The sequence below is a fragment of the Variovorax sp. Varisp53 genome (genome assembly GCF_059491555.1).
This window is the reverse complement of sequence record NZ_CP168512.1, coordinates 1196424-1252172: the sequence shown is the minus strand read 5'-3', so window position 1 is coordinate 1252172 and position 55749 is coordinate 1196424. Positions and strand designations below refer to the sequence as shown.

Annotated in this window: 54 protein-coding genes (2 of these 54 running past the window's edge); 28 read left to right on the top strand and 26 right to left on the bottom strand. The window is 67.8% G+C overall.

The genetic code is table 11. The annotated features are described in order from the left end of the window. The 3 genes in view from ACEOAB_RS05615 to ACEOAB_RS05605 are tightly spaced (at most 21 nt apart) and all read right to left on the bottom strand, a layout consistent with a single transcriptional unit that may run on beyond the window. On the bottom strand, nt 1–350 hold the start of the coding sequence (locus ACEOAB_RS05615; RefSeq protein WP_056586324.1) for a DMT family transporter. The gene continues 613 nt to the left of window position 1, outside the view; only the first 350 of its 963 coding nucleotides appear in the window; the start codon lies at nt 348–350; its stop codon lies beyond the left edge, outside the window. Between the two features lie 21 nt (nt 351–371). Beyond that, nucleotides 372–1985, bottom strand: a complete 1614-nt coding sequence (locus ACEOAB_RS05610; RefSeq protein ID WP_056586322.1) for a gamma-glutamyltransferase family protein — start codon at nt 1983–1985, stop codon at nt 372–374. Nucleotides 1986–2001: 16 nt separating this feature from the next. Further along, nucleotides 2002–2973 (bottom strand): Bug family tripartite tricarboxylate transporter substrate binding protein, encoded by a 972-nt coding sequence (locus ACEOAB_RS05605; protein ID WP_413748432.1) that lies wholly within the window; start codon nt 2971–2973, stop codon nt 2002–2004. A gap of 95 nt (nt 2974–3068) precedes the next feature. Between ACEOAB_RS05605 and ACEOAB_RS05600 the strand changes: the two genes are divergently transcribed. Then, entirely contained in the window at nt 3069–3995 is a 927-nt protein-coding gene (locus ACEOAB_RS05600) for a LysR family transcriptional regulator (protein ID WP_413748433.1), read from the top strand. Nucleotides 3996–4220: 225 nt separating this feature from the next. On the opposite strand, the gene ACEOAB_RS05595 is transcribed toward ACEOAB_RS05600, so the two are convergent. The 7 genes from ACEOAB_RS05595 to ACEOAB_RS05565 all read right to left on the bottom strand — a co-directional run bounded on the left by ACEOAB_RS05595 (nt 4221) and on the right by ACEOAB_RS05565 (nt 10984). Next, nucleotides 4221–5732: a tripartite tricarboxylate transporter permease gene (locus ACEOAB_RS05595; protein ID WP_413748434.1), complete on the bottom strand. Its 1512-nt coding sequence runs from the start codon at nt 5730–5732 to the stop codon at nt 4221–4223. Between the two features lie 19 nt (nt 5733–5751). Continuing rightward, entirely contained in the window at nt 5752–6240 is a 489-nt protein-coding gene (locus ACEOAB_RS05590; RefSeq protein WP_007837406.1) for a tripartite tricarboxylate transporter TctB family protein, read from the bottom strand. 126 nt (nt 6241–6366) lie between these two features. Next, nucleotides 6367–8163, bottom strand: coding sequence for a type IV pilus assembly ATPase TfpB (gene tfpB, locus ACEOAB_RS05585; RefSeq protein WP_056586309.1), 1797 nt, complete (start codon nt 8161–8163; stop codon nt 6367–6369). Next, a complete protein-coding gene (locus ACEOAB_RS05580) occupies nt 8160–8945 on the bottom strand; it encodes a class I SAM-dependent methyltransferase (protein WP_056586306.1) in 786 nt (261 codons plus the stop codon). Before ACEOAB_RS05580 ends, tfpB begins: the two co-directional genes overlap by 4 nt. Further along, nucleotides 8945–9475 (bottom strand): DNA-deoxyinosine glycosylase, encoded by a 531-nt coding sequence (locus tag ACEOAB_RS05575; RefSeq protein WP_413748435.1) that lies wholly within the window; start codon nt 9473–9475, stop codon nt 8945–8947. Before ACEOAB_RS05575 ends, ACEOAB_RS05580 begins: the two co-directional genes overlap by 1 nt. A 101-nt stretch (nt 9476–9576) precedes the next feature. Further along, nucleotides 9577–9993 carry a hypothetical protein gene (locus ACEOAB_RS05570; RefSeq protein ID WP_413748436.1) on the bottom strand — a complete coding sequence of 139 codons (417 nt, stop codon included), beginning with the start codon at nt 9991–9993 and terminating at the stop codon, nt 9577–9579. A gap of 130 nt (nt 9994–10123) precedes the next feature. Continuing rightward, nucleotides 10124–10984, bottom strand: coding sequence for a TatD family hydrolase (locus tag ACEOAB_RS05565; protein WP_413748437.1), 861 nt, complete (start codon nt 10982–10984; stop codon nt 10124–10126). Between the two features lie 88 nt (nt 10985–11072). On the opposite strand from ACEOAB_RS05565, the gene ACEOAB_RS05560 reads away from it, so the two are divergent. From ACEOAB_RS05560 to ACEOAB_RS05545, 4 genes are read left to right on the top strand one after another with little or no spacing between them, the layout of a single operon-like run. Further along, entirely contained in the window at nt 11073–12083 is a 1011-nt protein-coding gene (locus ACEOAB_RS05560) for a S1C family serine protease (RefSeq protein ID WP_495653529.1), read from the top strand. A 25-nt stretch (nt 12084–12108) separates the two neighbouring features. Further along, nucleotides 12109–13122, top strand: a complete 1014-nt coding sequence (locus ACEOAB_RS05555; RefSeq protein ID WP_056586296.1) for an AAA family ATPase — start codon at nt 12109–12111, stop codon at nt 13120–13122. Continuing rightward, complete coding sequence (locus ACEOAB_RS05550) at nt 13103–14092, top strand: DUF58 domain-containing protein (RefSeq protein ID WP_413748439.1); 990 nt, start codon at nt 13103–13105, stop codon at nt 14090–14092. The genes ACEOAB_RS05555 and ACEOAB_RS05550 overlap by 20 nt, the downstream gene beginning before the upstream one ends. Next, entirely contained in the window at nt 14089–15126 is a 1038-nt protein-coding gene (locus ACEOAB_RS05545) for a VWA domain-containing protein (protein WP_413748440.1), read from the top strand. Before ACEOAB_RS05550 ends, ACEOAB_RS05545 begins: the two co-directional genes overlap by 4 nt. On the opposite strand, the gene ACEOAB_RS05540 is transcribed toward ACEOAB_RS05545, so the two are convergent. Together ACEOAB_RS05540 and ACEOAB_RS05535 are read right to left on the bottom strand one after the other, a co-directional pair. Then, nucleotides 15110–15751 carry a TetR/AcrR family transcriptional regulator gene (locus ACEOAB_RS05540; RefSeq protein ID WP_413748441.1) on the bottom strand — a complete coding sequence of 214 codons (642 nt, stop codon included), beginning with the start codon at nt 15749–15751 and terminating at the stop codon, nt 15110–15112. The two genes, ACEOAB_RS05545 and ACEOAB_RS05540, sit on opposite strands and share 17 nt — an antisense overlap. Before the next feature lie 65 nt (nt 15752–15816). After that, on the bottom strand, nt 15817–16419 hold the full coding sequence (locus ACEOAB_RS05535) for a phenylacetic acid degradation protein PaaY (RefSeq protein ID WP_413748442.1): 603 nt from the start codon (nt 16417–16419) through the stop codon (nt 15817–15819). A gap of 151 nt (nt 16420–16570) precedes the next feature. Between ACEOAB_RS05535 and ACEOAB_RS05530 the strand changes: the two genes are divergently transcribed. The 21 genes from ACEOAB_RS05530 (at nt 16571) to ACEOAB_RS05430 (ending at nt 38339) form a co-directional block, all read left to right on the top strand. Further along, nucleotides 16571–17374 carry an enoyl-CoA hydratase-related protein gene (locus ACEOAB_RS05530; RefSeq protein ID WP_413748443.1) on the top strand — a complete coding sequence of 268 codons (804 nt, stop codon included), beginning with the start codon at nt 16571–16573 and terminating at the stop codon, nt 17372–17374. A 339-nt stretch (nt 17375–17713) separates the two neighbouring features. Continuing rightward, nucleotides 17714–18157 (top strand): hydroxyphenylacetyl-CoA thioesterase PaaI, encoded by a 444-nt coding sequence (paaI, locus tag ACEOAB_RS05525; protein ID WP_413748444.1) that lies wholly within the window; start codon nt 17714–17716, stop codon nt 18155–18157. Between the two features lie 13 nt (nt 18158–18170). Continuing rightward, complete coding sequence (gene paaK, locus ACEOAB_RS05520) at nt 18171–19481, top strand: phenylacetate--CoA ligase PaaK (protein WP_413748445.1); 1311 nt, start codon at nt 18171–18173, stop codon at nt 19479–19481. A 36-nt stretch (nt 19482–19517) separates the two neighbouring features. Then, nucleotides 19518–20528: a 1,2-phenylacetyl-CoA epoxidase subunit PaaA gene (paaA, locus tag ACEOAB_RS05515; protein WP_413748446.1), complete on the top strand. Its 1011-nt coding sequence runs from the start codon at nt 19518–19520 to the stop codon at nt 20526–20528. Next, complete coding sequence (gene paaB, locus ACEOAB_RS05510) at nt 20525–20821, top strand: 1,2-phenylacetyl-CoA epoxidase subunit PaaB (RefSeq protein WP_126023084.1); 297 nt, start codon at nt 20525–20527, stop codon at nt 20819–20821. The genes paaA and paaB overlap by 4 nt, the downstream gene beginning before the upstream one ends. A gap of 10 nt (nt 20822–20831) precedes the next feature. Next, nucleotides 20832–21605, top strand: coding sequence for a 1,2-phenylacetyl-CoA epoxidase subunit PaaC (gene paaC, locus ACEOAB_RS05505; protein ID WP_413748447.1), 774 nt, complete (start codon nt 20832–20834; stop codon nt 21603–21605). Beyond that, nucleotides 21602–22129 (top strand): 1,2-phenylacetyl-CoA epoxidase subunit PaaD, encoded by a 528-nt coding sequence (gene paaD / locus ACEOAB_RS05500; RefSeq protein WP_413748448.1) that lies wholly within the window; start codon nt 21602–21604, stop codon nt 22127–22129. The genes paaC and paaD overlap by 4 nt, the downstream gene beginning before the upstream one ends. Before the next feature lie 130 nt (nt 22130–22259). After that, on the top strand, nt 22260–23345 hold the full coding sequence (gene paaE, locus ACEOAB_RS05495; RefSeq protein ID WP_056586263.1) for a 1,2-phenylacetyl-CoA epoxidase subunit PaaE: 1086 nt from the start codon (nt 22260–22262) through the stop codon (nt 23343–23345). Nucleotides 23346–23379: 34 nt separating this feature from the next. Continuing rightward, on the top strand, nt 23380–24528 hold the full coding sequence (locus ACEOAB_RS05490) for an ABC transporter substrate-binding protein (protein WP_056586260.1): 1149 nt from the start codon (nt 23380–23382) through the stop codon (nt 24526–24528). A 167-nt stretch (nt 24529–24695) separates the two neighbouring features. Then, nucleotides 24696–25724 (top strand): branched-chain amino acid ABC transporter permease, encoded by a 1029-nt coding sequence (locus tag ACEOAB_RS05485; protein WP_495653528.1) that lies wholly within the window; start codon nt 24696–24698, stop codon nt 25722–25724. After that, a complete protein-coding gene (locus ACEOAB_RS05480; RefSeq protein WP_413748450.1) occupies nt 25721–27625 on the top strand; it encodes a branched-chain amino acid ABC transporter ATP-binding protein/permease in 1905 nt (634 codons plus the stop codon). The genes ACEOAB_RS05485 and ACEOAB_RS05480 overlap by 4 nt, the downstream gene beginning before the upstream one ends. Further along, nucleotides 27622–28353 carry an ABC transporter ATP-binding protein gene (locus ACEOAB_RS05475; RefSeq protein ID WP_413748451.1) on the top strand — a complete coding sequence of 244 codons (732 nt, stop codon included), beginning with the start codon at nt 27622–27624 and terminating at the stop codon, nt 28351–28353. Before ACEOAB_RS05480 ends, ACEOAB_RS05475 begins: the two co-directional genes overlap by 4 nt. Before the next feature lie 151 nt (nt 28354–28504). Then, on the top strand, nt 28505–30565 hold the full coding sequence (gene paaZ, locus ACEOAB_RS05470) for a phenylacetic acid degradation bifunctional protein PaaZ (RefSeq protein WP_495653527.1): 2061 nt from the start codon (nt 28505–28507) through the stop codon (nt 30563–30565). A gap of 40 nt (nt 30566–30605) precedes the next feature. Then, nucleotides 30606–31166: a methyltransferase family protein gene (locus ACEOAB_RS05465; RefSeq protein ID WP_056586245.1), complete on the top strand. Its 561-nt coding sequence runs from the start codon at nt 30606–30608 to the stop codon at nt 31164–31166. A 356-nt stretch (nt 31167–31522) separates the two neighbouring features. Next, nucleotides 31523–31972, top strand: coding sequence for a hypothetical protein (locus ACEOAB_RS05460; protein ID WP_056586243.1), 450 nt, complete (start codon nt 31523–31525; stop codon nt 31970–31972). A gap of 158 nt (nt 31973–32130) precedes the next feature. Next, entirely contained in the window at nt 32131–32727 is a 597-nt protein-coding gene (locus ACEOAB_RS05455) for a phosphatase PAP2 family protein (RefSeq protein WP_413750950.1), read from the top strand. Then, entirely contained in the window at nt 32724–33776 is a 1053-nt protein-coding gene (locus ACEOAB_RS05450) for a glycosyltransferase family 2 protein (protein WP_413750951.1), read from the top strand. The genes ACEOAB_RS05455 and ACEOAB_RS05450 overlap by 4 nt, the downstream gene beginning before the upstream one ends. Next, a complete protein-coding gene (locus ACEOAB_RS05445; RefSeq protein WP_495653526.1) occupies nt 33773–35353 on the top strand; it encodes an ArnT family glycosyltransferase in 1581 nt (526 codons plus the stop codon). Before ACEOAB_RS05450 ends, ACEOAB_RS05445 begins: the two co-directional genes overlap by 4 nt. Beyond that, a complete protein-coding gene (locus ACEOAB_RS05440; RefSeq protein WP_495653525.1) occupies nt 35346–36176 on the top strand; it encodes a ChbG/HpnK family deacetylase in 831 nt (276 codons plus the stop codon). The genes ACEOAB_RS05445 and ACEOAB_RS05440 overlap by 8 nt, the downstream gene beginning before the upstream one ends. 224 nt (nt 36177–36400) lie before the next feature. Further along, nucleotides 36401–36787: a tripartite tricarboxylate transporter TctB family protein gene (locus tag ACEOAB_RS05435; protein ID WP_056586229.1), complete on the top strand. Its 387-nt coding sequence runs from the start codon at nt 36401–36403 to the stop codon at nt 36785–36787. Between the two features lie 31 nt (nt 36788–36818). After that, nucleotides 36819–38339, top strand: coding sequence for a tripartite tricarboxylate transporter permease (locus ACEOAB_RS05430; protein ID WP_413751149.1), 1521 nt, complete (start codon nt 36819–36821; stop codon nt 38337–38339). A gap of 58 nt (nt 38340–38397) precedes the next feature. Here the strand turns inward: ACEOAB_RS05430 and ACEOAB_RS05425 are convergent, their stop codons facing one another. Further along, on the bottom strand, nt 38398–39018 hold the full coding sequence (locus ACEOAB_RS05425; RefSeq protein ID WP_495653524.1) for a DUF4337 domain-containing protein: 621 nt from the start codon (nt 39016–39018) through the stop codon (nt 38398–38400). A gap of 163 nt (nt 39019–39181) precedes the next feature. Between ACEOAB_RS05425 and ACEOAB_RS05420 the strand changes: the two genes are divergently transcribed. Then, on the top strand, nt 39182–40834 hold the full coding sequence (locus tag ACEOAB_RS05420) for a SulP family inorganic anion transporter (protein ID WP_495653523.1): 1653 nt from the start codon (nt 39182–39184) through the stop codon (nt 40832–40834). 69 nt (nt 40835–40903) lie between these two features. Here the strand turns inward: ACEOAB_RS05420 and ACEOAB_RS05415 are convergent, their stop codons facing one another. The 6 genes from ACEOAB_RS05415 to ACEOAB_RS05390 all read right to left on the bottom strand — a co-directional run bounded on the left by ACEOAB_RS05415 (nt 40904) and on the right by ACEOAB_RS05390 (nt 47784). Further along, complete coding sequence (locus tag ACEOAB_RS05415; protein ID WP_495653522.1) at nt 40904–41533, bottom strand: hypothetical protein; 630 nt, start codon at nt 41531–41533, stop codon at nt 40904–40906. Then, a complete protein-coding gene (locus ACEOAB_RS05410; protein WP_413749870.1) occupies nt 41533–43116 on the bottom strand; it encodes a vWA domain-containing protein in 1584 nt (527 codons plus the stop codon). Before ACEOAB_RS05410 ends, ACEOAB_RS05415 begins: the two co-directional genes overlap by 1 nt. Next, entirely contained in the window at nt 43113–44363 is a 1251-nt protein-coding gene (locus tag ACEOAB_RS05405) for a toxic anion resistance protein (RefSeq protein ID WP_413749871.1), read from the bottom strand. The genes ACEOAB_RS05410 and ACEOAB_RS05405 overlap by 4 nt, the downstream gene beginning before the upstream one ends. A gap of 17 nt (nt 44364–44380) precedes the next feature. After that, nucleotides 44381–45505: a hypothetical protein gene (locus ACEOAB_RS05400; protein ID WP_413749872.1), complete on the bottom strand. Its 1125-nt coding sequence runs from the start codon at nt 45503–45505 to the stop codon at nt 44381–44383. A 74-nt stretch (nt 45506–45579) separates the two neighbouring features. Continuing rightward, nucleotides 45580–46884: an aminotransferase class V-fold PLP-dependent enzyme gene (locus ACEOAB_RS05395; RefSeq protein WP_413749873.1), complete on the bottom strand. Its 1305-nt coding sequence runs from the start codon at nt 46882–46884 to the stop codon at nt 45580–45582. 3 nt (nt 46885–46887) lie between these two features. After that, nucleotides 46888–47784, bottom strand: a complete 897-nt coding sequence (locus tag ACEOAB_RS05390) for a transporter substrate-binding domain-containing protein (RefSeq protein WP_413749874.1) — start codon at nt 47782–47784, stop codon at nt 46888–46890. Nucleotides 47785–47925: 141 nt separating this feature from the next. On the opposite strand from ACEOAB_RS05390, the gene ACEOAB_RS05385 reads away from it, so the two are divergent. Further along, nucleotides 47926–48849 carry a LysR family transcriptional regulator gene (locus ACEOAB_RS05385; protein WP_413749875.1) on the top strand — a complete coding sequence of 308 codons (924 nt, stop codon included), beginning with the start codon at nt 47926–47928 and terminating at the stop codon, nt 48847–48849. A gap of 23 nt (nt 48850–48872) precedes the next feature. Here the strand turns inward: ACEOAB_RS05385 and ACEOAB_RS05380 are convergent, their stop codons facing one another. The 7 genes from ACEOAB_RS05380 to ACEOAB_RS05350 form a co-directional block, all read right to left on the bottom strand. Beyond that, nucleotides 48873–49058 (bottom strand): hypothetical protein, encoded by a 186-nt coding sequence (locus ACEOAB_RS05380; protein WP_056586202.1) that lies wholly within the window; start codon nt 49056–49058, stop codon nt 48873–48875. A gap of 126 nt (nt 49059–49184) precedes the next feature. Further along, entirely contained in the window at nt 49185–50657 is a 1473-nt protein-coding gene (locus tag ACEOAB_RS05375) for an N-acyl-D-amino-acid deacylase family protein (RefSeq protein ID WP_413749876.1), read from the bottom strand. After that, on the bottom strand, nt 50654–51565 hold the full coding sequence (locus ACEOAB_RS05370; RefSeq protein WP_007837465.1) for a MurR/RpiR family transcriptional regulator: 912 nt from the start codon (nt 51563–51565) through the stop codon (nt 50654–50656). Before ACEOAB_RS05370 ends, ACEOAB_RS05375 begins: the two co-directional genes overlap by 4 nt. 10 nt (nt 51566–51575) lie before the next feature. Beyond that, nucleotides 51576–52877, bottom strand: a complete 1302-nt coding sequence (locus ACEOAB_RS05365) for an amino acid deaminase (protein WP_495653521.1) — start codon at nt 52875–52877, stop codon at nt 51576–51578. Beyond that, nucleotides 52874–53857, bottom strand: coding sequence for an ABC transporter ATP-binding protein (locus ACEOAB_RS05360; protein WP_413751428.1), 984 nt, complete (start codon nt 53855–53857; stop codon nt 52874–52876). The genes ACEOAB_RS05365 and ACEOAB_RS05360 overlap by 4 nt, the downstream gene beginning before the upstream one ends. Before the next feature lie 154 nt (nt 53858–54011). Further along, nucleotides 54012–55049 carry an ABC transporter ATP-binding protein gene (locus tag ACEOAB_RS05355; protein WP_495653520.1) on the bottom strand — a complete coding sequence of 346 codons (1038 nt, stop codon included), beginning with the start codon at nt 55047–55049 and terminating at the stop codon, nt 54012–54014. Then, nucleotides 55049–55749 carry the 3' portion of an ABC transporter permease gene (locus tag ACEOAB_RS05350; protein WP_007837472.1) on the bottom strand. 139 nt of this gene lie beyond the right edge of the window, so the window shows 701 of its 840 coding nt (coding positions 140–840); its start codon lies beyond the right edge, outside the window; it ends in the stop codon at nt 55049–55051. Before ACEOAB_RS05350 ends, ACEOAB_RS05355 begins: the two co-directional genes overlap by 1 nt.

Here is a 55749-nt window from a genome sequence, read left to right as displayed (position 1 = left end):
AGCCGCTCGAAGCCGGCCGAGATGTAGGCCAGCCCGGCAAAGTCGAGAAAGCTCGCGAGGTAGTAGCCCGAGAAGCCGAGCCCGATCACGCCGATCCAGTCGCGGCCGGTGAGCGCCGGCTTGCCGCGCCCCGCCCACCACGCCATGAGCGCGAACAGCGGCAGTGCGAACAGCATGCGCAGCATGATGAGCGTCACGGCGTCCACGCCGTAGCGGTACGCGAGTTTGACGATGATGGCCTTGCCGCTGAATGCGATAGCGCCCAGCGTGGCGAGGATCAGGCCGGACGCAACGCCTTTCTTTGCGCCCTGGTGAGGGGGAATGCCGATCGATGCGGCTGTCTTGTTCATTCCCCGATCATCCCTTGATCCTCAGTAGCCTGCAGCGAGACCGTCGCGGCGCGGGTCGCTCGCGGCCACGTAGCCTTCGACCGACGGCTCGCCCGCGCGCCAGATGAACTGGCCGGCGCCGAAGTCCTGGTACGAATCGTCGATCACGTCGAGGTGGTGGCCCAGGTCGCGCAAGCCCTGCACCGTGGCCGGGTTCATCGCGGCCTCGACGTTGATCTCGAGCCCCGCGTTGAAGCGCCAGCGCGGCGCATCGCACGCGGCCTGCGGGTTCTGCCCGTAGTCGAGCATGCGCACCAGCGTCTGCATGTGGCCCTGAGGCTGCATGTTGCCGCCCATCACGCCGAAGCTCATCACCGGCTGGCCGTCCTTCGTGAGGAAGGCCGGGATGATGGTGTGGAACGGCCGCTTGCCCGGCGCCACCACGTTCGGGCTCTCGGCCTTGAGGCTGAAGCCGTGGCCACGGTTCTGCAGGCTGATGCCGAACTCGGGCTCCACGCAGCCCGAGCCGAAGCCCATGTAGTTGCTCTGGATGAAGCTCACCATCATGCCGCGCTCGTCCGCCGCGGTGAGGTAGATGGTGCCGCCCTTCACGGGGTTGCCGGCCTTGAAGTCCTGAGCCTTTTTCACGTCGATGAGTCTCGCACGCGATGCGAGGTAGGCGTCATCGAGCATTTGCGCGGGGGTCACCGTCATCGACGATGGCTCCGACACGTAGCGGTACACGTCGGCAAAGGCCAGCTTCATGGCCTCGATCTGCAGATGCTGCGAGGCGACCGAGTCGACCGGCAGCGAGGCGATGTCGAACTTCTCGAGGATGCCCAGCGCGATCAGCGCCGCAATGCCCTGGCCGTTGGGCGGAATCTCGTGCAGCGTGTGGCCGCGGTAGTCGCGCGAGATCGGCTTGACCCACTCGGGCTGGTAGGCCGCGAGATCGGCCACGGTAAGCGCGCCGCCCTGCTCCTTCGAGAACTTCGCGAGCGCCTCGGCGATCTCGCCGTTGTAGTAGGCCTCGCCCTTGGTGCGGGCGATGGCCTTCAGCGCCCGCGCAGCGGCCGTGAAGCGGAACAGCTCGCCGATCTCGGGCGCACGGCCCCAGGGCAGGAAGGTCTGCGCAAAGCCCGGCTGCGACTGCAGCACCGGCGTGGCCGCGGCCCACTTGCCCTGCACCACCGGCGGCACGAGGTAGCCGCGCTCGGCGATGTCGATGGCCGGCGCGAGCAGGTCGGCGAACGGCAGCTTGCCGAAGCGATCGCTCATCGCGACCCAGCCGCGCACCGCGCCCGGCACCGTGACCGAGTCGATGCCGCGCATCGGCGGCGTCGTGGCGTCAGCGCCGTACTTGGCCTTGAAGTATTCGGGCGTCCAGGCCTTGGGCGCGGGGCCCGAGGCGTTCAGGCCGTGCAGTTCCTTGCCGTCCCACAGGATGCAGAAGGCGTCGCTGCCCAGGCCGTTGCTCACGGGCTCGACCAGCGTCATCACGGCGGCGGTGGCGATGGCGGCATCGACCGCGTTGCCGCCCTGCTGCAGGATGCGCAGTCCTGCCTGCGAGGCCAGTGGATGCGAGGTCGACACCACGTTGCGCGCGAAGATCGGGATGCGGGTGGAGAGGTACGGATTGTTGAAGTCGAAGTTCATGTCGGTGTGCCTTGCCTTATTCGTTGGTGATCTTGCGGTCGACCACGATCTTCTTCCACTTGGCGGCGTCTGCTGCCACCATCTTCGCGAACTGCTCGGGCGTGCCCGGCGCCGCGGACTCGATGCCCAGGCGTGCGAGCTTTTCCTTCACCTCGGGGTCGGCCAGCGCCTCGTTGGCCGCCTTGTTGATTTTCGCGACGATGTCCGCCGGCAGGTTCTTCGGGCCATAGAAGCCGAACCATGTGTTCGACTCGTAGCCCGGCAGCGTATCGGCGATGGGCGGCAGCTCGGGCGCCAGCGGGCTGCGCTTGAGCGAGGTGACGCCCAGCGCGCGCAGACGGCCGTCGCGCACGTGCGGCATGCCGGTGGGCAGCGAATCGAACAGCACGTCGACCTTGCCGCTGATCAGGTCAGGAATGGCCAGCGCCGTGCCCTTGTAGGGAATGTGCGTGACGAACACGCCGGCCTGCGCCTTGAACAGCTCGGCCGTGAGCTGCACGATGGTGCCGTTGCCGCTCGACGCGTAGTTGAGCTTGCCGGGGTTCTTCTTCGCGTAGTCGATCCACTCGCGCACCGTCTTCGCGGGCGAATTCACGGGCACCAGCATGATGCTGGCCGCATCGCCCACGTGCGCGATCGGCGTGAAGTCGCGCACCGTGTCGTAGGGCAGCTTGCTGACGGCCGGGCCGATCGAGTGCGTGCTGGTGGTGGCCAGCAGGATCGTGTAGCCGTCGGGCGCGGCCTTGGCGGCCTGGTCGGAGCCGATGGCGCCGCCCGCGCCGGGCTTGTTGTCGACCACCAGCGTGGTGCCGAGCTTGTCGCCCATCTTCTGCCCCAGCGTACGGGCGAAGAGGTCGGTGGCGCCGGCCGCCGGGAACGGCACGATCAGGCGGATCGGCTTGTTCGGATAGCCCTGCGCGAGGCTGGTGGACGAGGCGGCCACGCCGAGTGCGACGGCAAGCACCTGGAGGAACTGGAGGCGTTTCATGTGCGGGATCTGTGCCTGTGAACGAGAAGTTGATGCTATGCAGCAGCGGCGCATCAAGCCAGATAATTCCGCTTATTCAACTATAAACACTGCTTATGACAAGAAGCACCGCGGAAGAGATCTCGCTGCAGCAGCTGCGGGCGCTGGCGGCGGTGGCCGAGACGGGCAGCTTCACGCTCGCGGCCGAGGCATTGCAGCTCACGCAGCCCGCCATCAGCCACCTGATCAAGCGGCTGGAAGAAGAGCTGGCGCAGCCGCTGGTGGTGCGCGGGCGCCGCATCCGCATGACCAACGCGGGCCAGATGATGGTCGACACGGCGGTGCGGGCGCTGCGGCTGATCGATGAATCCGTGGGCGCCTGCCGCTCGCAATCGCAGCTGCGCGAAGGCCGCATCGTGCTCGCGGTGGGCCACCTCACGGCCGGCGCCCTGCTGCCGCCGCTGCTCGGGCGCTTTTCGCAGAAGCATCCGACGCTCGCGACCACGCTGCTCGACAGCACGGCGGAGCAGATGATCTCGCGCATCCTCTCGCAGGAGGCCGACCTGGGCTTCGGCTCGGACATCGGCCAGAAGCATTCGGAGCTGGCGACGGAGCCGCTGTTCTCGGAGCGCATGGCGCTCTTCGTGCGGGACGACCATCCATTGGCACAACACGCCACGGTCGAGGCCCGGCACCTGGAAGCGCTGCCTTTCATCCACGTCAACCCCGACGCCAACGTGTGGCGCGCCGTGAGCCGCCAGCTCGCAAGCATGGCCAACGTGTACCCGCGCGTGGTGCATCACGTGTCGATGCTGTCGACGGCGTTCGGCCTCATCCAGTCAGGCGCGGGGGTGGCGCTGCTGCCGCGCTACGTGGAGGTGCTGATGCCAGCCAACCTGCGCGCCGTGGGCGTGACGCGGCCCACGCTGGAGTACCCGGTGGTCGCCGTGCGGTTGGCCAAGCATCCGCTGAGCCCGGCGGGGATGGCCTTCCTGGCGATGGCGCGACAGCACATGAAGCCGCCACGGGCGAGCAGGCCGTAGGACATGACCCGGGTTTTGATCGGCGAGCATCAGCAGCGTGCCCTCGTGCGCAGGGCATCGGGTGACTCACGCAGCGAAATAAAGGAGGAGGCCGCAGGCCGGGGGACATTCGCGGAGGGAGTTACCCGGTGGCCTGCACACGCGCCCCGAAGCGATGCACACAGAAATGAAAAACGGCGCTCGAAGCGCCGTTTTTTCCGAAGTCCCGCGAGGGAACTCTGTCCGTCACTCCTCGACGAAGGCTTCTTCTCGCTTCGACTTCACAGCCGGAAGCAGCACGATGATCAGCAGCAGCGCAGCCGCAGCCAGCAGGCTCGCCGAGATCGGGCGCGTCACGAACACGCTCCAGTCGCCACGCGACAGCAGCAGCGAGCGGCGCAGGTTCTCTTCCATCATCGGGCCCAGGATGAAACCCAGCAGCAGCGGAGCAGGCTCGCAACCCAGCTTGAAGAAGCTGTAGCCCACCAGACCGAAGATGCCCACCATCCAGATGTCGAAGGTGTTGTTGTTGGTCGAGTACACGCCGATCGCGCAGAACAGCACGATCGCCGGGAACAGGTACTTGTACGGCACCGACAGCAGCTTGATCCACATGCCGATCAACGGCAGGTTCAGGATGATCAGCATCGCGTTGCCGATCCACATCGAGGCGATCAGCCCCCAGAACAGCTCGGGGTTGCTGGTCATGACCTGCGGGCCGGGCTGGATGTTGTGGATCGTCATGGCGCCCACCATCAGCGCCATCACCGCGTTGGGCGGAATGCCCAGCGTCAGCAGCGGGATGAAGGAGGTTTGCGCACCGGCGTTGTTGGCCGACTCGGGGGCCGCCACGCCGCGGATGTTGCCCTTGCCGAAGGGCACTTCGCCCGGCTTCAGCTTGGTCTTCTTCTCGATCGTGTAGGCCGCGAAGGCTGCCAGCAGCGCGCCGCCGCCGGGCAGGATGCCCAGTGCCGCGCCCAGTGCCGTGCCGCGAAGCACCGCGGGCAGCATGCGCTTGAAGTCTTCCTTGGTCGGGAACAGGCCCGAGACCTTGGCGGTGAACACTTCACGCTCGTCGTCGGGGCGCGAAAGGTTGGCAATGATTTCGCCATAGCCGAACACGCCCATGGCGATGGCCACGAAACCAATGCCGTCGGTCAACTCCGGAATGTCGAAGCTGTAGCGCGCCACGCCCGAATTCACGTCGGTGCCGACCAGACCCAGCAGCAGGCCCAGCACGATCATCGCGATGGCCTTGAGCAGCGAGCCCGAAGCCAGCACCACGGCGCCGATCAGGCCCAGGATCATCAGCGAGAAGTATTCGGCCGGACCGAACTTGAAGGCCAGTTCGGTCAGCGGCGGTGCGAAGGCCGCCAGGATCAGCGTGCCGACGCAACCCGCGAAGAACGAACCCAGGCCGGCAGCGGCGAGTGCGGGCCCCGCACGGCCCTTGCGCGCCATCTGGTAGCCGTCGATCACGGTCACCACCGACGAAGACTCGCCGGGCAGGTTGACCAGAATCGCGGTGGTGGAGCCGCCGTATTGCGCGCCGTAGTAGATGCCGGCCAGCATGATCAGCGCCGACACGGGCGGCAGCGCGTACGTGGCGGGCAGCAGCATCGCGATGGTCGCGACCGGGCCGATGCCCGGGAGCACGCCGATCAGCGTGCCCAGGATGCAGCCGATCAGGCAGTACAGCAGGTTGGTGAAGGTAAAGGCAACGCCAAAACCCATCGAGAGGTGTTCAACCAATTCCATGATGTGAGCAGCTTTCTTCTCAGCCGGTGATGAAGGTCGGCCAGACCTGGATCTGGAGCTTCAGCGCCCAGATGAATGCGACATAGCTGCCAATGGCCAGCACGGTGGCCAGGATCAGCACGCTGGGCAGCTTGAACTCATGGCCCGCAAGGCTGGAGATGATCACCAGCGCGTAGATGGCGATGATCATGCCCATGGCGGGAACGCCGATGCTCGGCAGGCCGCCGAGCAGGATGCCGAATGCAAGGTTGGCGCCCAGGATGAACACCACCTGCTTCCAGGCCCACTTGCCGATCTTCTCGCCGTCGGTGGTTTCAACGGTGAGCCCGCTGAACATGATCCCGAGGCCGATGAGGGCCATCAGGATGCCGAGCATCAACGGGAAATAACCCGGACCCATGCGGGCTCCGCTGCCCACGGTGTAGGTGGTGGCGCCCCATGCGAACGCCACACCCACCACCGTGAACATCAGGCCCGAGAAAAAGTCTTTCTGACTCTTGATCTTCACGAACAGTCTCCTCGAACAAATTTCGATGCGGGATTGTCGAGTCAGCCTCCGGTCAGCCTGATGTGGATTCCACTAACGAAAGGCCTAGGGATAACCCGAAAGGACTCAGGGTCCTGGGGCGGAAGACTATTCCAGTGGCGGTGTGGCGCTCAGCACTTCCTCGATGGTGGTCACGCCCTCGGCCACGCGCAGCGCGCCGGCCAGCCGCAGCGGACGCATGCCGTCGATCACGGCCTGGCGGCGCAGACCCGCGAGGTTGGGCTCCTTGGTCACGTTGCCCTTGAACGCCTCGCTGATGCTCAGCAGTTCGTAGAGGCCCATGCGCCCCATGTACCCGGTCATGCGGCAATCGACGCAGCCCACGGGCTTGTACGCGCGCACCGAGCCCGTGATCTGCCACGGCTTGACGATGGTCTCGAGCTTCTCGCGCGTGACGGTGTCGTCGGGCTGCTTGCAGTTGGGGCACAGCGTGCGCACCAGCCGCTGCGCGAGCACGCCCAGCATCACCGCGTTGATGAGGTACGAGGGCACGCCCAGCTCCATCAGCCGCGTGATGGCGCTCGGCGCATCGTTGGTGTGCAGCGTGCTGAACACGAGGTGGCCGGTGAGCGCGGCCTGCACCGCCATCTCGGCGGTGGCGAGGTCGCGGATTTCGCCGACCATGATGATGTCCGGGTCCTGCCGCATCAGCGCGCGCAGGCCTTCGGTGAAGCCGAAGTCGAGCTGCGGCTGCACCTGCGTCTGGTTGAACGACGGCTCGATCATTTCGATCGGGTCTTCCACCGTGCTCACGTTGACCTCTTCGGTCGCCACGCGCTTGAGCGTGGAGTACAGCGTGGTGGTCTTGCCCGAGCCCGTGGGGCCGGTCACCAGGATGATGCCGTTGGGCCGCGTCACCAGCTGCTCCCAGCGCTGCGCGTCGTGCTGCGAGAAGCCCAGCGCGTCGAGGTCCTTCACTGCGGTGTCGGGGTCGAAGATGCGCATCACCATCTTCTCGCCGAACGCGGTCGGCAGGGTCGACAGGCGCATTTCGACTTCGTCGCCGCGCATGTTGCGGGTCTTGATGCGGCCATCGAGCGGACGGCGCTTTTCCACCACGTCCATGCGGCCCAGCAGCTTGATGCGCGCGACCATCGCGTTCATCACGCCCATCGGCATCTGGTAGGCCGGATGCAGGATGCCGTCGATGCGAAAGCGGATCACGCCCTGCTCGCGGCGCGGCTCCAGGTGGATGTCGCTCGCACGCTGGTCGAAGGCGTACTGCCAGAGCCAGTCGACCACCTGCACCACGCTCTGGTCGTTGGCGTCGAGCTGCTTGTTGCTCTTGCCGAGCTCCACCAGCTGCTCGAAGCTCGCGCCGCCGGTGTTGCCGCCGGCCTTCTGCGCGGCGCGCACCGACTTCGCGAGCGCGAAGAACTCGGCCGTGTAGCGCTGGATGTCGGCCGGGTTGGCGACCACGCGGCGCACCGCGCGGCGCGACTGGCGCTCGACCTCGGCGATCCAGTCGGTGAGAAAGGGCTCGGCCGTGGCCACCACCACCTCGTTGGGCAGCACCTGCACCGGCAGCACTTTGTGACGCTCGGCATACGCAGCGCTCATGGTGTCGGCCACCTTGCCCACGTCGACCTTGAGCGGATCGATGCGCAGGTACGTGAGCCCGGCGCGACCCGCGAGCCATTGCGTGAGCATTTCGAGATCGAGCGGCTTGCCGTCGCCCTCGCGCGTCATGGCCACGTTGGCCAGCCGCACCAGCGGCGCCTGCCGGCTTTCGGCCTGGGCGCAGCGCGCGATGGTGCGCTTGGCCTCCATGGGCGAGATCACGCCGTCGGTAGCCAGCCATTCGATCAGGCGGCGCAGGTCGAGCGGGCCTTCGTGGCGAGCAGCCAGGGGGGCGGGAGCAGAAACAGCGGGAACAACGCTCATGAGCCGGCAGGTCGGGTAAGTGAAATATTCAGGGGCTTGAAGACCCGCAGCCATTTCGGCGCGGGCAGGCTCCAGCGAGTCTGGATCGTTTGGGCGCGCTCGGCAAGCGCCTCGCGCTTCGGGCGGCTCGGCGTGCGCTGCGCGAGCACCACCGTGTTGCCTTCGCGCGTCGGCCTGAAGGCCCAGACGGCATCGGCACCGAAGGCGCCGGCGATCTTTTCGAGGCTGCGCTCATAGCTCGACGAGCGGCCGAAGAGGTTGACCGTCATGCAGCCGTCCTCGGTGAGCAGCGCGCGGCAGTCGGCATAGAAGTCTTCGCTGTCGAGCACGGGTGCGGCGGCCTCGTGGTCGTACAGGTCGACCTGCAGCGCATCGACCGTGCCGTGCCATTCGGGTTTGCGGATCTCGGCGGCCGCATCGGCGATCACCACGCGCAGCTTCGGGTCGTCCGGCGGCAGCTTGAACCAGCCGCGGCAGGCCGACACCACCTGCGGATTGAGCTCGATCGCGGTGGTGCGCATGCGCAGGATCTTGCGGCTGAACTTGGTGAGCGTGGCCGCGCCCAGACCGAGCTGCATCGCATGGCGGCTGGCCACGGTCTTGCTGTCGGCGAACAGCAACCAGGCCATCATGCGCTGCACGTATTCGAGTTCGATCTCGAAGGGGGCGTCGAGCTTCATCGAGCCCTGGACCCATTCGGTGCCCAGGTGCAGGTAGCGGATGTCGCCCCAGTCGGAGAAATTGACTTCAGGAAGAACGGCGGGAATTTTGCTGGATGCCATCAGACGAGTTGGTGGGCGGCGAAGACCTCGCGCCAGGCCGCGAGCTTGCGCTCGAAGCTCCACGACGCATTGGCGGGACTGGTGGAAGGCAGCGGGTAGACCGGCACGCCGAGGGTGCGCGTGTGCCGTGCGTGCCTGAAGCTCTCGCCGCCGTTGTGCGCGATGGCCGCGAGCTTTGGCAGGTGCAGCCCGGCGATGTCGTTCGCCACGGGCGCGCGGATGGCCGAATCGAGGCTGCCCTCGCGCTCGCAGGCGCCGTACACGTCCCACACGCCCAGGCCGCGGTCGAGCAGCCACCGGCAGCGCTGCGCGTAGCTGTCTATGCCCGACGGCAAGGGGACTTCGGGCCAGACGGCTTGCAAGATCTTCCAGAACTGGTTTTGGGGGTGTGCATAGTACTGCTGCCGTTCGAGCGACTTGACCCCGGGGAAGCTGCCGAGGATCAGCACGACGGTGGCGGGCGACACGATGGGTGCGAGCCCCGTGAGCAGCGTGCTCGCGGCGGCAGCGGATGCGGCGGGTGGATTCATGGGCGGCAATCGTGCCACCGTCGCGCGCGCACTTGCACCGCCCATGAAAAAACCCGCCGAAGCGGGTTTTTTCGCGAAGGCCGGGACAAGCCCGGGATCACTTACTTCTTGGCGGCTTCGTTCTCGGCCGTGCCGGGGATCTTCTCGCCGATGGCCTTGCCGGTGCTGCGCATGCCGTCGGCCGTCTTGTGGCCGGCGTTCTCGACGGCTTCGCCGGTCTTGGTGGCTGCCTTCTTGGTGGCGTTGGTGGCCTTCTTGGTGGTGCGCTTGGTGGCATTCCAGGCCTTCTTGGTGCCGCTCTCGGTGGCGGCGACAGCCTTCTTGGTCGTGCGCTTGGTGGCGTCGACGGCTTCCTTGCCAGTCTCTTTCATCTTCTCGGTGGTTGTGGGCTCGGCCGGGACCACGACGGGGGCCGGCGCGGCTGCAGGCGCGGTGGTCTGGGCCACGGCCGACACGCCGATGGAGGCGAGTGCCAGTGCGAGGACGACGGGCATGGTGCGAACGAAAGACGTGCTCATGTAAAAGCTCCTTGTTGGATGAAGTTTTGAGTGACTTGCTTGCCACTGAACCAGCAACGAACTGGTGGCGCCCGAGGATGACAGCAAATCCGCGGCATCTGCCCGCATGCGGGCAGGACGGGGCATTGGCCTACGCGGGGTGCGGCGGACGCGCCGACATGGCCATGAGATTTTCCAGACGCGGCAGCGCTTCGAGCGCATTCCGGGTGGTGGCTGCGGCCAGCCCGTCGAGGCCGATGCCGCGCAGGCCGGCCACCACTTCGGCAATGCGCGGCAGCTCGGCCGGCTCGTTGCGGCCCTGCGGCTCGCCGGCATCGCGCTGGGCCTGCGTGCGGTACAGCCAGTGCGGCTGGATGTCGGGCGCATCGGTTTCCATCACGATCGATCCGAGCGGCAAGGTGGCGGCCAGCCGCCGCAGCTGCAGCGCGCGTTCGAAGGTCACCGCGCCGCCGAAGCCGAGCTTCAACCCGAGCTCGATGCACGCATGCGCCTGCTGCTCGCTGCCGTTGAAGGCATGCGCAATGCCCTGCCATGGCTTGCCGGCTGCCGTCTGCCGCAGGTGCTTGAGCACCTTGTCGACCGAGCGCCGCACATGGATCAGCACGGGTAACCCGTGCCTGCGTGCCAGTTGCAACTGAGTGTGAAAAAACCGCTCCTGCTTCTCGCCGTCGAGCCCCTCGACGAAGTAGTCGAGCCCGACCTCGCCGACCGCCACCAGCCGCGGGTCGCCGCGCCGCGCGGCCAGCTCGGCATCGAGGGTTTCGAGGTCTTCGTCTTTCGCCTCGCCGGTGCACAGCGGGTGGATGCCCAGCGCGTAGGCATCGCCCTGCGCATGGGCCAGTTCACGCACGGCGGCGAAGTTGAAGGCGGCCACCGCCGGGATCACGCACATCGCCACGCCCCGCGCGGCGGCGCGGGCGCGCAGGACGGGCATCTCGGCACCGAATTCAGGCGCATCCAGGTGGCAGTGGGTATCGACGAAGGTAGCCATCGCGCGATGATGCCCGATGGGATGCGCAGGCGTGGAAAGCGTGCTACTGTGAACTCCTTCACGCGATTTTTTTGCCGGAGGTGCTCCGATGCGCAGGCCAGGTGTCTACAGCCATTCGCCCCGCACGCTGCCACCGGCCGCCTCGTCTGCGGCCGAACGGGCAGGGGCGCCAGCCTCGCCCGAAGCGATCGGCGCGGGCCCTGCGCTGCAAGCCGCCCCCGCAAAGAAGACCGGCTGGCAACCCGGCCGCCGCAGCTTCGCGATGCTGGTCGTGCTGTCGGCCGCGCTGGTCACCGGCGCTGCGCTGTGGGTCCCGCGTCCGGGCCCCAAGGCCCTCACGCAGAAAGACATCGACGCGGCCGTGCTGCGCACGCTGCAGACCAACACCCTGCCCTCACCGGCCGCCAAGGCCGCGGACATCATCCGGCCCTCGGTGGTGCGGGTGGTGAGCTACGGCGAAGAAAAGAACACGCCCGAAGCCAAGATCCAGAAGCGCGGCCGAAACATGGCCAAGGGCAAGCCGCCCGAGGCTCCCAACGACGGCGTGGCCCCAGGGGAGGTCGAGCGCGGCGTGGGCACGGGGGTGGTGATCGTCGACAAGGGCGTGATCCTGACCAACCTGCACGTGGTCGCGGGCGCCGACAAGATCAAGGTCACCTTCTTCGACGGCCTGGAGGCCGTGGCCACCATCACCGGCGTGCAACCCGAAAACGACCTTGCCGTGCTGCAGGCGCAGAAGATTCCCGACGACCTGATCCCCGCCACCATGCGCTCGACCGCCGACCTGCGGCCCGGCGACCAGGTGGCGGCCGTGGGCTTTCCGTTCGGCATCGGGCCTTCCGTGTCGGCCGGCGTGGTGTCGGGCCTGAAGCGCTCGTTCCGCTCGCCCGAGGGCAAGCAGGAGCTGGGCAACCTGATCCAGTTCGACGCGGCCGCCAACCCCGGCAATTCGGGCGGGCCGCTGATCAACATGGACGGCGAGGTGCTCGGCATCGTGACCGCCATCCTCAACCCGACACAGCAGCGCACCTTCATCGGCATCGGCTTCGCGGTGCCCATCGAGAACGCCGCGTCCGCCGCGGGTTCGCCGCCGTTCTGACGATTCTTTTTCGAAAGTCCTTCGCATGAGCTCAGAAACCGTCAATCCCACGCCCGCCGGCACCGCCGAACTGATGGAGCAGATCCTCTACGAGGTGAAGCGCGTGGTCGTGGGCCAGGACCGCTTTCTCGAGCGCGTGATGGTCGCCATGCTCGCAGGCGGGCACCTGCTGGTCGAGGGCGTGCCCGGCCTGGCAAAGACGCTCACCGTCAAGACGCTGGCCGACATCGTGCGCGGCCAGTTCAAGCGCATCCAGTTCACGCCCGACCTCGTGCCCGCCGACCTCGTGGGCACGCGCATCTACAACCAGAAGACGGGCGAGTTCAGCACCTCGCTGGGACCGGTGTTCGCCAACCTGCTGCTGGCCGACGAAATCAACCGCGCGCCGGCCAAGGTGCAGAGCGCGCTGCTCGAAGTGATGCAGGAGCGCCAGGTGACCATCGCCGGCGAGACGCACAAGGTGCCGCGCCCCTTCCTCGTGATGGCCACGCAGAACCCCATCGAGACCGAGGGCACCTACCCGCTGCCCGAGGCGCAGGTCGACCGCTTCATGATGAAGGTGCTGGTCGACTACCCGAGCGACGAGGAAGAATTCGTCATCGTCCAGCGCGTGATAGGCCCGCCCGTCAACGCCACGCCTGTGGCCACCACCGAGCAGCTCGCGGCGCTGCAGGCCGAGGCGCGGCGCGTGTATGTCGACCCTTCGCTGATCCAGTACGCAGTGAAGCTGGTGTCGGCCACGCGCACGCCCGAGAAGCATGGCCTGAAGGACTTGCGCCGCTTCATCACCTTCGGTGCCAGCCCGCGCGCCAGCATCAGCCTGACCGAGGGCGCGCGCGCCCTGGCGCTGCTGCGCGGCCGCAGCTACGCGCTGCCGGAAGACATGACGGCGCTGGTGCCCGACGTGCTGCGCCACCGCGTGACGCTTTCCTACGAAGGCCTGTCCGAGGGCCTGACGCCCGACGGACTGGTCGAGAAGATCATGCGTGCGGTTCCCGCTCCACCCAAACCTCTCGAACATGAAAAGCTGGTGGCGTAAGGCCCCCGCGGCCGCGAACGACGAACGGCTCACCGCAGAAGCCGGCGGGGCCGAACGCGCGCTGCGCCGGCTCGAATGGACTGTCATTCGCCGCCTCGACGGCCTGCTGCAGGGCGACTACCGCACGCTTATGCGCGGCACCGGCCTCGACCTGGCCGACCTGCGCGAGTACCAGCACCACGACGACGTGCGCCACATCGACTGGAACGTCACCGCGCGGCTGCAGACGCCGCACGTGCGCGTGTTCACCGAAGACCGCGAGATGGCTGCGTGGTTCGTGCTCGACCTGAGCCGCTCGGTCGATTTCGGCTCGGGCCTGAAGGCCAAGCGCGAGGTCTCGGCGGGTTTCGTCGGCGTGCTGGCGCGGTTGCTCACGCGGCACGGCAACCGGGTGGGCGCGCTGGTCTACGGCAGCGATCTCGAAGCGGTGATTCCGCCGCGCACCGGACGGCGCCACGTGCTGCACCTTCTGCACGCGATGGAGAAGCGCGCTGAAAAGGCCGAGGCCGCGCCCACGCAGAAAGGCATGACGCGCCTGGCCGAGCTGCTCAAGTCGGCCGCCACGCTGATGCCGCGCCGCTCCACCGTGTTCGTGGTGTCCGACTTCCTGAGCGAGCCCGGCTGGGAGCGCCCGCTCGGCCAGCTGGTGCAGCGCCACGAGGTGATCGCAGTGCGCCTGTTCGACCCGCTCGAACTCGAGCTGCCCGACCTCGGCCTGGTGCCGCTGCGCGACGCCGAGACCGGCGAGCAGCTGTGGGTCGACACCCACGACGCGGGCTTTCGCAAGCGCTTCGCGCGCCTGGCGTCCGAACGTGAAACCGCACTGCGCGAGGCACTGGCCAGGGCCGGCGTCGACGCGCTCGAACTCTCGACCAATGACGACCTGGTGGAAGCCATCGTTCGTTTCGCCGATCTGCGCAAGCGCCGCGCGCGCATCGGCCCGGCAGGCATGAAGGCGGTGGCAGCATGACTTTTCTCTGGCCTCAATTCCTATGGCTGCTGGCGGCCCTGCCGCTGCTGATCCTGCTCTACCTCTGGCTGCTGCGCCGCAAGAAGAAGCTGGCGGTGCGCTATGCGAGCCTGTCGATCGTGCGCGAGGCCATGGGTGCCGGGCAGAGCATGCGGCGGCATCTGCCGCCCGCGCTGTTCCTGCTGGCCATGGCCGCGATGCTGGTGGCCGCGGCGCGTCCCATGGCGGTGGTGGTGCTGCCGTCGAACCAGCAGACCATCATCCTGGCGATGGACGTGTCGGGCAGCATGCGCGCGGCCGACGTGCAGCCCAACCGGCTCGTGGCGGCGCAGGAGGCGGCCAAGAGCTTCATCAAGGACTTGCCGCGCAGCGTGAAGGTGGGCATCGTCGCCTTCGCGGGCAGCGCGCAGGTGGCGCAGCTGCCCACCACCAACCACGAGGACCTGGTGACCGCCATCGACAGCTTCCAGCTGCAGCGCGCCACCGCCACGGGCAATGCCATCGTGGTTTCGCTGGCCACGCTGTTCCCCGACGCGGGCATCGACGTCGAGCAGTTCAGCGCGCCGAGCCGCCAACGCGGCGCGGCCATCGACCAGAACGAGAGGAAGCTCAAGGAGTTCACGCCCGTGGCGCCGGGCTCTTTCACCTCGGCCGCGATCATCATGCTGACCGACGGGCAGCGCACCACCGGCGTCGACCCGCTCGACGCAGCCAAGGCCGCGGCCGACCGCGGCGTGCGCATCTACACGGTGGGCGTGGGCACGGTCGACGGCGAGACCATCGGCTTCGAGGGCTGGTCGATGCGCGTGCGGCTCGACGAGGAAACGCTCAAGGCCATCGCCAACAAGACGAACGCCGAGTACTTCTACGCCGGCACGGCGAACGACCTGAAGAAGGTCTATGAGACGCTCAGCTCCAAGCTCACCGTGGAGAAAAAGGAAACCGAGATCTCGGCGCTGTTCGCGCTGGGCGCCGCGGTGCTCACGTTGCTGTCTGCGGGGCTGTCGCTGCTCTGGTTCAATCGGATTCTCTAGGCCCGCGCGGCACGGCCGCCGGCGCATCGGGCGACTTGACCGCGCCGATGCCTCCCAGGAACAGGTCGGCCACGATCGGCGCGATGGCCGCGTGGTCGAGCCGGCCATCGGGTTTCATCCAGGTGAACATCCAGTTGATCATGCCGAACAGCAGCATGGTCAGCGGCTTGGCGAGGTCGTCGCTCGGTGCACCGGGGCGCAGCGCCGACACGGCGCGCGCAAAGCCCGCGACCACCTCGCGCTCCTTGTCGAGCACGCGCTCGCGATCGGCCTCTTCGAGAAAGCGCACGTCGTCGGTGAGCACGCGGTGCGCGTCCTGCGCGCCGGCGTATTCCTCGACGATGCGGTAGATGAAGCGGCGCAGGCGCTGCTCGTCGGTGTGCGTCGATGCCTCTTCCTCGGCCACCAGCGCCGCCAGCTTGGACACATGCGTCTCGGCGATGCTGATCAGCAGGCTGCTCTTGTCCTTGTAGTAGTGGTAGAGCGTCGCCTTCGAGAGCCCGCAGGCCTCGGCCACCTGGTTCATCGAGGTGGCGGGATAGCCGCTGCGTGCGAACAGCTGGGCGGCCTGCGCGAGGATCAGTTCACGCTGGTCGTCGTAGGTGGCGGATCTTCCACGCGGCATCGGTTCTTGTTCCTGGGTTGGACTGTTGAGGGCAACGGGCGATCTTGCACGAAGCGCGAGCCGGATCAGCCCCGCTTCGTGGCGATGAGCGAACGCACTTCTGTGGCCGGCAGGCGCGGGCGGTGCGGCTCCACCTGCGCGAGCGGCGCCACTTCATGCAGGCTCGCGAGGCTGCGCACCGTGAGCGCCTGGTAGGTCTGCGTGCCCTCGAGTTTCCAGTCGATCTCGTCCTCGCTCAATTCGCGCTTCACCTTCGCCGGAATGCCCGCGACCAGCGAGCGCGCCGGCACCTTCATGCCGGCCGGCACGAAGGCGCAGGCCGCGACGATGGCCTTCTCGCCGATCTCGGCCTCGTCCATCACCACCGCGTTCATGCCCACCAGCGCGTCGCGCCGCACGATACAGCTGTGCAGGATCGCGCCGTGGCCGATGTGGCCATTGACCTCGATCACCGTGTCGTTGTCGGGAAAGCCGTGCACGCAGCAATGGTCCTGCACGTTCGAGCCCTCCTCCAGCACGATGCGGCCGAAGTCGCCGCGCAGGCTGGCGCAGGGACCCACGTAGCAGTTCGGGCCGACGATCACGTCGCCGATCAGCACCGCCGTGGGGTGCACGTACGCGCTCGGGTCGACGACGGGAATCACGCCGTCGATGGAATAGCTGGGCATTGGGTCGGGCTCCTTTTTCCGTGACTCAGGGTTTGCCCTGAACCAACCCCGCTTGTGCCGGGATTGAGGTCGATCCTAAAATCAACCGAACGGTCGGTCAATAGTGTTTGCACACCGATCCACCCCCCACAGAGGATGAAAGAGACACGCCATGCCTGAGCCTTTGGTACTCACCGGCAACGCCGGCACCGTTCGCACGTTGAGCCTCAACCGCCCTGCGGCGCTCAACAGCTTCACGACCGAGCTGCATGCGGAGTTGATGGCAGCGCTGGAAGCCGCAGCGCAGGACGAGAGCGTGCGCTGCGTGGTGCTCACGGGCGCCGGCCGCGCCTTCTGTGCCGGCCAGGACCTTGCCGATCCCTCTGTCGCGCCCGACCCGACGCCGGGCGCCGCGCCCAAGGACCTGGGCCACGTCATCTCCACGTACTACGCCCCGCTCGTCGCGCGCCTGCGTTCGATGCCGGTGCCGGTGGTCGCTGCGGTGAACGGCGTTGCGGCCGGAGCGGGCGCCAACCTCGCGCTGTGCTGCGACCTCGTCGTGGCCGGCCGCTCGGCCAGCTTCATCCAGGCCTTCACCAAGATCGGCCTCGTGCCCGACACCGGCGGCACATGGCTGCTGCCGCGCCTCGTGGGTTCGGCCCGCGCGCTCGGCATCGCGATGCTGGGCGACAAGCTGCCGGCCGAAGAGGCTGCGCGCATCGGCCTGATCTGGCAGTGCGTGGACGACGCGGCGCTGGCCGAAACCGCGGCAGCCCTCGCATCGAAGCTGGCGGCCATGCCGACCCGCGCCCTCGTCGCCACGCGTCAGGCCATGGCCGATGCACAGGGCATGGACCTGCGGACGGCGCTCGACGAAGAAGCCCGACTGCAGCGCGTCATGGGCAATGCCAACGATTACCGCGAAGGCGTCGAAGCCTTCCGCGCGAAGCGTGCGCCGGTGTTCAAGGACCGCTGAGATGCATTCCTGCCTTTCTGATCTTTCCGGTGTGCGTGAAGTGCGTCGCTCTTCGGGGCGCGCTCACGCCGACGGCGTGCTTCTTTTCTCGAATGTCCCCCGGCCTTCGGCCTCCTCCTTTATTTCGCGAAAAGAAGCCCACCATCGACGTGATCGTTCAGAGCACTGGTTGATCGGCCGCAAACCAGCCGCGTGCCCTGTGCACAGGACATCGGGTGCTCCCCGCAGCGAAATAAAGGAGGAGGCCGAAGGCCGGGGGACATTCGCGGAGGGGAGTACCCGGTGGCCTGTGCACGCGCCCCGAACCCAAATACGCAACTTCGAGCCAGCTGAAAAAAGATGACCGCCCCCACCCGCACTCCTCAACAAACGGCCGAGTACGTCCGCGACGGCATGCTTGCGAACGACAACGCCACCCAGGGCCTCGGCATGCGCATCGTCGAGGTCGGCCCCGGCCAAGCCACCATAGAGATGAAGGTGCGCCCTGACATGCTCAACGGCCACGCCACCTGCCATGGCGGCTTCATGGCCGTGCTGGCCGACTCGACCTTCGCCTTTGCCTGCAACTCGTACAACGAACTGACCGTGGCCTCGGGCTTCTCCATCGACTTCATCGCCCCTGCGCGGGAGAGCGACGTGCTCACCGCGCGCTGCCACGAAGTATCGAAGGCCGGCCGCACCGGCGTGTACGACACCGAAATCACCAACCAGCGCGGCGAGCGCATCGCGATGTTCCGCGGCCGCTCCTACACCGCCAAGGGCCGTCCCGCCGTTGCTGCCTGAGGAGACAAGACACATGACCGTCAAACGCCCCGCCCCCGGCGACCTCGAGCCGATCGAAACCGCGAGCCGCGACGAAATCACCGCGCTGCAGATCCAGCGCCTGCGCGCCACGCTGCAGCGCGCCTACGACAACGTGCCGCACTACCGCAAGGCCTTCGACGCCAAGGGTGTGCACCCCGACGACCTGAAGTCGCTCGCCGACCTGTCGAAGTTCCCGTTCACGGTGAAGAGCGACCTGCGCGACAACTACCCCTTCGGCATGTTCGCCGTGCCGCGCGAGAAGGTGGCGCGCATCCACGCCTCGTCGGGCACCACCGGCAAGCCGACCGTGGTCGGCTACACGCTGAAGGACATCGACACCTGGGCCGACCTCGTCGCCCGTTCCATCCGCGCCGCGGGCGGACGGCCCGGCGACATGGTGCATGTGTCGTACGGCTACGGCCTGTTCACCGGCGGCCTCGGCGCGCACTACGGTGCCGAGCGCGCGGGCTGCACTGTCATCCCGATGTCGGGCGGCCAGACCGAGAAGCAGGTCCAGCTCATCCAGGACTTCAAGCCCGACATCATCATGGTCACGCCCAGCTACATGCAGGTGATCATCGAGCAGTTCGAGCGCCAGGGCCTGGACGCGAAAGACAGCTCGCTCAAGGTCGGCATCTTCGGCGCCGAGCCGTGGACCGAAGCCATGCGCCGCGACATCGAGGCCAAGGCCGGCATCGACGCGGTCGACATCTACGGCCTATCGGAAGTGATGGGCCCGGGCGTGGCCAGCGAATGCGTCGAGAGCAAGGACGGCCCCGTCATCTGGGAAGACCACTTCTACCCCGAGATCATCGACCCCGAGACCGGCGAGCTGAAGGCCGACGGCGAAGAAGGCGAACTCGTCTTCACCTCGCTGAGCAAGGAGGCCATGCCCATCGTGCGCTACCGCACGCGCGATCTCACGCGCCTGTTGCCGCCCACCTCGCGCTCGTTCCGCCGCATGGGCAAGATCGTCGGGCGCAGCGACGACATGATGATCATCCGCGGCGTCAACGTCTTCCCCACGCAGGTGGAAGAGATCGTGCTCGCGCACAGCGCCCTCACCGGCCTCTACCAGGTGCGCGTGAGCCGCGAGGGCCTGCTCGACCAGGTCGAGGTGCACTGCGAACTGACGCCCCACGAGGCTGCTGCGGCCGACCGCAGCGCCATCTCCGAGTGGGTGCAGCACCGCGTGAAGACGCTGATCGGCATCTCCGCCCGTGTGGTCGTGCACGGCCCCGACGAGATGGAGCGCACGCAGACCGGCAAGGCCCGCCGCGTGATCGACACGCGCCCGCGCTGAAGCCATTCCACATCCATTCACCGAAAGGACACGCACATGTACACCCAGGCAATGGACACCATGGGCAAGGACGCAGGCGACGGCAAGCAGAAGGCCGTGCGCTCCGCCGAGGAGATGAAGCTCGAAGAGCGCTTCGACGCGCACATCGACGCCGGCGACTTCATCGAGGCGAAGGACTGGATGCCCGAGCACTACCGCAAGACGCTGGTGCGGCAGATCAGCCAGCACGCGCATTCGGAAATCGTCGGCATGCTGCCCGAAGGCAACTGGATCAGCCGTGCGCCCACGCTCAAGCGCAAGGCCATCCTGCTGGCCAAGGTGCAGGACGAAGGCGGCCACGGCCTCTACCTGTATGCCGCCGCCGAAACGCTGGGCACCTCGCGCGACCAGATGTTCGACGCGCTGCACAGCGGCAAGGCCAAGTACAGCTCGATCTTCAACTACCCCACGCTGACCTGGGCCGACATGGGCACCATCGGCTGGCTGGTCGATGGCGCGGCCATCATGAACCAGGTGCCGATCTGCCGCTGCTCATACGCGCCGTATGCGCGCGCCATGATCCGCATCTGCCGCGAGGAGAGCTTTCACCAACGCCAGGGCTACGAAGCCTTGCTGACCTTGATGACCCACGGCACCGAGGCGCAGAAGGCGATGGTGCAGGACGCGGTCAACCGCTGGTGGTGGCCGTCGATCATGATGTTCGGCCCGCCCGACGACCAGTCGCCCAACAGCGCGCAGTCGATGCGCTGGGGCATCAAGCGCTTCAGCAACGACGAGCTGCGCCAGAAATTCATCGACGCTGCCGTCGAGCAGGCCGCCATCCTCGGCGTGACCTTGCCCGACCCCGACCTCAAGTGGAACGAAGAGCGCCAGGCGCACGACTTCGGCGCGATCGACTGGAGCGAGTTCTGGCGCGTGATCGGCGGCGACGGCCCCTGCAACCGCGAACGGCTGCAGGCCCGTGTCGACGCCTGGGAAGAAGGCGCGTGGGTGCGCGAAGCCGCGATGTCCCACGCCAACAAACAACCGATGAAGGAGGCGGCATGACCGTCGAACAGAAGCAAGAGTGGCCCTTGTGGGAAGTGTTCGTGCGCAGCAAGGCCGGGCTCGATCACAAGCATTGCGGCAGCCTGCACGCGGCCGATCCGAAGATGGCGATCCAGATGGCGCGCGACGTGTACACGCGCCGCCAGGAAGGCAGCAGCATCTGGGTGGTGCGCTCGGACCAGATCGTGGCGAGCGATCCGGGGGACAAGGACATGTTCTTCGATCCGGCGGAGGACAAGGTCTATCGGCATCCGACTTTCTACGCGCTGCCCAAGTCCGTGGACCACATGTGAGCGGCACGCCATGCAAGCCTCGATCGAATTGAACCGAACACCCGCCGTGCAATACCTGCTGCGCATCGGCGACACATGCCTCGTGCTCGCGCAGCGCCTCGGCGAATGGTGCGGCCACGCACCCGTGCTGGAGGAAGACATCGCGATGGCCAACATCGCGCTCGACCTCGTCGGACAGGCGCGCGCGCTGCTGACACACGCGGGCCGTATCGAAGGCCGCGAACACGACGAAGACCAGCTCGCCTACCTGCGCGACGAACGCGACTACTTCAACCTCACCATCGCCGAACTGCCGCGCGGCGACTTCGCATTCGCCGTGGTGCGCAACACCATGGTGTCGACCTTGCTCAAGCTGCTGTGGCAGCGCCTGGCCGCTTCGAACGACCCCGAAGTGGCCGCCATCGCCGGCAAGGCCGTGAAGGAAGCGCGCTATCACCAGCAGCATTCGGGCGACTGGATGGTGCGGCTGGGCGACGGCACCGACGAATCGCGCCGCCGCACCGAAAAGGCGCTCAAGCAGCTGTGGCTCTACATGCCCGAGCTCTTCTTCAGTGACGAGGTCGATGCCGAAGCCAGCGCCAGCGGCCTCGGCCCGGCGTGGAGCGAACTGCGCGAACCCTGGCTCGCCGAAATGCAACAGGTGCTCGACGCCGCCGGCCTCGCCATGCCGAAGGAAGCCGCCTTCCGCAGCACCGGCAAGCACGGCGTGCACAGCGAGCACATGGGCTACATCCTCGCGGAGATGCAGCACCTGCAGCGCACCTATCCCGGAGGCGTGTGGTGACGAACGCCCTCGCCTCGCGCGTCGACGCGGCATGGGCGGTGCTGCACACCGTGCCCGACCCCGAGGTGCCGGCCGTGTCGGTCTGCGACCTCGGCATCGTGCGCGACGTGATCGAACACGACGACAGTCTCGAGATCGTGCTCACGCCTACCTACTCCGGCTGCCCGGCCACCGAAGCCATCGAGCACGACGTGCTGGCCGCCATCGAGCAGGCCGGCCTCGGCCGCGCGCGCGCCACGCTGCGCCGCGCGCCCGCTTGGACCAGCGACTGGATCAGCGACGAAGGCCGCGCCAAGCTCAAGGCCTATGGCATCGCACCGCCCGCGCACCTGAACGCCCAGCAGGCGGCCGACACCGCCATGCCGATCAAGCTCTTCGGCCGCATCGCCGGCGAACGCATCGCCTGCCCACGCTGCGCCAGCGAGCGCACCGAGCGCCTCTCCGCCTTCGGCTCCACCGCCTGCAAGGCGCTGTACCGCTGCATGGCCTGCCGCGAACCCTTCGAACATTTCAAGCCGATATGAAGCAACACCCCCAGGCTCCGCGCACTTCGTGTCGCTTCTCCCACCCCCTCAAGGGGGCGCTGCCAGTGGCCCGGCAAAGCCGGTTCCACGGCAGCCCTGGAAAGGCACCGAACAATCTGGAGCACACGGCATGAGCACCCTCTTCCACCCGCTGCGCGTGAAGGCCATCGAGCCCGACACGGCCGAGGCCGTCGTCGTCTCGTTCGAAGTGCCCGCCGACCTGCAGCAGGTCTTCGGCTTCACGCAGGGCCAGTACCTCACGCTGCGCCATGACATCGACGGCCAGGACCTGCGCCGCTCCTATTCGATCTGCGCCGGCCTCGACGATGGCGAGCTGCGCGTCGGTGTGCGCAAGGTGCGCGGCGGCGTGTTCTCCAACTGGATCAACGCCCATCTGCAGCCGGGCGATACCCTGCAGGTGATGGCGCCGCAGGGCCGCTTCTTCGTGCCCATCGAGCCGGCTTCGGCACGCCACCACGTCGGCATCGCGGGCGGCAGCGGCATCACGCCGATCCTGTCGATCATGAAGACGGTGCTGGCGCGCGAGCCACTGAGCCGCTTCACGCTGATCTACGGCAACCGCCAGCTGCAGTCCACGATGTTCAAGGAGGAAATCGAAGACCTGAAGAACCGCTACATGACGCGGCTGGTGCTGCAGCACGTGTTCTCCGACGAGCACACCGATTCGCCGCTGGGCTTCGGCGTGATGAACCGCGAGAAGATCGGCGAGTTCCTGGCGTCGGTGGTGCCCGCGAAGACGATCGACCATGTCTACGTCTGCGGCCCGTTCCAGATGAACGACGAGGCCGAGGCCGCATTGCTCGCGGCCGGCGTGCCCGAGGAACGCATCCACATCGAACGCTTCGGCGTGGCGCTGCCGTCGGCCACGCAAGTCGGCGCGGTGGTGCACGAGGCGCAGCCCGGCGACGCCAGGCAGGCACGCATCGTCATCGTGCGCGACGGGCTGCAGCGCGAGATCACCTACACCGAAGGCCAGCCGAGCATCCTCGATGCGGCTTCGGCCGCGGGGCTCGAAGTACCGTTCTCGTGCACCTCCGGCGTGTGCGGCACCTGTCGCGCGAAATGCGTGGACGGGGAAGTCCGCATGGAAAGAAATTTTGCGCTCGACAAGAATGAAGTGGCAGCAGGTTTCGTGCTGACCTGCCAGGCACACCCCCTGACCGAACGCGTCACGCTCTCATTCGACGAGCGCTAGAACTTCAAAGATTATTCAACCGGAGACAAGACCAATGAAACTCTTCTTCAAGCCCCTGCTGATCGCCGCGCTGTGCGCCACCGCCGCCGCGGCGTGGGCCGACGTCAATGTCGGCGTGACGCTCTCGGCCACCGGCCCGGCCGCCTCGCTCGGCATTCCGGAGAAGAACACCATCGCGCTGATGCCCAAGACCATCGGCGGCCAGAAGATCAACTACATCGTGCTCGACGATGCCTCGGACACCACCGCGGCCGTGGCCAACACGCGCAAGCTCATCGCGGAGAACAAGGTCGACGTCGTGCTGGGCTCCACCACCACGCCCAACTCGCTGGCCATGATCGACGTGGTGAGCGAAGCCAAGGTGCCGATGATCTCCATCGCCGCCTCGGCCCGCATCATCGAGCCGATGGACGCCAAGAAGAAGTGGGTGTTCAAGACGCCGCAGAACGACATCATGATGTCGCTTGCCATCGCCGAGCACATGGCCGCCAACGGCGTGAAGACCGTGGCCTTCATCGGCTTCTCCGACGCATACGGCGAAGGCTGGTCTGAAGAATTCGCCAAGGCCGCCGCGCTGAAGAAGATCACCATCGTGGCCAACGAGCGCTACTCCCGCACAGACACCTCGGTGACCGGCCAGGCGCTGAAGATCATGGCCAGCAAGGCCGACGCGGTGCTGGTCGCGGGCTCGGGCACCCCGGCCGCGCTGCCGCAGAAGACGCTCAAGGAACGCGGCTACGCCGGCAAGATGTACCAGACGCACGGCGTGGCGAACGCCGACTTCCTGCGCGTGGGCGGCAAGGACGTGGAAGGCACCTTCCTGCCCGCCGGCCCCGTGCTGGTGGCCGAGCAGCTGCCCGCCAGCAACCCGGTGAAGAAATCTGCACTGGCTTACGTCAGCGCCTACGAAGCCGCCTACGGCAAGGGCACCGTGTCGACCTTCGGCGCACACGCCTGGGACGCCGGCCTGCTGATGACCTCGGCCGTGCCCGCCGCACTGAAGAAGGCGCAGCCCGGCACGCCGGAATTCCGCGCCGCGCTGCGTGATGCGCTGGAGCAGGTCAAGGAAGTGTCGGGCGCGCACGGCGTGTTCAGCATGACCGAGAAGGACCACCTGGGTCTCGACCAGCGCGCGCGCGTGATGGTCAAGATCGAAAACGGCACCTGGAAATACCAGCCCTGATCCCGGCCTTGCTCCCTCCCCTCCCGGGGGAGGGCCGGGGTGGGGGCACGACAGCATTGACCGCCGCGCGGCCGTGAATGCGGGGGCAGCCCCCATCCCAGCCTTCCCTCAGAGGGGGACGGAGCGAGACAGCGCAGAGACACATGGGCCAAGCCCGAAAGTTTTTTATGGATTCGCAGATCGCCCTTCTTCTGGGGCAGGACGGCATCGTCAACGGTGCCGTCTACGGTTTGATGGCGCTCGCACTGGTGCTGGTGTTTTCAGTCACGCGCGTCATCTTCATTCCCCAGGGTGAGTTCGTCGCCTTCGGGGCGCTTTCGATGGCGATGCTGCAGGCCGGCCGTGTGCGGGCCACGCTGTGGCTGCTGCTGGTGCTTGCGGTCGCGGTGCTGCTGGTGGAAATCTGGCGCTGGAAGCGCGGCGCGGTGGTCGACTGGGCCTCCGCGCTCGCATGGTGCGTGGTGTTGCCGGCGGCGGCGGCCGCACTGGTGCTGCTGCTCAAGCCCACGTCGATGACGGGCCAGACGCTCACCACGCTGGTGCTCATCATGCCGCTCGGGCCGCTGCTCTATCGGCTTGCCTACCGGCCGCTGGCGGATGCCAACGTGCTGATGCTGCTGATCGTCTCGGTGGCGCTGCATGGCGTGCTGGTCGGGCTGGGCCTGCTGTTCTTCGGCGCCGAAGGTTCGCGCACCGCGTCGTTCTCCGAAGCGCGCTTCGACATCGGTGGCATTCCAGTCGGCGGACAGTCGCTGGTGGTGGTCGGCGTCACGCTGCTGCTGGTGATTGCCATGTTCCTGTTCTTCGGCCGCTCGATGGTCGGCAAGGCGCTGCGCGCCACCGCCATCAACAGGGTAGGTGCGCGGCTGTCGGGCATTCCGACCGAGCTCTCGGGCGACCTGAGCTTCGCGCTCGCGGCGCTCATCGGCGCCGTCTCGGGGTTGCTGATCGCGCCGATCACCACGGTGTATTACGACACCGGCTTTCTCATTGGCCTGAAGGGCTTCGTCGCCGCCATCGTCGGCGGGCTTGCGAGCTATCCGCTGGCGCTGGCCGGGGCGCTGCTGGTGGGGCAGCTCGAAGCCTTCGCCTCGTTCTGGGCCAGCCCGTTCAAGGAAGTGCTGGTGTTCACGCTGATCATTCCGGTGCTGTGGTGGCGTTCGCTCCACAGCCGCCACGTGGAGGACGAGGAATGAGCGCGTCTTCGAATCCCGCGACCCTGAGCACACCTCCCGAAGGCAAGCCGCTGGTCACTCCGCGCCAGCTCACGCTGGTGTGCGTGGTGCTGCTGGCGCTGGCCTGGGGCTTCCTGCCCGAATTCACCGTCTCGGTGCTCAGCAACATCGGCCTGTATGCGCTGGTCGCGGCCGGGCTGGTCATGCTCACCGGCGTGGGCGGCATGACCTCCTTCGGGCAGGCCGCGTTCGTCGGCATGGGCGCCTACGCCACCGCGTGGATCTGCACCTCGCCCACTGCTGCCGCCTGGCTGGGTGGCGCAGTCGGCCCTGCGCTGTTGCCGTGGGACGGCTTGCTGCTGGGCCTGGCCTTCACCTTCGCGCTGGCCTGGATGCTCGGCGCGGTCACGCTCAAGCTCTCGGGCCACTACCTGCCGCTGTGCACCATCGCCTGGGGCCTGAGCCTGTACTACCTGCTGGGCAACATGGACTTCCTGGGCGGGCAGACCGGCATCACGGGTGTGCCGCCGCTGGTGGTGTTCGGCGTGTCGCTGGCCACGCCGCGCGCGCTGGGCGTCGTGATCTGGGCCGTGCTGCTGCTCGCGCTGTGGGCGCTGCACAACCTGCTGGATTCGCGCGAAGGCCGCGCCATCCGCGCACTCAAGGGCGGACGGCTGATGGCCGAGTCGATGGGCGTGGACACGGCGCGCCACCGCATCAAGCTGTTCGTGCTGGCCGCGCTGCTCGCGGCGGTGTCGGGCTGGCTCTATGCGCACCTGCAGCGCTTCGTGAACCCGACGCCGTTCAACCTGAACATCGGCATCGAGCTGCTGTTCATGGCGGTGGTCGGCGGCGCGGGCCACCTGTGGGGTGCGGTGCTGGGCGCCGCGCTGATCACGCTGCTGAAGGAGAAGCTGCAGGACGTGCTGCCCTCGCTGCTCGGCAGCAGCGGCAACTTCGAGGTGATCGTGTTCGGGCTGCTGATGCTCTTCGTGCTGCAGCGCTTTTCCGACGGCCTGTGGCCCACGCTGGCGCGCATCACGCGTCGCTGGGTGCGCAGCGATGCGGCGCGCAAGGCGCCGGCTCCCGCATCGAAGGCGCCGACGGTGCAGCTCGCGCAGCGCACGCTGCCCGCGAGTGGCGAACTGCTGCTGCAAGCCAGCGACGTGAGCAAGCGATTCGGCGGACTCGTGGCCAACAACGCGATCTCGATGACGCTGAAGGCCGGCGAGATCCATGCGCTGATCGGCCCGAACGGCGCCGGCAAGAGCACCTTCTTCAACATGATCTCGGGCGTGGACGACCCGACCTCGGGCGAGGTGAAGCTCGCCGGCCAGCCGATGGCGGCCAAGCCTTCGCGCGCCTTCGCGGCGCTGGGCCTGGGCCGCACCTTCCAGCACGTGCGCCTGCTCGGGCAGCGCAGCGTGGCCGAGAACGTCGCGCTCGGCGCGCACCTGCGTGCGAAGCGCGGCTGGCTTGCCGCGATGCTGCGGCTGGACCGCGCCGAAGAAGCCGCGCTGATGGCCGAGGCGCGCAGGCAAATCGAACGCTGCGGCCTCGGCGCGCATGCCGACACGCCTGCGGCGTCGCTTTCGCTCGGCCAGCAGCGCGTGGTGGAGATCGCCCGCGCGCTCGCCGGCCAGCCCTCGGTGCTGCTGCTCGACGAACCCGCGGCCGGCCTGCGCCATCTTGAAAAGCGCGCGCTCTCGGTGCTCCTGAGTCAGCTGCGCGCCGAGGGCCTCGGCATCCTTGTGGTGGAGCACGACATGGAGTTCGTGATGAACCTCGCCGACCGCATCACGGTGCTCGAATTCGGCACCGTCATCGCCACCGGCACGCCGGCCGAAGTGCAGGCCAACCCGCGCGTGCTGGAGGCCTACCTCGGCGGCGCCGACGACGAACTGCTGGAAGACACCCGATGAGCCATCCTTTGCTTCAACTCGACGGCTTCTGCGTCGCCTACCGCACCGTGGAAGCGGTGCACAGCGTGCGCCTGCAGGTGAACGAGGGCGAGATCGTCACCGTGATCGGCCCCAACGGCGCCGGCAAGACCACGCTGCTGTGCGCCGCCATGGGCCTGCTGCCATCCACCGGCCAGCTGATGCTGAACGGCGAGCACATCGCACGCCCCAGCGTCGAGACGATGGTGGCGCGCGGCGTCGCGCTGGTGCCCGAGCGGCGCGAGCTGTTCGGCGAGATGTCGGTGGAAGACAACCTGCTGCTCGGCGGCTTCTACCAATGGCGCAAGGGCAAGCGCGACCAGCGCGCGCGCATGGACGAAGTCTTCGGGATCTTCCCGCGCCTGCGCGAACGCCGCCCACAGATGGCTTCCACGCTTTCGGGCGGCGAACGCCAGATGCTGGCCATCGGCCGCGCGCTGATGGCGCGGCCGCGTTTGCTGATGCTCGACGAACCCTCGCTGGGACTCGCCCCGCTGGTGGTGCGCGAGGTGCTGCGCGTGGTGTCGCAGCTGCGCAGCCATGGCGTGTCGGTGCTGCTCGTGGAGCAGAACGCACGCGCCGCGCTGCAGGTGGCCGACCGCGCCTACGTGCTGGAGATGGGCGCCGTGGCGCTCGAAGGCAAGGCGCGCGACCTGCTGCACGACCAGCGAATCATCGACACGTACCTCGGCATAGGAAAGAAGGAATGACCCGCGCGCTGCCCTGCCTTGCTCCCTCCCCTTCCGGGGGAGGGTTGGGGTGGGGGCACGACGGCCTCGAACGAAACGCAACGCCCGTTGGGCGCTGCCCCCATCCCAGCCTTCCCCCTTTGGGGGAAGGAGCCACACAAGGACACCCTTCATGATCACCACCCTCCAAAGCTACATCGCCGGCCGCTGGATCGGCCAGCAGGCCGCCCAGCAACTGCGCAGCGCCATCAACGGCCAGCCCGTGGCGGCGACGCACTCCGAGGTCATCGACTTCGCCGAAGCGCTGCAGTACGCGCGCCGCACCGGCATTCCCGCGCTGATGGCGCTCGACTTCCAGCAGCGCGCGGAGCGCCTGAAGGCGCTGGCCAAGTACATCGCCGCGAACAAGGAAACGCTCTACGCCATCTCGGCCCACACGGGTGCGACGCGCGCCGACAGCTGGATCGACATCGAGGGCGGCGCGGGCACGCTGAGCGCCTACGCCGGCATCGGAGCCAACGAGTTGCCCTCCGGCAATCTCGTGCACGAAGGCCCGGCCTTCCCGCTCGGCAAGAAGGGCGGCTTCGCGGGCACGCACATCCTGGTGCCGCGCGGCGGCGTGGCGGTGCATATCGATGCGTTCAATTTCCCGGTGTGGGGCCTGCTCGAGAAGTTCGCACCCAGCTTCCTCGCGGGCATGCCCTGCATCGGCAAACCGGCCACGGCCACCAGCTACCTCACCGAGGCGCTAGTGCGGCTCATCGTGCAGTCGGGCATCCTGCCTGCGGGCGCGCTGCAGCTCGTCATCGGCGGCACGGGCGACCTGCTCGACCGGCTCGAAGGGCCCGACGTGGTCACCTTCACCGGCTCAGCCGACACAGCGGCCAAGTTGCGCGTGCACCCTAACATCGTGCGCCAGTCGATTCCGTTCAATGCCGAGGCCGACTCGCTCAACTGCGCGATCCTCGCGCCCGACGTGACGCCCGACGACGAGGAGTTCGATCTCTTCGTGAAGGAAGTGGCGCGCGAGATGACGACCAAGGCCGGCCAGAAATGCACGGCCATCCGCCGCGCGATCGTGCCGCGCCAGCACCTCGATGCGGTAGCCGACCGGCTGCGAGCGCGGCTCGCGAAGACGGTGGTGGGCGATCCGTCGCGCGAAGAAGTGCGCATGGGCGCCCTCGCCTCGCGCGACCAGCAGGCCGACGTGGCCGCGCGTGTCGCCACGCTGCTGCAGGGCGCCGAGCTGGTCTACGGCGAGCGCGACGGCTTCTCGCCGATTGGCGACGGCGTGGCCGATGGCGCGTTCTTCGCGCCTACGCTGCTGCTGAGCCGCAAGCCGCTCGAACACGACGCGGCACACGACGTGGAAGCCTTCGGCCCCGTCAGCACGCTGATGCCCTACGACGGCATCGACGAAGCCCTGGCGCTGGCGGCGCGCGGCCGCGGCAGCCTCGTCGGCACGCTGGTCACGCGCGACCCGACCATTGCGGCCAAGGCCATTCCGGTGGCTGCCGCGTGGCATGGCCGCCTGCTGGTGCTCGACCGCGAGGCCGCCGCCGAATCGACAGGCCACGGCTCGCCGCTGCCGCAGCTCAAACACGGCGGCCCCGGCCGCGCGGGCGGCGGCGAAGAGCTCGGCGGCCTGCGCGCCGTGAAGCACTACCTGCAGCGCGCCGCGGTGCAAGGCTCGCCCACCATGCTTGCCGCCATCACCGGCGAACACGTGCGCGGCGCGGCCGTGCGCGAGAGCGAGGTGCACCCCTTCCGCCGCTACTTCGAGGACCTGCGCGTCGGCGACTCGCTGCTCACGCACCGCCGCACCGTGGGCGAGGCCGACATCGTCGCCTTCGGCGGCATCTCGGGCGACTACTTCTATATGCACTTCGACGAGGTGGCCGCGCAGCAGTCGCCGTTCGGCAAGCGCATCGCGCACGGCTACTTCGTGCTGTCGGCCGCGGCCGGCCTGTTCGTGTCGCCGTCGCCGGGCCCGGTGCTCGCCAACTACGGGCTGGACACGCTGCGCTTCACCAAGCCCGTGGGCATCGGCGACACCATCCAGGCGCGCCTGACCTGCAAGCGCAAGATCGACCGCAACAGGAAGGACGCGAGCGGCCAGGGCCAAGGGGTGGTCGCATGGGACGTGGAGGTGACGAACCAGGATGGCGAGCTGGTCGCCAGCTACGACATCCTGACGCTGGTTTCCAAGAAACCCTTGGCAGCGGCCTCTTGATGCGCCGTGAAGCGGGCAAGGCCGTGTAAATTCGCCCGCCATGCTCTTCTGGTTCCAGCTCTTCCTTTTCGTCGCCGGCACCGCGGCGCTGCTGTACGTGTCGCGCGGCCCGCTGAGCCGGCCCGGCTCGCACGGCTTCTACCGCTTCTTCGCGTGGGAATGCATGCTGGTGCTGGTCGTGGTGAACCTGCCCGTGTGGCATGACGATCCGTTTTCGGCGAGGCAGATCGTCTCCTCGCTCTTCTTCGTGCTGTCGATCTGGCTGCCGATCCACGCGGTGCGGCTGCTGAAGGCGCAGGGCAAGCCGACCGAGGCGCGCAGCGACGACCCCGCGCTGTACGGTTTCGAGAAAACATCGTCCATCGTCACCACCGGCGCCTTCCGGTACATACGACATCCGATGTACACGGCACTGATGCTGCTGGCCTGGGGTGCCTTCCTCAAGCAGTTCACCTGGTTCACGCTGGCGCTGGTGCTCGCGGCCACGGTGCTGCTGTTCCTGACTGCCCTGCGCGACGAGAAGGAGTGCATCGCGCATTTCGGCGACGCCTATCGCGCGTATATGCGCGGCACGCGGCGCTTCATTCCGTTCGTGCTCTAGGGTCTGTCATCAATCAAACGCCCTCGCGAACCCCTGCTGCGCGGTGCAGTGCAAGGCGCCCTGAACGCCGCGTAGCATCGCCACGCAAGTGAAGGGCAACGCCGCAATGCACCGCACAGCAGGGGTTCCCTCCGGGCTGGCCCCGCCATACGGCGTCTGCTTTGTCGGCCGGCTTGCCCATGGGTGACCATGGGCCGCGCCGCCCTCCGCACATCCACCGCATGGCGGGGCCAGCGCGAGGGCGTTTGATTGATGACAGACCCTAGGGTCCGTTCACACGCGCGTCATGCGCTACCTTGCGGGATGCTGACCCGCGTGCTCAGGTTCCGTTCACAAGAGCGGCCTAGCATTCGCGCATGCTGTTCGCACGCATCCGCCGTTTCGCCGAAACGCACCACAGGGCGTGGTGCGTCGCAGGCATTCTGCTGATCTTCCTGCAGCCTTTCATCGCGGTCCATTTCCGCTGCGACGGCCTGGAAGACGAGCCGATGCTGCGGGTGCGCAGCGCCAGCGACACCACCCAGTTCGAAGCCGACGACCGCGCGGACCATCCGTCCGACCGCGAGACCACCGTGTTCGCCCAGACGCCGGCAAGCATCGACCACCCCGATGCCTTCGGCTCCGCGCTGGACATGCTGATGGCGATGGTGCTGGCGCTGCTGCCGCTTGCCATTGCAGTCGCACGGCTGGCAGTGCCCGTCGTGCGCAAAGCGATCGAATACGTGCCGCCGCATGGCGGTGCTCCACCCTCCGCGCAACCCTGGCGACGCCTGCCGCCCACTGCCGCACCACCTTCCGGGATCTGAGACACGACGCCTCGCGCGTCGGGCCGTCCGCTGCGTCGCGCAGCGGGCTCTCTCGTCCCGTCGAAAGGTTTGACCATGTCCGGTTCTTGCTGTTGCACACACCCCACCGGGTGCTGCTGCACGCCCATTGTTTTCTCCCGTCCATCGAAGGTGGCGCCATGAACGCGCTCAACCTCACGCTCTTTCAATGGCTCGCAGCCGGCAGCCAGCCGACGCCGTGGGTGCTGTCCGTGGCCTTGGCCCTCGCGCTCTGGGGCAGCTGGCTGAGTGCCGGTGTGGTCGCCGTGGCGCTGTGGCGGCATCGCGCCGACCGGGCCTACCTGTGCATCGTGGCGGCGCTCGCGGGCCTCGCCTCCATGGCCTCGCACGCGATCTCGCTGTCGCTCAACATGCCGCGCCCCTTCGTGCTGGGGCTGGCACCGTCGTATATCGAGCATGCGAGCCGCGGGTCTCTGCCCAGCACGCACGCAACGGTGATGTTCCTGGTGGCGCTGGCCTTCCTGCTGCGTCCCAGCCTGCGCAGGCTGGGCGTGCCTCTGCTGGCGCTGGCGGCCCTTACCGGGTGGGCGCGCGTGTACGTGGGCGTTCATTTCCCGCTCGACATCGCCGCAGGCCTGCTGCTCGCGTGCGCGATCGTGGGAGTGCTCGCCGCCGCGCAATGGTTCGTACGCCATTTCCTATCTTTTCAGACGTCGCACGCCGGCCGCACGCGCGACGACAAGACGACGGCCGCTTCTTTCTGGAGGCATCCATGATCTCCTCGACCCACACCACCAGGCATTCACGCGCACCGGCCGGCCTCCCCCGGGCCGAGGCTCCCGCGCCGCACACGGCCACGCCACTCGCATCAGAGGCAGGCGCGCGCAGCATTTCCTGCGTGATCCCGTGCTTCAACGAAGCGGCCAACCTGCGCCACCTGCTGCCACTGCTCGAAGACATCCTCTGGGCCACGCACATGCGCTGGGAGATCATCGTGGTGGACGACGGCAGCACCGACGACACCGCCGCCGTGGCCGAGGCGTGGTGCGAGCTCTCCGGCTTTCGCTGCATCTCGCTGTCGCGCAATTTCGGCAAAGAGGCAGCGCTCACCGCGGGCCTCGCCGCGGCCACCGGCGACGCGGTGGTGCTGCTCGACGGCGACCTGCAGCACTCGCCCGAACTCATCCACACGATGGTCGCGCAATGGGTGGCCGGCGCGGAGGTGGTGTACGCGGTGCGCGAGAAACGCAGCGACGAAAGCCGCTTCAAGCAGATCGGCAGCAAGCTCTTCTACAGCCTCGTCAATTCCTCGGACCGCTTCGCCGTGCCCCGAGACGCGGGCGACTTCCGCCTGATGGACCGCAAGGTGGTCGACGCGCTCATGAACCTGCCGGAACGCAGCCGCTTCATGAAGGGCCTGTACGCCTGGGTGGGCTTTCGCGCCGTGGCGCTGCCCTACACGCCCGCGCCGCGCGCGGCGGGCAACAGCTCCTTCAACGCCCGGCGGCTGGTGCGCCTGGCCATCGACGGGCTGACGGCCTTCACCACCTGGCCGCTGCGCATCGTCAGCGTGGCGGGGCTGCTGCTGGCGCTGCCGGCCTTCGCCTATGGCACCTTCGTGGCGATTGATTACCTGATGTTCGGCAACGCGGTCTCGGGCTGGACCACCATCGTCGTGAGCCTGATGTTCTTCATCGGCATCCAGATGATCTCCACCGGCATCGTGGGCGAGTACATCGCGCGCATCTACGAGGAGGTCAAGGGCCGCCCGCTGTACGTGGTGCGCCGCGAGAGCGGCACGGGACTCGCGGCCGAAAAACCATGAAGCGACCCGCCCCTGCATGGTGGACTGCGCCGCAGGCACTGTGGCTCATTGCCGCCCTCTTCGCGTGGCTGCTGGCCACGGCCTGGGTGCGCCCGCTGATGGCGCCCGACGAGGGCCGCTACGGCGGCGTCGCGCTCGCGATGCTGCACTCGGGCGACTGGCTGGTGCCGCGGCTCGACGGCCTGCCCTTCTTCCACAAGCCACCGCTGTTCTACTGGATCGGCGCGGCCGCGATGGCGGTGACGGGGCCGGTGGAATGGGCCGCACGGCTGCCCTCCGTGCTGGGCGCGGGCGCGGCGGCGGCAACGCTGTTCCTGTTCCTGCGCCGGTGGTCGACAGTGCAGCTGGCGCTGCTGTCGACCGTGGTGCTGGTGACCACGCCCTTCTTCTTCCTGGGCGCTCAGTTCGCGAACCTCGACATGCTGGTGGCCGGCTGCATCTCGGCCACGATCCTGCTGGCGGCCGGCGCCGCATTGGCGAAGGAGCGCGAGGAGCCCTGGCGGGCGCTGCTTGCGGGCGCCTACCTGTTCGCGGCGGCCGGGCTGCTGGCCAAGGGGCTGATCGGCCTCGTGCTGCCTGTGGCGGTGATCGCGATCTGGTGTGCGGTGACACGCAGGTTCGCGGCGCTGCGGCTCGCGCTGTGGCTGCCCGGCTGGGCGGTGCTGCTGGCCGTGGCCGGCCCGTGGTTTGTCGCAATGCAGATGAAGTACCCGGAGTTCTTCGACTACTTCGTCATCACGCAGCACTTCCGGCGCTTTGCATCCTCGGGCTTCAACAACGAGCACGGCTTCTGGTTCTACCTGCCGGTGCTGGCGGGGCTCACGCTGCCGTGGTTCGCGTGGGTGTTCGTGCCGCGGGGCAAGGACGGCGCCGCGCGGCCCAAGCGCTCGGATGTCGACTGGCTGATGTGGATCTGGCTCGCGGTCATCGTGGTGTTCTTCTCGCTGCCGCGCTCCAAGCTCGTCGGCTACGTGCTGCCGGCGTTGCCGCCGCTGGCCTTCCTGATCGCGCAGCGCGTGCTCGCGGGCCGTGTTCCGGAAACGCTGCTGCCCAAGGTGCGCGCGATGACGCTGGCCGCCGCCGCCGTGTGCATCGCCTGCGTGGCCGCCGTCACGGTCCTGGCGTCACCGCCGGGCGCGCGGCTGCGGCTGCCGCCCGGGCAGGCGGTGGCGCCCGGCGACCAGGTGCTGATGCTCGACAGCTACTACTACGAGATTCCCTTCTACTGGAAGCTTCGCGAGCCCGTGCTGATATCGGACGACTGGCAGGCCGCGGCCCGGGACACCCGCGACAACTGGCGCAAGGAGATCTCGGACGCCGCCCGCTTCGAGCCCGCGCGCGCCGCAGCCACGCTGCTCGACCGCACGCAGCTCGCGGCCACGCTGTGCGTACCGCGCGTCACCTGGCTCGTCGGCTCGAACACGGCACAGCTCACCAACCCGTGGCTTCTTCGCATGCAGCTGGTGGCGGTGAACGAAAGCGCCGCCGCCTGGCGCTTCGCGGGCAGCGCCACGCGCGATCCGCACTGCCTGGACGTTGCGCCCGCCCCGGCTTCCGGAACGAACGGCGATGACTGAGGCGACGCGCTACCTCTGCATCTGCGCCGACGATTTCGGCATGAGCGCGGGCATCAACTCCGCCGTGTTCGACCTGGCCGAACAGGGAAAGATCACCGCCACCAGCGGCATGGTGCATCGCGAGGCCTGGGAGGAAGGCGCGAAGGTGCTGAAGCTCATCGACCCGGCACGGCTCGACGTCGGCCTGCACCTCGACCTCACGCGGCCCGCGCTCGCCGGCGACCCCGAGCCCGGCCTGCTTGGGCTGCTCGCGCGGACGTACACGCGCACGGTGTTCGCGCCGAGGCTCCAGGCCGACATACGCGACCAGCTGACGCGCTTCGAGGACGCCATGGGCCGCGCGCCCGTGTTCGTCGACGGGCACCGGCACGTGCACCAGTTTCCGGTGGTGCGCGAACTGCTGGTGGAGGAAATCGCGCGGCGCTATGCGGCGTCGCCGCCCTGGATCCGCAACACGGCGCCGGGCGCGCAGCATGGCCCCGGCCGGTTGAAGGCCCGGGTCATCCACGCACTGGGCGGCGCGCGGCTGGCCGCGCTGGCCGCGCAACGCGGCATTCCCATGAGCAGCCGCCTGCTGGGCGTCTACGATTTCTCGGGCGACATGCAGCGCCACGAACAGCGCCTGTCCGAATGGCTATCGGCCTGCCGCACCGGCGACGTGCTCATGTGCCACCCGTCCGCCGGCATCCTGCCCGGCGACCCGCACGGCGGCGCCCGGTTGCGCGAGTACGCCGTGCTGCGCGGGTTGGTGCTTGCAGCGGGCACCGGGAGTGGCGGAATTGCACTCGCGCCGCTCTCGCGGTGCCTGCCCCGGCCAGCCTGACGGCCACGTCGCGCGCGCCACCGTTGCTCCGCGCCCCTTCATACGTAGTTCCCCTCACGCACGCGTCAGATTCCGATCAGCCAGGCCCGAAGAGCATCGGGGGCGTCCGGAATCACATCCGGATGGAGACAGGCCCGGGCCGGTTCGAGCGGAGCCGGGCGCATTCAACCCCACTACATCGTGAGCGTATGAAAAATAGAAATCTTGTCAGGGGACTCTTCCTCATGGCAATCGCGCTGGCCTTCGGCCTGACCGCGCTTCGCTACCCCATCGGAGACTTCAGCCGCGCAGGGGCTGGCTTGTTCCCCGCAATGATCAGCGGCATGCTGCTGATCATTGCCGTGGCGACTGTGATCCGGTCGTTCATCGTGAAAAGCGTGCCGCTGGAGTTCAACTTCAGGAACATCTCGGTGATCCTCGCCAGCCTCTGCGGCCTGGCGGTGATCTCGATGTACCTGAACATGATCGCGGGCATCGTCTTCATGGTCTTCTGCTCGGGCTTCGCCGCATCCACCTATTCGTGGGTGCGCAACGTCAAGGTTTCTGCCGGCCTGATCGTCATGGCGCTGGCACTGCAGAAGCTGCTGGGTCTCAACCTGCCGCTCTACTGAGAAAAAGAAAAAGAGAGAAAAAGGAAAGACCATGGAAGTCCTCAACAACCTGGCGTTCGGTTTTTCGCACGCCCTCACCTGGCAGAACCTCATGTTCTGCGCAATCGGCTGTACGGTGGGCACGCTGGTCGGCTTGCTGCCCGGTCTGGGCCCACTGGCCACCATCAGCCTGCTGCTGCCGCTGACCTACTCCATTCCCACGACCGGCGCGCTCATCATGCTGGCCGGCATCTACTACGGCGCGCAATACGGCGACAGCGTCAGCGCCATCACGATGAAGATCCCGCATGCGAGCAGCATCGTGGCCTGCATAGACGGATATGCGATGACGCTCAAAGGGCAGACGGGGCTGGCGCTATTCACGGCGGGCTTCTCCAGCTTCATCGGCGGCACGGTCGCGATCCTCGTGCTGACGTTTCTGGCGCCCGTGCTCGGCGAGGTGGCATTCCTCTTCGGCCCCGCGGACTACGTGGCGATGATGCTGGTGGGCTTTGTGTGCGTGAGCTTCGTGACCACCGGCAGCCTGCTCAACGGGCTGGCCATGTGCATGATCGGCGTGCTGCTCGGCACCATCGGCACCGACGTGAACAGCGGTGCGCAGCGCTTCACGCTCGACCTGCCGTTCCTGGTGGACGGCGTCGGCATCGTGAGCATCGCGCTGGGCTGCTTCGGCATCGCCGAGATCACCAAGAACCTCGACTCGCGCGAGGAGCGCTCGCCCTTCAACGGCAAGATCAATCTGATTCCGACCTGGGCGGAGTTCAAGCGGATCATTCCGAGCGCCCTGCGCGGCAGCGTGATCGGCTCCTTCCTGGGCATCCTGCCCGGCGGCGGACCGACCATCGCCCAGTTCGCTGCCTACGCGCTCGACAAGAAGGTCAGCAAGTACAAGCACGAGATCGGCACCGGCTGCATCGAAGGCGTGGCCGGCCAGGCTGCGGCCGACGAGGCCGCCGCGCGCACCAGCTTCATTCCGCTGATGAGCATCGGCATTCCGGAAAACGCCGTCATGGCGCTGATGCTGGCCGCCTTCATCATCAAGGGCATCCAGCCCGGCCCGAACATGATCGGCAGCCACCCCGAGCTGTTCTGGGGCCTGGTGGCCAGCATGTGGATCGGCAACGTCTTCTTGCTGGTGCTGAACGTGCCGCTGGTGCGCTACTGGCTGTCGGTGTTCAAGATTCCGTACGCCGTGCTGTTCCCGTCGATCCTGTTCTTCTGCTGCATCGGCACTTACAGCGTCAACAACAACATGGAGGACATCTTCATCACCGCCGCCTTCGGCCTCATGGGCTACATGTTCATGCGGCTGGAGATGGACGCCGCGCCGCTCATGCTCGGCTTCATCCTCGGCCCGATGCTGGAGGAGAACTTCCGCCGCGCGATGCTGCTGAGCCGCGGGAGCTTCGGCACGTTCGTCTCGCGGCCCATCAGCGGCACGCTGCTGAGCCTGATCGGGATCTTTGTGGCGTGGCAGGTGGTTTCGTTCGTGCTCCAGGCTCGGAAGAAGAACGGGATACAGCCGCCGGTTGCGTTGGAGCCGCAGGAGTAATAGCGGTCGCGGCGGCTGGTGAGAGGACGGCGGGCCATGCTCGCCAGCCCTGCCACACCTAAACGTGAAACGCCGCCAACCCACCCACCACAAGCCCCGCCGCCGCCACCCCGAACATCGCGCGCCCGAGCCACTTCTTCTTCGTCAGCAACGCAATAGCAGCCAGCGCGATCGACACCTGCAGCACCGTGGTCGCCTGGGCCCAGCGGTGATGCTGGTGCATCTGCTCTTCAGACTGCGCGTCCCACTGGCTGGCCTCGGCCTCCAGCTTCTTCGCTGCCGTCTGGATGTCTGTCTTCTCCTGTTCGTAGCGCGCCACCTTGACCTGCCAGCCCTGCTTGCGAGCGTCGTCCGCCGCGGTGTCGCGCGCGAACTCGGCCAGCGCCTGCTTGGTGCTCTTCGACTGGAAGTAATTCCACTGGTTCGATGCCTCGGTCTTCTTGATCGCGGCGTTGTTCTTGTAGAGGCCGGCGTTCGCCTGGGTGGCGCCGCCCATGTACGAGAAGATCGCGCCGAAGGTGGCGATCACGGCGGTGCACACCGCGATCTTGCTCGTCATGTTCATGCCGCCTGATTGAGCCGTGGCGCTGTCTTCGGGGCCGTGGCCATGGCCGCCGGTCGCGGCGTGTTCGAGTTCGTGATCGTGCGGGCCGTGCACGTGAAAGCCGTGTCCTGACATGGGGTCCTTGCTGTGAAGTGTTGGAATGTGGAGCGCGCGCGAGTATGCCCGGTCGCGCGGCGCCCCAGGCGCCCCGCCGTCAGGTTCCGGTCCGCCACCCGTTGCCAGCATGGGGGCGGCCACAGCACACTTGCCCATGACCGAGGAAACTCCCCCAACCCCGATGCCCACGCCCACCCCTCGCCGCCCCGGCCTTGCCGACATCGTGGCGGGCGTCTCCATCGCGGGCCTGCTGCTGCCCGAGGCGGTGGCCTATTCGGGCATTGCGGGGCTGCCGCCGCAGGCCGGCGTGATCGCACTGTTCGCGGGCCTGCTGGTCTACGGCCTCTTCGGCAGCAGCCGCTTCGCGATCGTCTCGGCCACCTCGTCTTCCGCGGCGGTGCTGTTCGCGGCCACCATGTCGGTGACGGGTGTCGATGCGGCCACGCGGCTCGCGATGGGCGCGGGCATTGTGCTGCTGGCCGGGGTGTTCTTTGTCATCGCCGGCGTGGCCAGGCTTGGCGCGGTGTCGAGCCTGATCGCCAAGCCGGTGCTGCGCGGCTTCGCGCTGGGGCTTGCGCTGACCATCGTGGTCAAGCAACTGCCCAAGGTGCTGGCGGTGCAACCGGCGCACAGCGATTTCTTCCGGCTCGCCGCGGGGCTCGCGGGCCAATGGCGGCACTGGAACCTTGCGGGGGCGGCCATGGCGCTGGTGGCGCTCGTGCTGCTGCGCGGCCTCGCGCGATGGCGCGCGGTGCCGGCGGCGCTGCTCGTGATCGTGGCCGGCATCGCGCTCGACGTGAGCGGGCTGCGCCATGCCTGGGGCGTGGCGGCGGTAGGGCCGATCTCGCTCGACTTCTCGCACCCGGGCGTGTCGCAGCTCGGCCGCTCGCAATGGCAGAGCCTCGGCGGGCTGGCCTTTGCGATGGCGCTGATCCTCTATGCCGAGTCCTACGGCTCGATCCGCACCTTCGCGATGCGCCACGGCGACAACGTGTCGGCCAACCGCGACCTGCTGGCGCTCGGTGGCGCGAACCTGCTGTCGGCGCTGTTCCAGGGCATGCCGGTGGGCGCGGGCTACTCGGCCACGTCGGCCAACGAATCGGCCGGTGCGCAGAGCCGCGCGGCCGGCATCGTGGCGGGGCTGGTGGTGCTGGTGGCTGTGCTGACTTTGCTGCCGTGGATCGCGCACACACCGGAGCCGCTGCTGGCGGCCATCGTGATCCACGCGGTGAGCCACACGCTGAACCCGGCAGCACTGCGGCCGTACTTCCAGTGGCGGCGCGACCGGCTCGTGGCACTGGTGGCGGTGGCCGCGGTGCTGCTGCTGGGTGTGCTCGACGGCTTGCTGGCTGCCATTGGCGTGAGCCTGCTGCTGCTGCTGCGCGGCTTCTCGCGCACCACCGTCAGCTGGCTCGGGCGGCTGGGCGGGAGCCATGACTTTGTCGACACGGCACGCCACCCCGAGGCCGTGGTGCCGCCGGGCGTGCTCATCGCGCGACCCGAAGTGCCGCTGTTCTTCGGCAACGCCGATGCGGTGTTTGCCTCGATCCGAGCGCGCATCGACGCGACGCCGGGCCTGCAACGCATGGTGCTGAGCCTGGAGGAGTCGCCGGACCTCGACGCGACCAGCATCGAGGCGCTGTGCGACTTTGCGGCCTATGTGCGCGTGCGGGGCACGCGCCTGACGCTGGCGCGCGTGAAGGACAGCGTGCGCGACCTGCTGGCCAAGGTCGACTCACCCGACCTGCACGCCGAGGTGTATGCGCCGTGGAGCGTGGACGACGCGGTGCAGCTGCAGAACGCGCAGCCGGTTGGCGTGGCGCCGCCTGCCTGAGCCGGCCCTGGGGCTGCCGCACGAAGGGGCGCTCACGACGCCGCGCGGCACCCCGTGCACTGTCGTCGCTCAACCCACCAGGAAATCCGGCTGGCGGAACTTCCTTTCGAGAAACTGCCCGTTGGCCACCAGCGCGGCCGCATCGCTCGAAGCCACGTTGGCGACGATCTCGCGCAGCTTGGCGTCGAGCAGGCCGAGCTGCTCGCCGAGCAGCTGGCGCGCGGTCTTGCCGTCTTTCACCGCATGCGTGTTGCGGAAGGCCGGCGGCAGCGCGACGTAGTTGGCTAGCGTCTCGGGCAGGTAGCGCATCACGGTCTCGCGCACGGTGAACAGGTCGTCACCGTGCGAGCGCGCACCGACGAGGCGCGGCAGCACCTCGCCCACCGAGCCGCGCACGTTGTCGAGGCTCTTGCGCATGTCGTCGGTGAGGTGCGGCTGGGCCTGCGCGACCACGCGGTCGAGGCGCTCCAGGGTCTGCTCCACGCTGAGGCTGTCTTCAATGCGGCGTTCGAGTTCGGGTGCCCTGCGGCCCAGCAGCCAGCCGGCCACGTACAGGCCGGCGGTGATCGGCAGCCATCCCCGGTCGATGACATTCGCGAACAGCAGCGCCGGCCCCAGCAGCGCGAACGCGCAGCCGAGAATGTTGCCGTTGCCGTAGAGAAACAGCAGTGCGCGCAGCTTCAGCGAACGCTGCGGCATCACTGGTAGCCCCGGATTTCCTTGAATACCTGGCCCAGCTGCAGTCTGCGCCCGTCGAACTCGCGGCCGCCCGAGAGCTGCGCGATCTGCTGCATCTCGTTCACGTTGGCCTCGCCGAAGAGGATGGGGAAGATGCGCGCGGGCAGGCCACCCGCCGCGTAGCGCTCGCGGAACTCGCGCGGCTTCAGGCCCGAGTTGTTCTCGCCGTCGGTCAGCAGCACGATGCTCACGAAGCGGTCGGGCTCGCGCTGCTGTTCCTTGCGCGCCAGCTCTTCGGCCGCCGCCAGCGCGGAGTAGATGGCGGTGCCGCCGTCGGCCCGCATCGCGTCGGCCTGCCGCCGCAACTCTTGGCGTGCGGCCTCGATGTGGTCGGCGTCGAAGCGTACCCACACCGGCTCCTGCACGTCGGTGGAGAAGGTGATGAGCACCACGCGCTCGCGGCTCTGGAAAGCGCTGTAACGCGCGCTCGCGGTGGCGGACTCGTCGGCGCCCGAGAGCAGCTTGAGCGCCTCGCGCATCGATGCCAGCCGCTTGCCGGCCATGGAGCCGCTGAGGTCGAGCACGAAGATCGAGGTGGCGGGCTTGCGCCATTGCGACTGGTAGGTGCCGAGCACCGCGTCGATCACCTCCAGCCGGTTGGGAAAGCCCAGCTCGGCCACGGCGGCGGTGGGCAGCGCGGCGGCGACCGCGACCTCGGGGTTCGCGGGGCGCAGGAATGCCGCCGAGAGCGCATCGCGCTGGAACGGCGCGGCCTTCAGCGTGGCGACGAGCTTGGTGTACGCATCGCGCTTGTCGGCGTTGAGCAGCATCAGCGGGTAGTCGGCCGAGATCATGCCGTCGCGCGGGTAGATCAGCATGAGCTGGTCAGCCGCGGGCAGCTTCTCGTTGGCGCGCAGGATCACCGCCTCGTAGTTGACCATCGCGTCGATGGCGGACGGGTCCTTCACATAGGCGTCCGACAACCAGCCCGAGCTGCCGGCCGTGAGCTTCTGGCCGGAGAGGAAGGCTTTCAACGTCTTCTCGTCCACGTCCTGCTCCGTCAGGTCCTCGGTCTTGCCGGCCAGCGCGGAGGCCACGGCGAAGAGCGCGCTCATGCCGGTGTTGGAGCTGGTGGCGTTGGTCATGCCGTAGCGCAGCTGGCCGGCGCCGGCCGCCTTGGCGATCTCGGCCCAGCCCGGCGGGCGCTTGTTCCAGCCGAGCTGCGCGGCCTTGGCGCTCTTCACGCCGAGCGCGATGCGCGAGTAGAAGAGCTTGTCGCGCGCCACCGGCTTGGTTTGCAATGCGAGTGCGGGATACGCGCCGTTGGGCGGCAGGATGGCGTCGAAGCGCTCGCCGGCGTTGATGCGCTCGACGATGTCGAGCGTGCCGGCGTACGAGAACTTCACGTCGACACCGGCCGACTGCGCGGCGGCGACGATGGGGGCTTCGAGGTCCTTGAGTTCGGAGCCCGCGAGGATGGTGAAGGCCGCAGCGGCGACCGGAGCCGGCGCAGCGCTCGCAACCTGCGGCGGCTCCTCCTTGCCGCAGGCCGCGAGGCCCAGCACCAGGGCCGCCAGGGCCAGCAGGCGGGACAACAGGCTCACAGCGCGACCTCGCCGCGCGGCTGGCTCATCGCCTCGGTGGCCTCCTGGCGGCGCACGCGGTCGAGGTAGGTGCGGCTCTTGGCGACTTCGTTGGTCAGCGTGTCCACCGTGGTCTGCATGGAGTCCAGCGCGCGGCTCTTGAAGTCGGCGATGGTGTCCATGGTCTGGTAGATGTTGGCGAAGGCCTGCTGCAGCTTGGCGATCTCGATGGTGCTGGAGGCCGCCTGCTGATGGATGGCGCTGCTCTGGTCGCGCAGCATCTCGCTGGTACTGGCGATGAGGTTGCCGGTGGTGGCGTTGAGCGCGCTGATCTGGTCGAGCACCAGCTTCTGGTTGGACAGCGCCTGCGCCACGATCACCGCGGTGCGCAGCGCCGCCACGGTGGTGGTGGTGGCGCGGTCCACACCCTTCATGAGCTCCAGGTTGTTCTTGCGGATCATGTCCAGCGCCAGGTATCCCTGGATGTTCACCGCCAGCTGCGTCAGCAGGTCGGTGACCTTCTGGCGCGAGTAGAAGAGCATTTCCTCGCGGACCACGCGGGCCTTCTCGGGGTCGGTGACGTCGAGTTCGCGCGCCTTGGCGTCCAGCTTGCCGTCGAGGGCCTTGCCGATGTGCACGTATTTCTCGAGCCGCTCCATCAGCGTCCAGAGATTGACTTTTTCCTGCTCGATGGCGGTGTTGTCGCGCAGCAGCTCGTCCTTGCCGCGCTTGAGCGATTCGATGATGGCGTTGAGGTGCGTCTGCGACGACTGGTAGCGCTCGAAGTACGCGATCAGCTTGTTGCCCAGCGGAATGAGGCCCAGCAGCTTGCGCGCAGAGAACAGGTCGCCCTGCTTCGACGGGTCGAGGTCTTCCACCTGGTGGCGCAGGTCGATGAGCGACTGGCCGATCTGCGCGCCCTTGTCGAAGAGACCGTTGCGCAGCGACCCCACCGGCCGGTCGAGCATGCGGTTGGAGACCGATGCCGAGGCCTCGATGTCCTTGCTGCCCATGGAGTGGATGCGCTCCACCGCCTCCTTGAACTGCGGATGCTGGCTGTCGTGCGCGGTGATGTCCTCGATGAAGCGGTCCACCTGCGCGTCGAGCTCGGCCACGTCCTCGGCCTTCAGGCGCACCTTGCCGCTGGCCGACTCCACAGGCACCGGCGCGACGGGCGCTGGCGGCTCGAGGGTGAAGGACTGCGGGGGCTGGAGGTCGATGGAAGCGGGTGCGGTAGCGGTTGCAGTGGTGGTGACGGGTGCGTTCATGGCGTTCCTGTGTTCTTTCACTTGAAGCGGGCTTCGATGCCCGTGGTCATTCGTTCGAGCCACTCGAAGCTCGGCGGATCGATCACGTCGACCAGCACGTCGGGCACCTTCACGCTGCGCGCGGCCCAGGTCTCGGGACCCTTGGTGTCGCCGCCGGTGCGGTAGCCGTATTCGTGCGCGAGCTCGCGCAGCGTCAGATCGTTCTCCAGTGCCGCGCCCAGGCGCGCGCCGCCCTGCGTGTAGGGCACCAGCACGTGCTTCGAATAGACGGTGGGCTTGGGGTAGAGCAGCACCATGTCGCTCTTGAGCCTGTCGGGGTTCTTCAGCCAGAACTCGACCATCTGCGATTCATAGGCCACCAGCAGCGGCGCCTTGCCCATGCCGAGCGCAAGATAGTCCTCGAAGGGGCCCGCCGACGACTGCTCCTGGAAGCCCTGCCGCAGGAAGAGCGGCGCCACGATGGGCATGACGCGGTCCACGTCCTCCTGGCTCTGCACGATCTGCTGGCTGTTGGCGAGGTAGCTCGCGAGCGCGAGGTACATGGCGGCCGAGTTGGAGGTGCGCACGTCGGTCGAGTTGATGAGCATCGACTTGCTGGTGGAGAAAGCGCTGCTGGCCTTCAACTCCTTCCAGCGCGTGCCCTTCTCGATCATGGCCATGAGGCCGGGCAGGTCGACCACGTAGTAGAAGTCGCCCTGCTTCTGCGCGATGCCGTTGGCCACGAGGATTTCCGCTATTGGCCGCCAGCTGGCCAGCACGATGGGCGTGTAGAACGGATTGAAGACGTTCGGCGCCTTGGCCAGCGCCTTGAGCTGCGCCGCGGCGGGCGCGCCCGAGGGAAAGCCGAAGTCGAGCTTGCTGGCGTCGTAGCGGCTGGCAATGGCGCGCGAACCGGCCTTCTCGACGGTGACGGTGATGCCCTGCGCGGCCAGTGCCTTCTGCACGCGCGGATCGGCGAAGAAGGTTTCTTTCTCGGAGCCGATCAGGCCGCGCAGCGTGACCTGCTTCTCCTGCTCGATCCGGGCCGCGGCGGCGGTGGCAGAGTCATCGTGCAGCCGGGTGTTCGAATACCAGACGCCGGCTCCGACCGCGGCCAGCAGGACGACGGCCAGCGCTGGTGCGATCAGCTTGCGGATTTCCAAATCTCATGCTCCTCGCCCCCTGTAAGCGGGGGTAGAGAAACATACTAACTATCGAATATGACGGTTCATGACAGTCAGATGTCGGCAGCGATCTCGCGCGTGATCCGCAGGAATTTCTCCACATCCGCGATGGAGTTGCAATGCAGCGGCGACACCCGCACCGTGCCCGCGAGCCCGAAGGATTCGAGCATGCGCTTTGAGTAGATGCTGGTCGCCACCCGCTCGTAGACGGTCACGCCGCGCTTGGCGTACTCGACCACCGCCTGCGTGCAGTCGATGCGGTCGAAGCCGATGCCCAGGATCAGGTCGCGCTTGCTCAGGTCTTGGTAGTCGAGGAACACATTGACGCCTTCGAGCTTGCGCATGCCGGTGGCGTTCTCGTTGCCGTCCAGAAGCACCGCCAGCAGTGCGCGCTCGTGCAGTTCGATGTGCGTGATGCCTGCCGCGAACAACGCGCGCCGGTCGGTGGCGTCGACGGCATCGGTGAAGTGTCCGCCGAGCCAGCACACGTAGTCGACGATTTCCGTGAGCACCGCGAACTGCCACGGCGCGGCGCTGCCCAGGTCCCAGTAGTCGGTCTTCTTGCCCGCGAGCTTGTGGTGCGGCAGCACGGCCGCGCGCTCGGACATCCACGACAGCCCCGAGCCCCGGCAGCCGAAGAACTTGTAGGGTGCGAGGTTGATGCCGTCCACCGGCGTCTTCTGCAGGTCGATGAGGCCGTGCGGCGCATGCTGCACGGCGTCCACCAGGATGTACAGGTCGGGCTTGATCTCGCGCGCGCGGCGCACGATCTCGGCCATGTCGAGCTTGGCGCCCGAGATGTTCGACGCGTAGATCACGTTGAGCAGGCAGGTGTTCTGATCGACCAGCCGCACGATCTCGTCCACGTCGACGCCGCCGGTCACCGGGTTGCTCTTCGCCACGCGCAGCTCGCGGCCGAGCCGCTCGGCATACAGGCTCATCGCGTCGAAGGCCGAGGGGTGCTCGAGCGCGGTGGTGACCATGTTCGTGCCCGGCACGTTCTCGGCCACCGCGCGCACCATGTCGAACATGGCGCCCGAAGCGGTGAGCGAGGCGTACACGCTGCCGCCGGTGGCGTTGAGGATGGTGCGCAGATCGGCGCTTCCCTTGGCCTGGATGTCCTGCAGCTCGACGGCCGTGGCGTGGATGCGCTCGGCGTTGTCGGGAATGGCATCGACCTGCGCGAAGCGCTCGGCCGCGGCCTTGAGGCGGAAGGAACCGCCCGCGTTGTCGAAGTACAGTCGTTCGCGGCCGTGGTGGTCGTGGTCGACCTGCAGGAAGCGCGCCTTCACCTCGCGCATCAGCGCATCGGAAAAGGCCAGTCCGTGAGGGAGGTTCGAAGACAGCTTGGAATCCATCGCTCAGACGCCCTTGTTGTTCGGGTTCTTGTAGATCTCGCGCACCGCGTCCGTCATCGGGAAGTTCAGGTTCACGTTCTTCGGCGGAATCGGCGAGAGGAACCACTTGGTGTAGAGCTGCTCGATGGCGCCCGACTTCATCAGGCCGGTAACGGTCTCGTCGACCAGCGCCTTGAACTGCGGGTCGTCCTTGCGCAGCATGATGCCGTAGGGCTCCTGGCGCAGCGACTCCTTCAGCAGCTTGTAGTCGCCGGGGTTGGTTGCGCTGGCGACCATGCCGGCGAGCTGCACGTCGTCGAGCACATAGGCATCGGCGCGGCCGGTGGACAGCAGCAGGAAGCCGTCGGAGGTGTCCTTGCCGGCGATCTCGTTGACTTCGATGGTGCCGCTCTTGCGCGCGCCGCGCAGCAGCTGGATCGAGGTGCTGCCCGAGACGGTGGCCACGTTCTTGCCGTTGAGGTCGGCCAGCGCGTTGATGCCCGAGGCCTTCTTCACCGCGGCGGTGATGTTGGTGACGAAGTGGCTGGGCGCGAAGTCGACCTGCTGCTGGCGCTGCGTGGTGTTGGTGGTGGTGGCGCAGTCGAGGTCGACGGTGCCGTTCTGCAGCAGCGGGATGCGGTTGGTCGAGTTCAGCATGGTGTAGCGCACCTCGATCTTCGCGAGGCCAAGCTTGGCCTTCACCGCGTCGACGATCTTCAGGCAGATGTCGGTGGTGAAGCCGATGGGCGCGCTGTCGGCGCTGAGCTTGTACGAGAACGGGATCTGGCTGTCGCGCGCGCCGATCTGGATCGTGCCGCTCTCCTTGATCTTCTGCAGGGTGCCGCCGTCCTGGGCGCTGGCGGCGCCGCAGGCGAAAGCAAGGGTGAGGCCGAGTGCGAGAGGCAGTTTCCTGAGGTCCATGGTGGTTCCTTGAAGAGTCGATGACGTTGGCTCGGGCGAATCTTCGGCTTCGCGATGAATTTCTAAAAGCGATTTTTTGTGATCGAATTGCATGAATAAAAGCGTTCAATCAACCCGATATCGCTGGAGCCGCCGACCGTGATGACCTTCAAGCAACTCGACGCCCTGTACTGGATCGCCCGCCTCGGCGGCTTTGCGCAGGCGGCCAACCAGCTCAACACCTCGCAGTCGGCCATTTCCAAGCGGGTGCACGAGCTGGAGCAGCTGTTCGACACCGAGCTGTTCGACCGCAGCCAACGCACCGCGCGGCTCACCGAGAAGGGCGAGGAGATGTACGTGCTCGCACAGAAGCTGCTGGCACAGCGCGACGCGGCCGTCGAGCAGTTCGGCAAGCCCGGCGTGGTGGAGCGGCGCATCCGCATCGGGGTGACCGAGCTGACCGCCATGACGTGGCTGCCGCGGCTGGTCGGCCTGATCCAGCAGCACTACCCCAAGGTGATCCTCGAGCCCGACGTGGACGACAGCCTGCAGCTGCGCGACAAGCTGCTGGCCGACGAACTCGACCTGGTCATCGTGCCCGACACCTTCGCCGACTCGCGCCTGCAGCACAAGGCCATTGGCCAGGTGACGAGCGCATGGATGTGCAAGCCCGGCGTGGTTGCGGCCAGCGGCACCGTGCGGCTGCACGAGCTCGCGCGGCATCGCATGCTGGTGCAGGGCAACAACTCGGGCACCGGCCGCGCCTATGACGCCTGGATGAAGGAGCAAGGCGTGCAGCCCGCCAACGTGATCGTGGTGAGCAACCTGGTGGCGCTGACGGGGCTCACTGTGTCGGGGCTGGGCGTGAGCTACCTGCCGCGCCAATGCCTGCAGCCGCTGGTGGCGGCCGGCATGCTGGCGGTGATCGACGTGGCGCCGGCGCTGCCCGTGGTGCGCTACGTGGCAATGCACAAGGGCGAGCACCGCAGCGCGCTCACCTCGTCCATCGTGATGCTGGCGCAGGAGTGCTGCGATTTCACTCGCATGTTCCAGGCGCAGGCTGAAGAGGAGCCGGCGCAGGACTGAGCTTGCTGATCTTGTGCGGTGCCTCAGTAGTCGTGGTCGACGGGGGAGAGGTCCGGATGCAGTTGCTGAAGTGCCAACGACAACCGGACCACCCGCTCTCGCGCGCCCGGCTCGCCCCGGGCCAGGGCGCCCAATGCGGCTTCGTAGTCGTCCGTGAGCTGCTGCCACAGCTCGAAATCAGCACCAAGGCCTTCAGCGTCCTTGTCCATCTTTGCTCCTGTCGGAATTCGACGGCCAATAAGATGTACAAGTTTGACTGATTTTTGCCGAGAGCGTTAGAACTTTAGAGGTCTTGAGGTTATTCCCCGTCAGATACGGCGGCCCCGCCCTGCTCTTCAGGCCCCCCGCGCCAGCATCCGGCCCGCCCGCGCAAGCACCCGGGCTTCGGCCTCGCCGCCCCGATAGGCCAGCACGCCGTTCACGAACACCCGTTCCACGCCCAGGCTCACGCCATGCGGATGCTCGTAGGTGGCGGTGTCGGCGATGGTCTCGGGGTCGAATACCACCACGTCGGCCATGGTGCCCGCGCGCAGCAGGCCGCGCTCAGCGATTCGCAGGTTGCGCGCCGTCATGCCGGTCATCTTGTGTACCGCCTGTTCAAGCGTGAAAAGGCGACGTTGGCGCCAATAGCGCGCAAAAACGCGCGGAAAGGCGCCCCATAAGCGCGGATGCGGATGGCGGTCGTGCGGCAGGCCGTCGCTGCCGATCATCGTGAGCGGGTGCGCGATGACGCGCTCCACGTCTTCCTCCTGCATCTGGAAATAGCAGGCGCCGCCCGGTTTCAGGCGCAGGCAGGCCTCCTGCTCGGTGGTGCCCCATTCGCGCGCGATGTCGGAAATGAGCCGGCCCATCATCTCGGGATGCGGGTCGGACCAGGTGAGCAGCACGTCGATCACGCCATCGACCAGGTCCTCGCGCAGCACGGTCGAGCCGGCCACGTAGGGGTAGACGTCCATCGCGATCTTCTGGCGCTGCGCCAGCGACTCGATCAGCGGTAGGGTTTCCCTGGTGCGGCCCCAGTTGGCGGGCCCGGCGCACTTGTGGTGCGAAATGACGAGCGGCACGCCGGCGCTGAAGGCCGAGTCGCCGGCCTCGTGCAGCGCCTCGATGATCTGCTGCATCTCGCTGCGCAGGTGCGTGGCGTAGACGCCGCCGTGGCGGGCCACGACGCGCGCCAGCGCCGTCACTTCCTCGGCGGGCGCGGCAAAGGCTTCTTCGTAGAACAGGCCCGACGACATGCCATGCGCTCCGTCGGCCATGCAGCTGTCGAGCAGCGCTTCCATGCGCGCCAGTTCATCGGCGCTGGCGGGACGGTCCAGCGCCTGCATGGTCGCGAAGCGCAGCGTGGTGTGGCCGACGAGTGCGGCCACGTTGAGCGCGGGCTGCGTCGCATCGACAGCCGCGCGGTACTCCGCCATGGTCGCGTGCTTGAACGAATCGGCGCCGAGCAATGTGAGCGGCGGCTTCGACTGCGGCGTGCGGTACGGCGCGAGCGAAATGCCGCAGTTGCCCGTGACCACGGTGGTGATGCCCTGCGACACCTTGGGCAGGCACAGCGGGTCGCGCAGCACGATGGCGTCGTCGTGCGTGTGCGCGTCGATGAAACCGGGCGCGATGACCTTGGCGCGGCAGTCGACAACCTCGACGTCGACCAGCGCGAGACCGTCGGGCAGCCGCTCGCGCAGGCCTTCGCCGAGCGCGACGATGCGGTCGCCCTGCAGCAGCACGTCGCCGGGCCACGAGGGGCCGCCCGAGCCGTCGACCACGAGGCCGGCCTCGAGCAGGATGGCTTTGGGGTCCTGGCTCACGATGCGCGCCCTCCGCCGCTGATGCCGCCGCCATCCCAGCTCTGCAGCGGATGCGTGGTGGCGTCGATGCCATGGCGCTGGAAGGCCTCGCGCGCGCGCTGCAGGCGCTGCACCGCGGGCTCGCCGCGGCGCTGGGCCACGAGCACGGTGAGGATCTCGATGGCCGTGAGGTGCGTCAGGTAGGCGTCGATGCCCACGTGCATCACCGCGTCGTCCGGCACCGAGAGCCCGAGCAGAAAGTCGGCCTTGGCCGCCAGCGCCGTGCCGGGCCGGGTGATCGCGACCACCTTGGCACCCTGCCCGCGCGCGATGTCCACCGCGTCGAGCAGCGAGGGCATGCCGCCCACGTGCGAGATGGCGATGACCACGCCGCCCGGGCGCTGCGCCGCGCCGGCCACCTGCTGCAGGTGGTAGTCGGCCCAGGCGTTGGCCGACAGGCCGAGGCGGAATAGCCGGGCCTGCAGGTCGTTGGCCATGAACCACGAGGTGGCGCCCGCGCCGTACAGGTCGACGTGCGGCGCGGCCGCAATGGCGGCCACTGCACCGTCGAGCACCTGCATGTCGAGCTGGCCGCGCACGCCCGAGACCGAGGCCGCCGCGCTGCGGGCGATCTTGCCCACCACTTCGTCGGCCGCGTCCTCGATGTTGACGCGGCGGTGCAGCGGCGAGCCGCCTAGCGCCAGCTCCTGTGCGAGCGCGAGCTTGAACTCACGCAGCCCGGCAAAGCCGAGGTCGCGGCAGGTGCGCATGATGGTCGGCACCGAGCTGCGCGAGCGTTCGGCCAGCTGCTCGAAGCTTTCCTCGAGCACGCGGTCGGGGTCTTCGAGGATCAGGTCGAGAATCGCGCGCCGCGTCGCCGGGGCGTCGCTGCGGATCTCGCCGATTTTCTGAAGCAGGGAAGGAGTCATCGGTGCGTGTTCAGAAGTGCATGGCGACGGCGTCGCTCACGCGGTAATCCTGCTCGACGACAGGCATCCAGTGCCATTTGTCGAAGGTCGTGCAGGGGTGCGAAATGCCGAGGCCGACACGGTCGCCGACCTTGGGCGCCTCGGCTTCCTCGCCCGCGTCCCAGCGCAGGTAGGCATGCTGGTCGTTGAGTGCGGTGATCTTCCAGCCGGCGGGCACGGCATGCGGCTGCAGCACGCCGCGCGCGGCACGCGCGATGGGCACGGGCAGCGAAAGATCGAAGGAAATGTCGCGCTTGCCCACGGCAAGGATCGCGAGGCCGGGCTCGGGGCGCGACTGCACCGTGGCCCAGACCTCCATCGCGGGCACCAGGCTTTCGCCGCAGCCGCAGCCCAGTCGCTCGTCCACCGCGCTCACCATGCGCTTGTAGAAGCCGTGGTCGTGCGTGACGTAGCAGCCCGAGCGCAGCAGGCCGCGCACCGGCGCGCCGAGCGCGGGCTTGAGCCGTCCGGCCACGAGGTCGAAGATGGCCGAGCCGCCGGCGGACACCAGCACCTCGTCGGTCTCGAAGAGTTTTTCGGTGTCGCAATGACGGGCGACGGCTTCCACGCGGTCCATCAGCGTGGTGGCGTAGGCCGTGTCGGGCTCGCTGACGCCGGTCGCGCCCTGCCCTTCGTAGGTCTCGATGCCGACGAGCTTCGCGGCGCTGCTGGCGCGCAGCCGCGTGGCCAGCGTGACGGCTTCTTCATGCGTGCGGCAGCCGGTGCGTGCACCGTCGACGCCGATCTCGAGCATCACCTCGAAAGGCACGCTCGCGGGATGGCGCGATGACCAGTCCTCGATCAGCGCGAGCTGCGCCAGCGAATCGACCAGGAACACGATGCGCAGGTCGGCATGGTCGGCCAGCAGCAGCTGGATGCCCGCGAGGTCTTCGTCGCTCACCACCTGGTTGGCGATGAGCGTGCGGCGCGCGCCGGCCGCCACGCCCAGGGCAAGCTGCGTGACGGTTGCGAAGGTCAGGCCCCAGGCGCCGGCGTCGAGCTGGCGCTGGAACAGCTGCGGCGACATGGTGGTCTTGCCATGCGGTGCGAGGTCGATGCCCCACTCGCGCACGCGCGACTGCATCCACGCGAGGTTGTGCTCGAGCGCCTCGCGCTTGAGCACGGCCAGCGGCAGCGGCAGGTCGCCGGCCAGCACGTTCCAGCCGGCGGCGCCGATTTCGCTGCGGCGGCGCGGCGGCTGCGTGCGCGGGTAGCCCTTGAAACTGCTGCTCAGCAGCGGATCGTTGAAATCGGTGGTGGCGGTATCGGTCATGGTCGTGCGGCAATGTTGGAGAGCAATTCCTTGCGGATGCAGGCGCTGTAGTGTCCGGCGGAAATCTCGTCGAGCGGTGGCACCGTCTGCGCACAGGCCTCGATGGCGTGCGGACAGCGCGTGCGGAACACGCAGCCCGAGGGCGGCGAGATGGGGCTGGGGATGTCGCCCTTCAGCGCGATGCGCTCGGTCGCGACCTCGGGGTCGGGCTTCGGGCTCGCGGCCAGCAGCGCCTGGGTGTAGGGGTGCGAAGGACGGGCGAACAGCTCGTCGGTGGTGGCGACTTCCATCACCTTGCCGAGATAGAGCACCACCACGCGGTCGCACAGGTACTCGACCACGTCGAGGTCATGCGAGATGAAGAGCATCGTCAGGCCCAGCCGCTCGCGCAGGTCGGCCAGCAGGTTGATGACCTGCGACTGGATCGACACGTCGAGCGCCGACAACGGCTCGTCGGCGACGATGAATTCGGGCTCCACCGCGAGAGCGCGCGCCACGCCGATGCGCTGGCGCTGCCCGCCCGAGAACTCGTGCGGAAAGCGGCTCGCATGCTCGGCGCGCAGGCCCACGGTTTCGAGCAGTTCGGCAATGCGCTTGTCGCGTGCGGCCGCGCCCTTGTGCAGGCCGTGCGTGGACAGCGCCTCGCCAAGGATGGCGCTGATGCGCATCTTGGGGTTCAGGCTGGCGTACGGGTCCTGGAAGATGATCTGCAGCTTGCTGCGCAGCTTGCGCATGCGCTCGCCCGACAGCGTGCCGATGTCGTCGCCGCGGTACAGCACCTCGCCGCTCGTGCGTTCGAGCAGGCGCAGCACGGTGCGGCCGATGGTGCTCTTGCCCGAGCCCGATTCGCCGACGAGGCCCAGCGTCTCGCCGGGCTGGATCGCGAACGACACGTCGTCGACCGCGCGCACCGGGCGATCGCTGCTGCCGAAGTATTTCTTGAGTCCGCGGACTTCGATGAGGGGGGCGGCGGTGGTCATCGTGGGTGTTCGGTATTGGCTCCCTCCCCCTCTGGGGGAGGGTTGGGGTGGGGGCTCTGGGCGGTGGAGACCGTCGCGGCGATGGAACGGCCGAGTGCCCCCACCCCGGCCCTCCCCCAGAGGGGGAGGGAGCAAGACGGAAGCGACGCGCGGGTCATGCGGCCCTCGCGAGCGGCTGCTCGGGCTGCACGCGGATGCATCGCGCCTGGCGGCCCTGCCGGATGTCGAGCAGCGGCGGCATCGCGGCGCTGCATTCGGGCAGCGCGAGGCCACAGCGTGGCTCGAAGGCGCAGCCGGGCGGCGGCGCGAGCGGGCTCGACACCTGCCCGCGAATGGCAAACAGCCGCTTCGGCTTGGCCTGCCCCCGCAGCCGCGCCTTGCCCGGCAGGCAGGCCAGCAGGCCCTGCGTGTACGGATGCTCGGGCTGCGCGAACAAGGGCCGCACGGGCGCGCTCTCGACCACGCGGCCCGAATACATCACCACCACATCGTCGGCATGGTGCGCGACCACGCCGAGGTTGTGCGTGATGAACAGGATGCTCATGCCCGTCTCGGCCTGCAGCCGGCGCATGAGTTCGAGGATCTGCGCCTGGATGGTCACGTCGAGCGCGGTGGTGGGCTCGTCGGCGATCAGCAGCGTCGGGTCGCAGGCCATGGCCAGCGCGATCATCACGCGCTGGCGCATGCCGCCCGACAGCTGGTGCGGGTACTCGTGGATGCGCTGCGCGGCGGCGGGGATCTCCACCAACTCCAGCATGCGCAGCGCATGGGCCAGCGCTGCCTTGCGGTCGAGCCCCTTGTGCAGGCGCACGCTCTCGGCAATCTGCTCGCCGATGGTGAACACCGGGTTCAGGCTGGTCATCGGCTCCTGGAAGATCATCGACAGCTGGTTGCCGCGCAGCGACCGCATCTCGCGTTCGCCGATCTGCAGCAGGTCGAGCGTCTTGCCTTCGCGCGTCACGAACGAGGCGCTGCCGCTGACCTGCGCGTTCGCGGTCTTGGGCAGAAGGCGCATCAGCGTGAGGCTGGTCACCGACTTGCCCGAGCCCGATTCGCCGACCAGCGCGGTGGTCTTGCCGGGCTGGATGGAGAAGCTCACGTCGGCCACCGAACGCACGAGGCCGTCTTCGGTGGGGAAGCTGGTGCTCAGGTTGCTGACCGTGAGGCGTGGTGTCTGGTTGGCGTTGTTCATCACGAGGTCTTCTTGAGCTTCGGGTCGAGCAGGTCACGCACACCATCGCCCAGCAGTTGCAGCGACAGCGCCGTGAAGATGATCGCAAGCCCCGGGAACAGCACCACCCAGAAGGCCTGGTGCGCGTACTGCTGGCTGCCCGCGACCATGGTGCCCCAGGTCGGGATCTCGGGCGGCACGCCGACGCCGAGGAACGACAGACCCGCTTCGGCCAGGATGGCGTAGGCGAAGATGAACGACACCTGCACCAGGATCGGCGACATCAGGTTCGGCAATATGTGCCGCCACAGGATGCGCGAGGTGCGCACGCCCAGCGCACGCACCGCTTCGACGAACAGCAGTTCGCGCACCACCAGCGTCGAGGCCCGCACCACCCGCGCCACGCGCGGCGTGTAGACCAGCACCAGCGCAAGCACCGTGTTGATGAGCGAGGGCCCGAGGATCGCCACCAGCGCGATGGCCAGCAGGATGTCGGGGAAGGACATCATCGCGTCGACCACGCGCATCAGCGGGGCGTCGAGGCGGCGGAAGAAGCCGGCCATCAAACCCAGCACCGTGCCGGCGATGACCGCACCCAGCGCGGTGAGCGCCGCGATGGCCAGCGAGTAGCGCGCGCCGTGCACGATGCGCGAATACAGGTCGCGGCCCAGTTCGTCGGTGCCGAGCAGGTGCTCGGCGCTGGGCGCCTTCAGGCGCTGCA

Coding starts and splice junctions, on each gene's coding strand:
- ACEOAB_RS05405 (WP_413749871.1), bottom strand. CDS start 44,363: ATGAACGCACCCGTCACCACCACTGCAACCGCTACCGCACCCGCTTCC.
- ACEOAB_RS05460 (WP_056586243.1), top strand. CDS start 31,523: ATGCTGTTCGCACGCATCCGCCGTTTCGCCGAAACGCACCACAGGGCG.
- paaZ (WP_495653527.1), top strand. CDS start 28,505: ATGATCACCACCCTCCAAAGCTACATCGCCGGCCGCTGGATCGGCCAG.
- ACEOAB_RS05545 (WP_413748440.1), top strand. CDS start 14,089: ATGACTTTTCTCTGGCCTCAATTCCTATGGCTGCTGGCGGCCCTGCCG.
- ACEOAB_RS05360 (WP_413751428.1), bottom strand. CDS start 53,857: ATGACCACCGCCGCCCCCCTCATCGAAGTCCGCGGACTCAAGAAATAC.
- ACEOAB_RS05565 (WP_413748437.1), bottom strand. CDS start 10,984: ATGGCTACCTTCGTCGATACCCACTGCCACCTGGATGCGCCTGAATTC.
- ACEOAB_RS05355 (WP_495653520.1), bottom strand. CDS start 55,049: ATGAACAACGCCAACCAGACACCACGCCTCACGGTCAGCAACCTGAGC.
- ACEOAB_RS05540 (WP_413748441.1), bottom strand. CDS start 15,751: ATGCCGCGTGGAAGATCCGCCACCTACGACGACCAGCGTGAACTGATC.
- ACEOAB_RS05380 (WP_056586202.1), bottom strand. CDS start 49,058: ATGGACAAGGACGCTGAAGGCCTTGGTGCTGATTTCGAGCTGTGGCAG.
- ACEOAB_RS05610 (WP_056586322.1), bottom strand. CDS start 1,985: ATGAACTTCGACTTCAACAATCCGTACCTCTCCACCCGCATCCCGATC.
- ACEOAB_RS05475 (WP_413748451.1), top strand. CDS start 27,622: ATGAGCCATCCTTTGCTTCAACTCGACGGCTTCTGCGTCGCCTACCGC.
- paaE (WP_056586263.1), top strand. CDS start 22,260: ATGAGCACCCTCTTCCACCCGCTGCGCGTGAAGGCCATCGAGCCCGAC.
- ACEOAB_RS05465 (WP_056586245.1), top strand. CDS start 30,606: ATGCTCTTCTGGTTCCAGCTCTTCCTTTTCGTCGCCGGCACCGCGGCG.
- ACEOAB_RS05455 (WP_413750950.1), top strand. CDS start 32,131: ATGAACGCGCTCAACCTCACGCTCTTTCAATGGCTCGCAGCCGGCAGC.
- ACEOAB_RS05480 (WP_413748450.1), top strand. CDS start 25,721: ATGAGCGCGTCTTCGAATCCCGCGACCCTGAGCACACCTCCCGAAGGC.
- ACEOAB_RS05430 (WP_413751149.1), top strand. CDS start 36,819: ATGGAAGTCCTCAACAACCTGGCGTTCGGTTTTTCGCACGCCCTCACC.
- ACEOAB_RS05425 (WP_495653524.1), bottom strand. CDS start 39,018: ATGTCAGGACACGGCTTTCACGTGCACGGCCCGCACGATCACGAACTC.
- ACEOAB_RS05420 (WP_495653523.1), top strand. CDS start 39,182: ATGCCCACGCCCACCCCTCGCCGCCCCGGCCTTGCCGACATCGTGGCG.
- ACEOAB_RS05575 (WP_413748435.1), bottom strand. CDS start 9,475: ATGAATCCACCCGCCGCATCCGCTGCCGCCGCGAGCACGCTGCTCACG.
- ACEOAB_RS05595 (WP_413748434.1), bottom strand. CDS start 5,732: ATGGAATTGGTTGAACACCTCTCGATGGGTTTTGGCGTTGCCTTTACC.
- ACEOAB_RS05415 (WP_495653522.1), bottom strand. CDS start 41,533: ATGCCGCAGCGTTCGCTGAAGCTGCGCGCACTGCTGTTTCTCTACGGC.
- ACEOAB_RS05485 (WP_495653528.1), top strand. CDS start 24,696: ATGGATTCGCAGATCGCCCTTCTTCTGGGGCAGGACGGCATCGTCAAC.
- ACEOAB_RS05395 (WP_413749873.1), bottom strand. CDS start 46,884: ATGGATTCCAAGCTGTCTTCGAACCTCCCTCACGGACTGGCCTTTTCC.
- ACEOAB_RS05370 (WP_007837465.1), bottom strand. CDS start 51,565: ATGACTCCTTCCCTGCTTCAGAAAATCGGCGAGATCCGCAGCGACGCC.
- paaC (WP_413748447.1), top strand. CDS start 20,832: ATGCAAGCCTCGATCGAATTGAACCGAACACCCGCCGTGCAATACCTG.
- ACEOAB_RS05570 (WP_413748436.1), bottom strand. CDS start 9,993: ATGAGCACGTCTTTCGTTCGCACCATGCCCGTCGTCCTCGCACTGGCA.
- ACEOAB_RS05450 (WP_413750951.1), top strand. CDS start 32,724: ATGATCTCCTCGACCCACACCACCAGGCATTCACGCGCACCGGCCGGC.
- paaI (WP_413748444.1), top strand. CDS start 17,714: ATGACCGCCCCCACCCGCACTCCTCAACAAACGGCCGAGTACGTCCGC.
- ACEOAB_RS05600 (WP_413748433.1), top strand. CDS start 3,069: ATGACAAGAAGCACCGCGGAAGAGATCTCGCTGCAGCAGCTGCGGGCG.
- ACEOAB_RS05490 (WP_056586260.1), top strand. CDS start 23,380: ATGAAACTCTTCTTCAAGCCCCTGCTGATCGCCGCGCTGTGCGCCACC.
- ACEOAB_RS05560 (WP_495653529.1), top strand. CDS start 11,073: ATGCGCAGGCCAGGTGTCTACAGCCATTCGCCCCGCACGCTGCCACCG.
- ACEOAB_RS05580 (WP_056586306.1), bottom strand. CDS start 8,945: ATGGCATCCAGCAAAATTCCCGCCGTTCTTCCTGAAGTCAATTTCTCC.
- ACEOAB_RS05530 (WP_413748443.1), top strand. CDS start 16,571: ATGCCTGAGCCTTTGGTACTCACCGGCAACGCCGGCACCGTTCGCACG.
- ACEOAB_RS05550 (WP_413748439.1), top strand. CDS start 13,103: ATGAAAAGCTGGTGGCGTAAGGCCCCCGCGGCCGCGAACGACGAACGG.
- ACEOAB_RS05435 (WP_056586229.1), top strand. CDS start 36,401: ATGGCAATCGCGCTGGCCTTCGGCCTGACCGCGCTTCGCTACCCCATC.
- ACEOAB_RS05555 (WP_056586296.1), top strand. CDS start 12,109: ATGAGCTCAGAAACCGTCAATCCCACGCCCGCCGGCACCGCCGAACTG.
- tfpB (WP_056586309.1), bottom strand. CDS start 8,163: ATGAGCGTTGTTCCCGCTGTTTCTGCTCCCGCCCCCCTGGCTGCTCGC.
- ACEOAB_RS05385 (WP_413749875.1), top strand. CDS start 47,926: ATGACCTTCAAGCAACTCGACGCCCTGTACTGGATCGCCCGCCTCGGC.
- ACEOAB_RS05365 (WP_495653521.1), bottom strand. CDS start 52,877: ATGACCGATACCGCCACCACCGATTTCAACGATCCGCTGCTGAGCAGC.
- ACEOAB_RS05390 (WP_413749874.1), bottom strand. CDS start 47,784: ATGGACCTCAGGAAACTGCCTCTCGCACTCGGCCTCACCCTTGCTTTC.
- ACEOAB_RS05605 (WP_413748432.1), bottom strand. CDS start 2,973: ATGAAACGCCTCCAGTTCCTCCAGGTGCTTGCCGTCGCACTCGGCGTG.
- paaA (WP_413748446.1), top strand. CDS start 19,518: ATGTACACCCAGGCAATGGACACCATGGGCAAGGACGCAGGCGACGGC.
- paaB (WP_126023084.1), top strand. CDS start 20,525: ATGACCGTCGAACAGAAGCAAGAGTGGCCCTTGTGGGAAGTGTTCGTG.
- ACEOAB_RS05535 (WP_413748442.1), bottom strand. CDS start 16,419: ATGCCCAGCTATTCCATCGACGGCGTGATTCCCGTCGTCGACCCGAGC.
- paaK (WP_413748445.1), top strand. CDS start 18,171: ATGACCGTCAAACGCCCCGCCCCCGGCGACCTCGAGCCGATCGAAACC.
- ACEOAB_RS05440 (WP_495653525.1), top strand. CDS start 35,346: ATGACTGAGGCGACGCGCTACCTCTGCATCTGCGCCGACGATTTCGGC.
- ACEOAB_RS05445 (WP_495653526.1), top strand. CDS start 33,773: ATGAAGCGACCCGCCCCTGCATGGTGGACTGCGCCGCAGGCACTGTGG.